The organism is Candidatus Acetothermia bacterium, assembly GCA_024653305.1.
Lineage (GTDB): Bacteria > Bipolaricaulota > Bipolaricaulia > Bipolaricaulales > Bipolaricaulaceae > JACIWI01.
On sequence record JANLFW010000001.1, the window covers coordinates 56012 to 111277 of the forward strand.

The window sequence follows — 55266 nt, forward strand, 5'->3', positions numbered from 1 at the left end:
AGCACGGCAAACGCCGGCAGAAGGTGTTGGAACTGGCCAAGGGGTTCAAGGGCAAGCGCCGGACGTGCTACCGCATCGCCAAGCAATCGGTGGTCAAGGCCCTGCGCCATCAGTACGTGTCGCGCAAGCTCAGGAAGCGGGACATGCGGCGGCTGTGGATGGTGCGCATCGGGGCCGCGGCGCGAGGGCACGGCCTGTCCTACTCCAGGTTCATGGGCGGGCTCAGGAAGGCCGGGGTCGGGCTGAACCGGAAGATGCTCGCCGCTTTGGCCTTGCGCGATCCGGACGCGTTCGCCCAAGTGGTGGCGGTGGCCAAGGAGGCCACGGGCGCGTGAGGCCACGGGCGCGAGCGGGGATCGCGTGACGGTCAGCGTGGGCGTGCGCGGCCTGCGGTTCATGGGCCGCGTGGGATGGCAAGACGAGGAGCGGCGGATGAGCCGTCCGCTCCTCGTGGACGTGGAGATCGGGGTGGACTACGACGGGTCGGGAGAGCTTTCCGGGACGGTGGACCTGGAGGCGGTGGTGCGGACGGTCACGACGCTCGAGGGGAAGACATTCCGCCTCCTGGAGGACCTGGCCAGCGTCGTTGCCGGGGCGGCCGTGGGGCTTTCGCCCCGGGTGCGCTGGGCCAGGGTGCGCGTGCACAAACTGTCCCCGCCCCTCCCTTCCCCGGTGGATGCGGAGTTCGTCGAGGTGGTTTGCGAACGGGATGGTTAGGGCGTACCTGGGCCTTGGCGCCAATGTCCCCCCGGAGGAGGAGCGTCTGATGGAGGCGCTGGCCCGCCTGTCGCAAGGCGGGCTCAGGATCGGCAAGGTCTCCTCCCTGTACCGTACCGAGCCGTGGGGCCGTGGCGACCAGCCGTGGTTTACGAACTTGGCGGTGGAGGCGGACACGGATCTTCCGCCCCGGGCGCTCCTCGCCCTGTGCCAGCGGGTGCAGCGGGATCTCGGCCGGATGGACCGCGGGCGGTGGGGACCCCGGGAACTGGACATCGACATCCTCCTCTACGGAGGCGAGGTCATCGCCGAGCCCGATCTCATCGTGCCCCATCCCCGGCTCCCCGAGCGCCGGTTCGTGCTCGTGCCGCTGGCGGAGATCGCCCCGGAGGTCCGCCATCCCGTGCTTGGCCGCGCCATCGCCGAACTCCTGGCTGAGGTGAGAGATTCAAGGAGGGTCTTACGATTAAAGGGAATCACATCCTGATCACGGTGGAGAAGACGCCGGCCGGTCCGAGAAAGCGGGTGGTCATCGTCGAGGAGGGGGAACTGGTGGAGGTGCACTTCGACATGCCGGGCCGACGGCCGCTGGTGGGCAACATCTACAAGGGCAAGGTGGAGACGGTTCTCCCCGGGATGGGCGCGGCGTTCGTGAACGTGGGGGAACGGAAGGCCCTGTTTCTGTCCGAGCACGAGATCAACGATGCGATGCTGATCGCCAAGGGGTTTGAGCCATGGCGCGGCCCGGCCCCGATCCAGAAGGTCCTCCGCCCCGGAGACTCGGTCCTCATCCAGGTCCGCCGGGAGGGTGTCGGCAAGAAAAACCCCCAGGGGACGACGAAGATCAGCCTGCCGGGGCGGTACTGGGTGTTCCTGCCGCGGGAGGACCGGGTGGGCATCTCCCGCCGGGTGGAGGACCGCGACATCGGGAGGCGGCTCCGCCAGATCGCGTACGAACTCAAGCAACCCGGGGAGGGGCTGATCGCCCGCACCGCGGCCCATCGAGCGTCCAAGGAGGACCTGGAGCGGGATTTCAAGTATCTCCTCGGCATCTGGAAGGGGATCGAGGAAGCGGCCGCGGAGAGCACCGCCCCCAAGCTCCTCCACGAGCCCCTGGACCTCGTGCGGACCATCGTCCGCGACCGGTTCCTGGACGAGATGGATTCCCTCATCGTCGACGAGGAGGCCCAGTACAAGGAGATCCTGGACTTCCTCGGATATCTACACCTTGAGCGACTGAAGGGGCGGGTGAAGCTGTACCGGGGCACGATGCCCCTGTTCGTGCGCTACGACATCGAGCGGCAGCTTCGGGAGGCGCTGCAGCGGCGGGTGCCCTTAAAGGCGGGGGGGTTCCTGACCGTGGACGAGACCGAGGCGCTGACGGCGATCGACGTGAACACCGGGTCCGACGTGCGCCATCGCAACCAAGACGCGGCGATCCTCAACACCAACCTCGAGGCGGCCAAGGAGATCCCCCGGATCCTGAGGCTTCGCAAGATCTCGGGGATCATCGTCATCGACTTCGTGGACATGGCCAGCGAAAAGGACGAGCGCAAGGTGATCGAGCGGCTGCAAGAGGAGCTTCGAAAGGACCGGGTGCCGGCGGACTTCATCGAGATCACCAAGCTAGGCCTGGTGGAGATCACCCGTCGCAAGGAGGGGGAATCGCTGGCGGCGATGCTGGGGGACATGGAGGAGGATTAACGCCGTCCGCCGGGAGGATGGACGTCGGTTGAGGGATAGGTCCATCCCCGTTACCATCGCTGGCAAGGGCGGATAGCTCAGTTGGTAGAGCGCTCCCTTCACAGGGGAGAAGTCGCGGGTTCAAGTCCTGCTCCGCCCATTTCCTTTTCCCATGGCGTACATCTCGGTGGAAGGCCTGCCCGCAGTGGGGAAGAGCGAGCTCCTCGCAGCCCTACGCTTGTACTACCCGGGCCAGGTCCTCGTGCTCCCGGAGCTCGTGAAGGAGACGGCCGAGCGGGAGGGGCTTGACCTCTTCCGCGATCGCGATCGGCTCGCTCAGGCCATGCTCGCTGCACTCCCCGCCCGCCAAGGCCAAATCCGCGCTGCCCTCAACCAAAGCCTCACCGTGGTCGAGGAGTCGCACCTCGCCGTCCACGCCGCGTACGCGGCCTCCCTGGGGGACGACGCGTTCCTGCGCCAGTTCCAACGGGCGGAACAGGCGATCCTGTGGCCGGACCGGTTCGTGCGCCTGGAGGTCCCGATCGCCGTGTCCGTGGCCCGCCAGGCGGCGCGGGGCGACCCCCGGTACACCGTCCCGGCCGACGTCCTGGCCCGGATGCTCGGTTGGCTCTCAGCCTGGCACGCCCAGCGGGGGAGCGACCTCCACGTCCTCGATGCGGACCGCCCGCCGCACGCCGTCCTCGCGGACCTCGTGTCCGCCCTTGGCCTGGGCTATCGCCCCCACGTCTACCAGGACGTCATCCCCTACCTCTTCCTCCTTGGCCGGCCGGCGTCGGGGAAATCGGAGCTGATCCAGTTTCTCACCTCTCTCCCCCCCGACGAGCGGGCGGTCGCCTACCACCTCGGACGGCTGCGAGTCCTCGACGACTTCCCAATCCTGTGGCAGAAGTTCGTCGAGGATGACCTGTGGGAGGAGGTGGGCAAGGGGCGCCTCGTCTCGCGTCGGTGCGGGGAGAACTACGCGGTGGCCGACGACCACGCGTGGCCATTCCTCATCCTCTCCTTGAATCAGGAGATCTCCCGCCGGCCGCCTGCCCCGGGGGAGACAGCCCTGGTGGAGTTCTCCCGCGGCGGGACCAGGGGATACCGTGATGCCTTGGCCCGCCTCGCCCCGGAGGTCCTCGCGTCCGGGGCGATCCTGTACCTCCAGGTGTCGTTCGAGGAGTCCTGGCGCAGGAACGTGGCCCGCTACGACCGGGCCCGCCGCGACGGCCTCCTCACCCACTCCGTCCCCCGCGAGGAGATGGAGCGCACGTACCGATCCGATGACTGGACCGAGCTCGCCCCCACGCCCCGCGGGCACGTGGAGGCCCAAGGGATCCGCGTCCCGTACGTGACGGTGGTCAACGAACCGGAGCCCAAGACCCCGGACGATTTCGCCCGCCGCTTCCACCCTGCACTGGAGGACCTGCACCGACTATGGCAGAGACGCTGAGCCAGGAGCGCTGTTTCCTCCTCCTCGGGGAGGCGCCGACCGCGGAGGCGGCGGAGAAGATCGCCGAGGTGTTCGCGGCCTGCCCGTACGTGTACTTCATGAGCGCGTTCGGGCGCATCGTGGTCGGGGTGTACTTCCTGGAGGAGGACCACCGGTGGTGGCTGGAGGCGGTGGCCGAGGACCCTGAGGGCACGCTGGGCCTAACGCGGGCAGCCCTGTACGTCACGGACCGGGCAGCGTTCCCGCCGGGCATGGCGCTGCGCCTCCCCGCGGAGCGGGGGGACCTGGCCCCGTGCGGGTCCGACTGCACCCGGTGCCCACGGTACGGCGACCCCTGTCCGGGGTGCCCGGCGTCCCGTCACTTCCAGGGCTAGGGGCCCCTGGGGGCTCCCCGGAACCTTTCAAACCGGCTGAAGGTGCCTTTGGGAACGCTGGGCCATGAGGAGGACCCGGTTTGGAGGAGGTACGTCGCCCGCCCTGGCCGCGTGCTCGGCCGGGACGCGTTGCGGCTTTTGTGATCCGCCTTGCCGCTGAGTGTGTTCCTCACTACCATAGATCCAGGGAGGCGTTCATGGGAAAAAAGGAAGTCCTCGATGGCGTTTTGAACCAAATCCGGAAGGCTTACGGCGAAGGGGCCATCATGTGGCTCGGGGACGAGTCCGTGGTCGCAGTGGACGTGGTTCCCACCGGATCGCTCGCGCTGGACATCGCCCTGGGGGTGGGCGGCGTGCCCCGGGGGCGGATGGTGGAGATCTTCGGTCCAGAGGCATCGGGCAAGACCACGCTGGCCCTGCACATCATCGCCGAGGCCCAGAAGCTTGGGGGCACGGCGGCGTTCATCGACGCCGAGCACGCCCTCGATCCCGGCTACACCCGGGCGATCGGGGTCGACCTCGACCACCTGCTCCTGTCCCAGCCGAGCTCGGGTGAACAGGCCCTGGAGATCACGGAGCAGCTGGTGCGGTCGGGGGCGGTAGACGTGATCGTCATCGACTCCGTGGCAGCCCTTGTCCCGGAGGCAGAGCTGCAGGGCCAGATGGGCGATGCCCAGGTCGGGCTTCAGGCGCGGCTCATGTCCCAGGCCATGAGAAAGCTCGCCGCGGCGATCGCCCAGTCCAAGACGACCACCGTGTTCGTAAACCAGATCCGGGCCACGATCCAACCCGGGCCGTGGGGGCCGGGGACCACCACCACCGGCGGTCGGGCCCTCAAGTTCTACGCCTCGGTGCGCCTGAACATCTGGGGCGAGGGGAAGATCGCCGAAGGCGACGATCGGGTGGGGATGAAGGCCCACGTCCGGGTGGTGAAGAACAAGGTCGCCCCGCCGTTCCGGGAGGCCACGTTCGACGTGATCTACGGCCGGGGCATCGTGCGCGAGCGGGATCTCATCAACACCGGGATCGACCTGAACGTCGTGTCCCGCTCGGGCTCGTGGTACTCCTACGGCGACGTCCGCCTCGGCCAGGGGATGGCCCAGGCCGCCCAGTTCCTCACCGACAACCCGGAGATCGCCGACCAGATCGCCCGCGACATCCGGGAGAAGGCGAAGCTGCCCGAGCCCAGGGCCCTCGCGGATGAAGGATGACGCCTGGGCCTACCTCTTGCGCCTGCTGAGCCGCCGCCCCCGGACGACGGCCGAGCTGCACCGTCGGCTCGCCGCCAAAGGTTTCCCTCCCCAAACCGTCCGCACCGCGGTGACGCGGGCGGTGGAGGAGGGGCTGGTGGACGACCGGGCGTTCGCCCGGCTCTACGCCGAAGATCGGCTGCTGTCTCGTCCCTGTTCCCGGCGGCTCCTCCGGGAGGAGCTCAAGGGACACGGGCTAGACCTGGGGCTGGCCGAGGAAGCGGCCCGGACGGCCCTGGGCGAGCTAGGCGAGGAAGACCTGGCCCGCCGCGCCCTCGCCCAACGTCGGCCGTTGTGGCACGGGCTCTCCCCGGACGTGGCCGCGCGGCGGGCCCACGCGTTCCTCCTGCGCCGGGGGTTTCCCCCGGACCTCGCCCGGCGCCTCGCCGAGGAAGCGTTCGGGGTGAAGGGCGAATGGACGTCCGCGTAGGGCTGGGCATCGATTTCCACCGCTTCGCCCCCGGGCGGCGGCTCGTCTTGGGCGGGGTGGAGATCCCCCACGAGCTGGGCCTGGCCGGCCACTCCGACGCCGACGTCCTCCTACACGCGATCTGCGACGCACTCTTGGGGGCGGCGGCACTCGGGGACATCGGCCACCACTTCCCGCCCGGGGATCCCGAGTACAAGGACATCTCCTCCCTTGCGCTTCTGGCCCGGGTCCGAAAGCTCTTGGCCGCGGCGGGCTGCGCGCCGGTCCAGGTGGACGCGGTGGTGGTGGCGGAGCGGCCGCTCCTCGCCCCCCACGCCCCGGCGATGCGGGCCCGCATCGCCGAGGCGCTCGGAATAACCGTGCAGGGCGTATCCGTGAAGGCGACCACGCCCGAGGGGATGGGAGCCCTCGGCCGCGGCGAGGGCATCGGGACGTGGGCGGTGGCCCTCATCCGAAAAGCCGGAGGAGATCCTGGAACGTGATCATGAGGAGCAACGCGAACAGGATCACGAACCCGGTGGCGTGAACCCCGGTTTCCACCTGCGGGGACACCTTGCGCCGGGTGACCATCTCGTAGAGGGCGAACGCCATTCGCGCCCCGTCCAGCGCCGGGAACGGGATCAGGTTGAACAGGGCCAGGTTCAGGCCGATCAGGGCCACGAGGAGCAGCACCGCGAGCGGCCCAGCCCGCACGCCTTGGCTCAAGATCCCGGCGATGCCCACCGGCCCGGTGACCGCCTCCCCGGCCGGGATCGTCCGGGTGAGGAGGCCGCGGATCGCTGTCACGAACGCGCCCATCGCCCCGCCGATCTCGCGGAACGTGAGCACTACCCCTTCCCCGAACCCAGGCCGGTCGTAGACCGGGGGCAGGGCGCGGAAACTCGCCCCGGCCAGGAGCTCGTCCGGTGGAAGGCCGGGCAGGATCACCGTCAGGCGATCCCCAGCCCGGTCCACGTCGAGGGTCCGGCACCCATCCTGCCAGGCACCGTACAACTCACTCAGCGACCTCACCTGCCGCCCACATGCCCCATCTACGCGGTCCCCCGACCGCAGCCCGGCCTGGGCGAGCGGCGCGTCCGGGGCAAGGCTCACGAGCTCAGCCAAGAAGACCTGGGGCAGGAAGTACGCCCCCACCAAGTACTTCTCGTCCTCCTGGGAATAGGCCGGGACGATGCTCAGCTCGAGCTCCTCCCCCCCGCGGCGGACGCGGAACGCCACCGGGCTGGGTGCCACAGCCTGGATCGCCGGCCCCACCTCGGCCGTGGTCCAGACCGATCGGCCGTCCACCTTGAGCACGACGTCCCCCACTTTAAGCGCGCCCTCGGCCGGCCTTCCCGGCACCAACCCGGCCACCTGAACCCGGGGCAGGCCCAACGCCAGGATCGCCCCGAGCACCACCGCCACCGCCAGGACCACGTTCGCCGTGGGACCGCTTAGGGACACGAGGAACCGCACCCACGCCGGCCGGCCGTAGTAGGTGCGTTCGAACGGTACCCCCTCCGCCTCCCGGTCCTCCCCGCTCAGGCGCACGAACCCCCCCAGGGGCAGAATCCGGATGCTGTACCGGGTCTCCCCCCGCCGCCACGACCATAGGACGGGGCCAAACCCAAGGGCAAACTCCTCCACCGCCATCCCCAGGAGCTTGGCCGCCAGGAAATGACCGCCCTCGTGCACTCCGACAAGGAAAAGAAGTGCACCCAAAAAGACGAGAAAAGTGATCATGCCCGTTCCACCTCCACCCGCAGGACCTCGGCCGTCCCCAGGTCCAGTTTATACCCGTCGGCGAGCCGGACGCCCACCACCCACGCGATCCCCGCCTGGTCGCAGAGGAGGGGCCACCGCGCCCGCTCCCAGCGGGGGATGCGCGCCTCCATGAGGAGCTCGCTCACCTTCTTCGTCCCGGACATGCCGAGCGGGCGGAGGCGGTCCCCCCGCCTTGGGGTCCGCACGAGGAGGGGCGGGCGAACCTTTCCCGGGTCGAGGTAGGCGACGAAGGGATGAGGAGGGACAAGACTTCGGGGCCGGGGGGTTCGGGAGATCCGAAACCGCCATCCCAGGTTGGGGATCGCCGCCTCCCCCTCCAGGGGCAGCTCCCGCGGCATTCCCCCGGGTGGGATCTCCTCGGGCCGCACGAACGCGAGCTTGCCTCCGCCGATACGGGCACGGAGGCCTCCCGGCAGGTGGAGCTCAGCGCTCCCCCCCCGGCCCAAAGCCTCGCGGATTGCGTCCACATGCCGCCGAAGGAGGGTACTTCCCGCCCGACAGGCCGCAGCCCGGACCGCGAGGCCCTGGACCCCGGCCGGGAGCCTGAGCAGCTCCTCCAGGTTCAAGGCGGATCCGTCCTGCACTTCCGTGAGCGCACGATCGGCCGCCCAGGCCAGGACCTCCTCGGCCTCCGCCCAAAGCTCGGCCGCCCGGCTCAACGCTCCCTCGGCCCGGGGGTTGAACCGGGCGAGAAACGGGAGGAGCTCAAGGCGGATGGCGTTGCGCAGAAGCCGGGTGTCCAGGTTCGTGGGGTCGTCGTGGAACGGGATCCCGTGCTCCCGGCAGAAGGCCCGGGTTTCCTCCCGGGAGCAGAGGAGGAGGGGTCGGATGTACGGAGGGGCGGAGGGCAGGAACCCGCGCAGTCCGCCCGGCCCGGCCCCACGCAGGAGGTGCAGGAGCACCGTCTCCGCAAGGTCGGTGCGGGTGTGGCCGAGGGCGATCTTCCCCGCCCCCACCCTCCGCGCCACCTCCTCCAAGAACTCCCGGCGGGCCCGCCGCGCCGCCTCCTCCAGGTTCCTCTTCTCCCGTTTCGCCACGGACGGGACGTCCCTTTTCTCGCAGATCAAGGGAAGGCCCAGGTCCTCGGCAGCCCAGCGCACCACCTTCAGGTCCTCGCTGGTGTCGGCCCTGATCCCATGGTCGAGGTGGGCGATGGTGAGGGCAAGCCCCCAGTCACGGCGCAGCCAGTCAAGCGCGTACAGGAGGGCCATGGAGTCCGCCCCCCCCGACACGGCCACCACCACGTGATCCCCCGGAGCGAGGAGGCGCTTCTGGGCGATGGCCGCACGGACCTTTTGTCTCAACATCGCCCTTCATTTTCCCCGCCCTGGTTTGCCCCTGCTACCACGCGCGGGTAGAGTACAGCCGTGGAGCTAGGCGCCTTCCTGTGGGCCTTGGGCGACCTCCCCGCGGCGATGGCCGGGACCGGAGAGCTCTCCCTGGGTCCTCAGCCGTGGGCCCTGATCCCGCTCGGTCCGCTGCAGGTGTTCCTCGGGGCCACTGACCCACCCCTCGCGCTGCGGGTGCAAGTCCTCGATGGGCCGTGGTTCGCCTGGCTCGATCTTCCCCCACCGCGGTTTGTCCTGGGCCGGGCCCCTGGGCACGCCCTGGTGGCGGTGGCCCGCGACCCGACCGGGGTCAACCTGGCGTGGGAGATCACGGCCTCCTCCAGCCTCTCCCTGTTCGGGAGCCTGGGGTTCGAGCTCGCCTGCGGCGTCCGCGTGCGGTGGCGGGGCATGTGGGGAGCTGCGCTGGTACGGGGAGGTGGCCTCACCCTATGGGCCGGGCATTCCTTCTGATAGCGATCCTGTCTCTCCCCGCCTTGGGGTGGGAGCTCACGGTGGCGGTCACCACCGACCTTCACGCCAGCCTTCCTCGGCTTGACGCGCTCGCCCCCATCCTCGCGAGAGCCGACCTCGTGGTCGACGCCGGCGATGCCTGGGAGGACCTCTCGCGCCTCACCGGGAAATCCGAAGCCCTTGCCATGGCCCAGCGCATGGGGGAGCTCGGCTACGACGCCATGGTGCTCGGAAACCACGAGATGTACCTGGGCCCGGCCCTACGGGAGGTGACCCTCGCCCCGTTCCCGGTGGTGGTGACGAACCTTTCCGGGGCGCTCCCCGTGCGGCGGTGGGCCCTCCTCGAGCGAAACGGCCTCCGGATCCTGGTCCTTGGGCTCCTGTGGGAGGAGTACCCGTGGTCCCTGTGGCCGGGGGTGCAGATCCTCGACCCGGCCGCGAGCGTGCGGGCGGCGCTCGATGAGGCGCCGGCCCACGACCTCTTCATCCTCCTCGGGCACATGGAGCTTGCCGAGGCGAAACGGGTGGCGGCCGCCGCCCCCGAGTGCGACCTGTTCGTGCTCGGGCATGACCACCTGTTCCTGACCGAGCCGATCTGGGTAGGCCGGGTGCCCATCGTCCAGGCCGGGCACCGCGGACAAGCGGTGGGCGTGGTCCGCCTGAGCGATGCCGGTTGCGGGGCCTACGAACTGATCCGGCCTACCTCCCCGGACCCGCTGCCCGCGTTTTGGGTGCCCGCGGCCCTGATCCTGGTAGCCCTCTTCTTCTGGCCTAGAAGTTGACGGCGAACCCGCCCGGCTGGAGGTTCAGGCTGAGGCCCTCGAGCTCGAGCGCCGTCTGGTAGGCATCCATCGCCGAGTACAGGGCCCACAGGGTATGCGCCGTCCCCACCACCGGGAACACCGGATACGGCAGGAGGTACGCAAGGCAGGACGTGCCGAGGATGAGACCCACGTCCACCACGAAATGGGTGAGCGCCTTGTCGTACTCCCCGTTCAGGTACTGACCTAGCCCCGGGATCACGAACGACGCCGCCCCCCGCACCAAGGGCGTGATGTTCGGCTCCTGCCGCGCCCATCCCCCCACACCCATCACCAACAGCCCGACCAGCAGCACCAGCGCGACCCGCATCCTATCCTCCTTCGACCCGGGCCAACACCTCGTCCGGGATGTCGAAGTTCGCCACCACCTCTTGCACGTCCTCCTGCTCATCGAGCGCGTCAAGGAGCTTGAGCAGCCGCTCCGCGTCCCGCCCTTCCACCCGCACCGTGGCCTTGGGCACCAGGGCGATCTCGGCCCGGGCCACCTCCCCCCCGGCCGCGCGGAGAGCATCCCGCACCTTGGCCACCCGGGTCGGCTGGGTATAGAACGTGAGAGAACCGTCCTCCTCGGCGAAATCGTCGGCCCCCGCCTCCGCCGCCGTGAGCACCAGGGCCTCCTTGTCCAACCCCGCCGGGAGCTCCCGCACCTGGATCACCCCGCGCCGCTCGAACTGCCAGGCCACGCACCCTTCCCCCCCCAGCGACCCACCGTGGGCCTCGAAGATGTGGCGCACCGCGGCCGCGGTGCGGTTGCGGTTGTCGGTGAGCGCCCGCAGGAGGATCGCCACCCCGCCGGGCCCATAGCCCTCGTAGATCACCTCATGGTACTGGGCGCCCTCCTGGCCGCCGGCGGCGCGCTTGATGGCCCGCTCGATGTTCTCGTTGGGCATGTTCGCGTTTCGCGCCCGCTCGATGGCCGTGGCCAAGGCGCTGTTGGTCTCCGGATTGGGATCTTGCCGGGCACAGACGATGATCTCCCGCGTCAGGCGGGAAAACAGGCTGGACTTCCGTTTGTCTTGGCGTTCCTTGCGGTACTTGATGTTGGCCCACTTGGAATGACCGGCCATTGTGACCCCCTTAAACGAAATGATAATCCGGGAAAGGATCTTGGGCAACCCGCCGCTTGCAAGGGCGGTGGGGGCGGAGCACACTTCTTGGCCATGAGGATGGAGCCGCGGGCGGTGCTACGCGCGGCGGCGCTCCTCAAGGAGGCGCGCCGGGGGTGGGCCCTCACCGGAGCCGGGGCAAGCACCCCCTCGGGTATCCCCGACTTCCGCGGCCCGCGTGGGCTCTGGCAGACCCACAACCCGGAGGAGGTGTCCTCCCTGGCCGGGTTCCACCGGAACCCCCAGGGGTTCTACGCGTTTTGGCTGTGGCGGTTCCAGCACATGGCCCGGGCGCAGCCCAACCCGGTTCATCATTTGCTCGCCCGGCTCGAGGCCCGCGGCCACCTCGCCGGGGTCATCACCCAGAACATCGACGGCCTACACCAACGGGCCGGATCCCGCCGGGTGCTCGAGGTCCATGGGCATACCCGCTCCGGGACCTGCCTCGCCTGTGGCCGTTCCTACCCGGCGGCGTGGATCGAGGTCGAGGCAGAGCGGGCCGGGCTCGCCCGCTGCGCTTGCGGTGGCCTGGTTAAGCCGGATGTGGTGCTGTTCGACGAGGCGCTCCCCCCGGACTTCGCCCTCGCCCAGCGGGAGGTGGCCCAGGCCGACGTCCTGTTCGTCCTGGGCACCTCCCTCACCGTGTGGCCGGCCGCCGGGCTGGTGCCGCTGGCGGCGGCGTCCGGGGCGCGGGTGATCATCGCGGGCGGGGAGCCGACCCCGTTCGACGGCCGGGCGGAGGTGGTCCTGCGCGGGGATCTGGTGGAGATGGCGAGGCTTCTAGAACGGGCGTTGGAGGTGGAGGGTGCTCGAGGGTGAGCTGGGCGAGCGGCTGCGGACGCGCGGGCTGACCCTGGCCGTGGCGGAGTCGTGCACCGGGGGGCTCCTGGCGATGCGGATCACCGAGGTCCCTGGCTCTTCCGCCTACTTCCGCGGCGGGGTGGTGGCGTACGCCAACGACGTGAAGGAGCACGTCCTCGGGGTCCCGTCCGACGTGCTCCGCCGGTTCGGCGCGGTGTCCCCGGAGTGCGCCCGGGCCATGGCGGAAGGGGCCCGCCGCCTCCTCGGAGCGGACCTGGCCTTGGCCACCACCGGGATCGCCGGGCCCGGCGGGGGGACCCCGGACAAGCCGGTCGGCCTGGTGTACGTGGCCCTGGCCACCGAACGCGACGTGATGGTGCGAAAGCTGCGCCTGGTCGGCTCCCGCCAGGGCAACCGGTGGTCGGCGAGCGAGTCGGCGCTGGCCCTGCTGGCCGAACACCTCGGCATGGAAAGCTGAAGTCGATGGCGGACCTGGTGGTGGTGTCGTGGGACGGCGCGCCGCCGGACGCGGTGCGGCGGTGGGCCGATGCGGGGAAGCTGCCGAACCTGGCGGAGCTCGCCCGGGGTGGGGCCTGGGGGACCACGGTGAGCACGGTGCCTCCGGTCACAGCCCCGGCGTGGGCCAGCTTCCACACCGGCGTGGGCCCGGGGAAGCACGGGGTGTTCGAGTGGGCGGTGCGGCGGCCGGGGAGCTACATCCCCGCCCTGGCCGATGGCCGTTCCCTGGCCCTGCCCACGGTGTGGGAGATCCTGTCCAACCACGTGCCGGTGGGGGTGCTGGGCTACCCCCTCACCCACCCCGCCCGGCCGGTGCGGGGGTTCTGGATCCCAGGGTTCCTGGCCCCACCGGACGCGGATGGCCATCCCCCGGGGATCATGGCCACCGTCCGCGAGAGCGCGCCCGGCTTCCTCGCCACCCCGCCTGAGTGGTCCCACGGGACCGACCCCACGGCCTGGGCGACGGAGCTCGCGGACCTGGCCGAACACCAGGCCCGGGCCGCGGTGGCCCTCGCCGACCGGTTTCGGCCGGCCGTCCTCGCCGTCCACTTCCAGATCACCGATACCGTCCAGCACTACCTGGGAGAACGAGAGGAGGTGCTCGCGGTGTTCCAGGCCGCGGACCGAGCCCTGGGGATGCTGATCGACGCCCTGGCCCCGCGGCGGACGATCCTCCTCTCCGACCACGGGATGGGCCCGGTGGACGGGGAGTTCCACATCAACACGTGGCTGCTCGCGGAGGGGTTCCTGCGCCTGCGCCGCCGGCCCGCGAGCGCCCTGCGCGGCTTCCTGTTCCGCCGCGGGGTTACCCCGATGAACCTGGCCGGGCTCGGCCAGCGCCTGTACCCGCTGGCCCGCCGGCTCGGGTTCCTACACAGTGGGCTGGAGCTGTGGGGCGACGGGGCGCTGGCCCGGGGAGTGCGGCGGGCCTTCCTCGGCCTGGAGGACGTGGACTGGAGCAAAACGGTGGCCTATTCCCACGCGGAGATCGGGAGCATCTACCTCAACCGGGTGGGGCGGGAGCCCCGCGGGACGGTGGCCGCGGCCGATGCCCCCCGGGTGCGACAGGACCTGGCCCAAGCCCTCGCCGAGGTCCGGCTTCCCAATGGGGAGCCGCTCCTCGGGGACCTGTACTTCGGGGAGGAGTTGTATCGGGGGGACAAGGCGTGGCTCGGGCCGGACATCCTGTTCCTGCCCCGGGGGCTGCGCTGGCTGGGCAAGGGGATCATCGGGTTCCTCCAGCACACGGTGTTTTCCCCGTCCCCGATGGCTGCCGGCCACCGCATGGAGGGGGTGCTCGTGGTGTCCGGAGGGGACGTGCCCCCCGCGCAGGCTCCCCGGGCGCGCCTGTGGGACTTGGCCCCCACCATCCTCGCCCTGTGCGACGTGCCCATCCCGTCGTGGATGGAGGGCCAGCCGCTGATGGAAGCGTTCGGGGATATGGCCTCCCCGCCTGCCTACGTGGCGGAACCGATGCCGGGGCGGGACAGCGCGGGAGAGGACACGATCCGGCGGTTACGGGGGCTGGGCTATCTCTAGGCGACGCGTCCCACCGTGGCTGATCCTGACGGTCCTGGTGCTGACCGGGGTCGCCCTGTTCGGGGCGCTCATCTACCTGAGCGGCCCGGGTCTGGTGCTGGCCGAGCTGGCCGCCGTCGGCGTCCTCGGGTTCCTGGCCGTGGTCGGCAACGTGGTGTGCTTCCTGCTCGCCTGGTCCATCAGCTGGTACATCCTCCTCCGTGGGGCGGGGATCGCCGTCCCTTGGTGGCGGACCCTCTCCCCCATGTTGGCCGGGTTCGCCGTGAGCTACATCACCCCGTCCATGTGCCTGGGTGGGGAACCGGTGCGGGCGTACTGGGTGGCGAAGGAGGCCCAGGTGACGATGGCCCGGGTGATGGCCACCGCGGCGGTGGAGCGCCTGCTCGCAGGGATTTCCCTCCTCGCGTTCGCCTCCATCGGCGGGTTCTTCGCCATCGTCTCCCCGCGGATCTCGCTCGCGGACAAGCAAGCTGTGGGCCTGGGGTTGGGCACCGTGGCCGTATTCCTCCTCCTCGGGGTGGTCTCGTTCGCCCGCAACTACCGATGGCTGTCGCGCATCCTGCGGGTCATAGCCCGCCTGTTCCCCAGGCGCCGCGGGCTCCTGGGGGCCGCGGACATGGTGGCGGAAACCGAAACCACGATGCACCTCGCGTTCACCCGCAAGCTCGGGTACACCAGCCTCGCGCTCCTGTTCCAGCTCCTCACCGTGTTCTTGAACTACCTCCGGCCCCAGATCTTCTTCTACTTCACCCAGAAGGCGCTGTTCACCTTCCCTCAGCTCTCGCTCTTCTTCACCCTAAACATGTTCCTGAACGCGTTTCTCTGGCTGACACCCGGGGGGTTCGGCCTCACCGATGGCGGGCGGCTCGGGATCTTCACCCTACTCGGAATCCCTCCGAGCAGCGCGGTGGCGTTCAACGTGGTGTACCGGTTTGTGGAGGTGGTCTTGGTCGGGGTGGGGGTCCACCTTCTCCTCCAGCGTGGCCTGTTCCGCCTGAGCCGGGGGCGGGTGGAGGTTCAGGTGGACCGGGAGGCAACCGGGCGCTACGATCCCCCGTCGGGAGGCGATGGCCGTGATTAGAAGACACACGTGGATCTTGGTGTACTTGGCCGTTGGGGTGCTGGGCTTTGCCCAGGCCACGCTGACCGACTTCCCCGTGGGCGTGACGGCCATGGAGTGGGCCCTGCGCGGGGGCAGCCCCAGCCTCGTTCAAGAGCTGTCCCTGACGGTGGAGGCGAAGGCCGACGGCCGGTTCAAGGTGGTGCTCGGCATGGCCTCGGAGGGGACGGCGGCCGACCTCGAGGCGCTCGGGTTTCTGGGCTCGTCCGTGTTCGTGCAGGCGGCAGGGGCCAACGTGGACCTGAGCGCGCTCCTGACCCTGATCCGCCGGCGGGAAGCCCTGAAGGTGGGAGAGGACTACGCCCTGCCGGGCGGCGTGGTGTTCCGGGCGCGGGCACGGGCGGACGTGGCCGGGGTGGGGTGCCTGATCGGGGAGTACCGGACCGCCAACCGGCCGGACACGGTGGTGGAGGTCGGCCTCGCCCTGACCGACCCGGTGTACTTCGTCCCCCTCCTCCGGGTGACCGAGGGCGGGACGGTAACCTTCGAGATGGTCCTGACCGCGTACCGGCGTCCATGAGCTCTTCCCTCATCCGCCTGGAGCGGGTCACCAAGGTCTACCGCCTGGGAGAGGTCGACGTGCCCGCCCTGCGTGGGGTGGACCTGACCGTGGAAAAGGGGGATTTCCTCGCCCTGATGGGGCCGTCCGGCTCGGGCAAGTCCACCCTCCTTCACCTGATGGGGCTCCTCGATCGGCCGACCGCGGGAAGAATCGTATGGGACGGCAAGGACGTGACCGCTCTTAAGCCCAACCGCTTGGCCGAGCTGCGCGGCCGGCACATCGGGTTCGTCTTCCAGACGTTCAACCTGGTCGCCACCCTCACCGCGGTGGAGAACGTGGAGCTCCCCCTCCTGTTCCTCGGGGTGTCGCCGCGGCGGCGTCGAGAACGGGCGGTGGAGCTCCTCACCCGAGTGGGGCTGGACGATCGCCTCGGCCATCGTCCGGGCCAGCTTTCCGGGGGGCAGCAGCAACGGGTGGCGATCGCCCGGGCGCTGGCCGCGGACCCGGAGCTCATCCTGGCCGATGAGCCTACCGGCAACCTGGACTCGGCCACCGGCCAGGAGATCCTCGGGTTGCTGTCCGAGCTCCACCGGCAGGGGAAGACGGTGGTGGTGGTGACCCATGACCCCGAGGCCGCGGCCGCCGCCGACCGCACGTTTAGGGTGCGGGACGGCCTGATCCGGGAGGGGGGAGCATGACCTGGGACCTGTTTCGCCTCGCGGTACGGAACATCCTGCACCGCCGGCTGCGGTCGTGGCTGACCGTGATCGGCATCCTCATCGGGACGGCGGCGGTGGTGGCGTTGATCGCCATCGGCCAGGGGCTCCAGCGCACGATCACGAGCCAGGTGGGGCAGATCGTGGGGTTCAACACCGTACTCGTGATGCCACAGGGGGCGGGTTTCAACCAGCGCATCCGGGTTGACCCCGAGGCGCTGCGGGCCATCCCCGGGGTGCGGGCGGCGGTGGCGGTGCGCACGGAGACCGGGTACGTGGAGGGACCGGGCGGGAAGGGGTTCCTATCGGTGGTGGGCTACGAGCCGGCCATGGACGAACTGACCGCTGAGCTGGACCTGACCCTGGCCGCGGGAGGGAAGCTGACCGCCCCCGGGCAGGTGGTGCTGGGGGCCCGCACCTCCCAGGCCCTGGGGGCCCAGGTCGGGCAGACGGTGGCCATCGAGGACCGCCCGTTCCAGGTGGTGGGGATACTCGCACGGCAAGGGGACCAGCGAGGTGGGGGGGGCACCGCGGTAGGCGTGCCCATCAACGATGCCCTGTTCGTGTTCTACGAGGACCTGCGGACCCTGTTCCCAGGGCCGGACCTCGTGCAGTACGCGATCGTCAAGGTACAGGACGACGCGGCCATCGCCGCGGTGAAGACGACGGTGCGGGAGAGCCTCCGCGCCCTCGGGGAGAAGAACGCCCAGATCGTCGACTTCGAGGACCTCACCCAGCGCATCCGGACCGTGCTCGGCGGGGTTCAGGCGTTCCTGGCCGGGATCGCCGGGATCTCGATCCTGGTGGGGGGGATTGGGGTGATGAACACGATGTACACCGCGGTCCTGGAGCGGACGCGGGAGATCGGGGTTATGAAGGCGGTGGGGGCCAAGGGACGCCACGTGCTGCTTCTCTTCCTGTTCGAGTCCGGGCTCATGGGCCTGGGCGGGGGGACGTTGGGGCTGATCGCCGGCCTGGGGGTGGCGTGGACGGCCACGGCGGTGGTGGGGCGCCTGTTCGATGCCCCGGACACGTTCACCCCAGCGATAGGGGCAGGCCTCGTGTTCGGGGCGCTCCTGTTCTCGTTCGCAGTGGGGGCGATCTCCGGGACCCTCCCCGCCCGCCGGGCGGCCCGCCTTCCCCCGGTGGAGGCCCTGCGCTACGAGTGAGGCCGTGAGGACGGGTAGCCGACGGCCCCTCCGAGCACGCCCAACCCCACCCCGGCGAGCAGGCCGAGCCAGGTGGCCATCGCCTCGCCCTTGAGGAAGCCAGGCGCCACCTCCTGTACCGCCGGTATCCCCTGACCCCAACTCCACAAGGCCCAATATGCGGCGAGGTAGATCACGGCCCCCCCGAGGCCCACCAGCCCTCCCAGGGCCAGGAACGGAACCCGTAGGCTGGCTTCGCTGACCCCGGCGTTCCTGAGCAGGGCGAGCTCGTCCTGCCAGGTGTGACCGGTCCGGGCCGAGGTCCGGTACCCCAACCATAGGCACCCCACGAGCGCGCTCACCAGCCCGGCCAGGGCCAGGATGCGGGAGATCGGGGGGAGCCGCGGCGGCGGGTTCACCGTACGCTGGAAGAACTCCACCCCGGTCACGCCTTTGAGCGAGCTCAACCGGCCCTGGACGGAGGCCCGGGCGTCGCCCGAGCTCAAGTGCACGAGGAGCGTGCGCTGGGCGACCGGCACCGGGTCGGCCTCGCCCGGGAAACGGAACACCACCTGCTCCACCTCGGGCCAAGCCCAGACCTCGCTCCCCAACTGAGCGATCTCCGCCTCGGACAGGTCCGTGGCCAGCCTCGCGAGGAGGAACGCCTGCGTATACGGCTCGCGCGGGTTCTGGCTGTCCGGCAGCACGAACAGGGCGGTGGCGGTGGCGAGCACGGCTGCGGTCGCCAGCGCCCACCCGATCAGGGAGCCCCCGTGGCGGAGGCTGGACTTCAGGTACTCTGCGGTGAGGAACCACCGCCCTCGGTTCATGTCGTCACCCCCGGTCGCAACGCCACGAGGTAACAGGGAGAATCGGCCTGGCCCTTGGGCAAGAACCCGTGGCGCCGGGGCAGGCCGGCCTCCCGGGTGGTGGCGAGGATGGCCACCCCGGCGTGGTGGATCCCCCCCAGCACGTCCATCAGCTGGTCCTGGAGGAGAGCGGGCAGATCTCGAAACGGGTCATCACAGAGGAGCACGATGGGGTCCGGGCACAGGCCAAGGGCAAGGGCGAGCTGCCGGCGCTCGATCTCGTCCAGGTCCGCGGCCAGCACGTCCTCGCGACCCTGGAGCCGGGCCAGCTCGAGGGCCCGCTCCGCATGCTCCTGAAGCTCCTCGCCGCCGTAGCCCAGGGCGCGGAGCTTGAACAGGAGGTTCCCGGCCACCGTGCGCCCGCCCAGGATGGCCGGGGCCTCCGGGACATACCCCACCCGCCGCCGGAGGTCCCGCGCCTTCCGCGGGGACAGCCGGGCCATGTTCCGCCCGAGGAGGAGGATCTGGCCCCCGTTGGGCTCAGCCTCCCTTAGGATCAGCTTGAGGAGCAGGGTCTTGCCCGAGGACGGCGGCCCGACCACGAACACGAACCCATCCCGGGGAACGCCGAAGGACAGGTTATCCAACACCAGAACCCCATCCTCGGTGGCAAAGCGAAGTTCCGATACCTGGATGGCTATCCGCATCGGCCGACGAAAAACCGCTCCTTTCCCGCGAGGTCCCGTTTCACGGCCATTTCTACCAGACCCGGGCACCGGCGGGCAAACTGGAGGACCGCTGTCCCTTGGCCGTGGCCGATCTCCACGAGCACCGCCCCGCCGGGCCAGAGGTGATCCCCCACCTGGGAAAGCAGGGCCCGCACGGCGGAGAGGCCATCCGGCCCCCCATCCACCGCCCGCCGCGCCTCGAACCGGCGCACCTCCGGGTCGAGGCGGGGGATGTCCCCGGTCGGGACGTACGGCGGATTGGACACCACGAGGTGAGACCGCTCCGAAACACGGGAGAACCAATCCGAGCGGCGCACCTCGATCCGCCGGTCCAGGCCCAGCCGGCGCACGTTCCCCCGGGCACAGGCCACCGCCCGCCCGTCCACGTCCACCGCCACCACCCGGGCGTCGGGGCGGGCCCGGGCCAAGGCGATGGCGAGGACGCCGGTCCCGGTCCCCAGGTCCAAGGCCGCCGGGGGAAACGGGAACCCCTGGAGGATGCGAATGGCCCGTTCGGCCAGCTCCTCCGTCTCTGGCCGGGGGATGAACACGCCCGGGCGGACGGCGACCTCGAAGTCCAGGAACCCGGTCCCCCCCTCGAGGAGGGGGAGGGGGACGCGACGGGCCCGGGCCGCGAGCAACCGGAGGTACCGGCGGTGAGCGAGCACAGGGACCGGATCGTCCGGACCAAGCAGGAGGTAAGGGGCGCCGATGGCCAGGGCCAGGAGGCGCCGGGCCTCCCGGGCCGGTGCCGGGATCCCGGCCGCGGCCAAGGTTTGATACCCGGCCGCCACCGCCCCCCGCACCCTCGTCGTCCCGCCGGCCTTGGTGGTGGTCACCCTACGCCTCCGCGTACAATGGTCACGATTCGCAGGGATTGTAACGGAAGAAGGGGGCAATGTGGTGCACATCACATTGAAGGCGATGGTCATCCTCGCCCTGGGGTTGGCCGTCGGGGGATGCGCGTTCTTCGGCAGCCAGGAGACCCCGGTGGACTTCTGGCAGCCGGTCCTCTCCCCAAACGGAGAGTTCCTAGCGTACGTGGCCAAGGGAGCGAAGAGCTACAACCTGTTCCTCCTCAATCTCAGCACCGGCCAGGAGCGGGCGGTGGTGGAGACCGACCAGGATGTGGTCTGCCCAAGCTGGTCGCCGGACGGGACGAAGCTCGCGTACATGACGGTCCAGGAGAAGGACAACTGGGACATCTTCACCGTGGACGTCGCGACCGGGCGGGTGTTCCGGGTGACGGCGGACCCGGCGGCGGACGTCAATCCGTCCTGGACCACGACCGGGGTGATCGTGTTCAACTCCAACCGCGGGGGCAATTGGGGGGCGTACGCGGTGAACCCGGACGGGACCGGGCTCCGAAAGCTCTCGTTCGACCGGCCCCAGGACAAGGGCTGACCCGACGCGGATGCACGCCTCGGGGGTGATCCTCGCCGCCGGTCGGGGGGAACGGTTCGGCGGAGGGAGGAACAAGGTGTGGGCTGAGCTCGCCGGCCGGCCGCTGTTGCACTATCCGCTTCGGGCGTTCGCCCGGTCCGGGGCCGTGAACGAGGTGATCGTGGTCGCCCGACCCGGGGAGGAACGGGACGTGGACAGGATCGCCGGCGCGGTGCCGCTTCCGGTGCGGGTGGTCCCCGGCGGGGAACGCCGCCAGGACTCGGCCCGGGCCGGGGTAGAAGCGGCGCGTGGGGAGTACGTGCTCGTCCACGACGGGGCCCGGCCGCTGGTGTCCCCGGAGCTCATCCGGCGCGTGCTCGCTGCGGCCGAGGCCCATGGGGCGGCCGTGCCCGTGCTCCCTGTCGTGGACACCGTGCGCTACGCGCGGGGCGGGTACCTCGCCCTCGAACCGGTAACCCGGGACGGGCTCGTCCACATCCAGACCCCCCAGGGGGGCCGCCGCGAGCTCCTGCTCGTCGCGTACACGGAAGCGACGCTGCGGGGCCTGGACCTCCCCGACGACGCAGCGGCGCTCCTGGCGCTGGGCCAACCCGTGGCCGCGGTGCCCGGCGACCCCGAAAACCTCAAGGTGACGCGCCCCGGGGACCTCGCCCTCGCCGCGCGCCTCCTCGGGGAGTCCGACTAGGTAGCGGGCCAATCGTCACACAGGCTGCTAGTCCTCGGCCCAGGCGGGCATGGCCCGCATGTAGTGAGCGGCCCGGTCCATCGCCTGGTTGTCGGTGATCCCCGGCTGCCAGCCCTTGAGCCACTCGGCGATGCCCTTCTGGACCTCAGCCCGAGGTTTGAGCTTCCCCGCGGCGTCGGTGCAGTACGTGCAGTACCGATCCGCCGGGCCCTTGAAACCAGGCGCCGAGAGGGACGCCCCGCACGAGGCACAGTAGACCCCCGGCGAGGGGGCGGTCAGCCGAGCCGGCGCCTGAGCTCGGCCAGGAGGGCCAGGGCCTCGAGCGGGGTGAGGCGTTCCGGATCCAGGCGTCGGAGGTCGGCCAGCACCGGGTGGTCGTCCCCGCCGAACAGGGGGAGCTGTTCCCCCTGCCCACCCCGGGGCGTGGGGGCAGCCCGCTCGAGCTCGGCCAGGACTCGCCCAGCCTCGCCCAGGATCACCTCGGGCAGCCCGGCCAACTTGGCCACGTGTACCCCATAGCTGCGCTCGGCGACTCCGGGCAGCACCCGGTACAAGAACACCACCTCGCCCCTCCACTCCCGCACCGCGGCGTGGAGGTTCATCGCCCCCGGCACCTCCTCCGCGAGGCGGGACAGCTCTCGATAATGCGTGGCGAACAGGGTCTTACACCGCACCCGTTCCGCAAGGTACCGAGCGATGGCCCACGCCAGGGCCATCCCGTCGTGGGTGCTCGTTCCCCGGCCGAGCTCATCCAGGATCACCAGCGACCGCTCGGTGGCCCCGGAGAGGATCTCCGCCGCTTCTCGCATCTCGGCCATGAACGTGGACAGGCCCTCGGTCAGGGCATCGGACGCCCCAACCCGGGTGTAGATGCGGTCGAACACGGGGAGCTCGGCTTCTCGGGCCGGGACGAACGACCCCATCTGGGCCAAAAGCGCGATCAGGGCCACCTGCCGCAAGAACACCGACTTCCCGGCCATGTTCGGCCCGGTGACCACCGCCAACCGCACCCCCTCCCCCATGTCGAGGTCGTTGGACACGAACTGGACCACCTCCTCGACCATGGGGTGGCGGCCCTCGCGGATGCGCATCGCCGCCCGATCGGTGAACCGAGGTCGGCTGTAGCCCCGGCGGTGGGCGACCTCGGCCAGCGACCGCAGGACGTCCAGCTCGGCCAGCGCTTCCCCAACCCGGGCCAGAGCCGGGATCTCCGCCCGGACCCGGTCGCCGAGGACGCGAAACAGGTCCTCCTCAGCCGCCCGCGCCTCCTCCTCGACCGCCGTCAGCCGGTCGGCCAGGGCGGCAAGCTCCCCGGATGTGAACCGCTCCCCGTTGGCACACGACTGGCGGCGGCGCCAATCCGCCGGCACCTTCCCGAGATGGGCTCGGGTGACCTCGAAGTAGTAGCCGAACATCCGGTTGTACCCGACCTTGAGGCTCCCGATCCCGGTGCGGCGGCGTTCCTTCCCCTCCAGGGCGGTGATCTCCTCCCGCAGCCGGCGGGCCTCGGCGCGGAGCCCATCAAGCCGGGCGTTGTACCCCTCTCGGATGACCCAACCCTGGTCCAGGGACGGGGGTGGGGCGTCCACCAGCGCCCGGCGGATCTCGTCGGCCAGCGCGGCTGGGGCCGCGTCCAGCGCTCCGGCGATGGCCGCCAGCCGCCCCGGAAGAGGATCGGCCACGCCGCGGAGCGTGGATGCCAGGCCCTGGGCGGCGTCCAGCGTCCGCCCGAGGACGGCGAGGTCGACGGGGGTGGGCGCTCCCACGCTGACCCGCCCGAGGAGGCGGGGGAGATCGCCCGCCCGGGCCAAGGCCCGGCCCAACTCCTCCCATGCCCCGGATCGGACCAGGGCGTCCACCGCGTCCAGCCGGGCCGCGATCGCCGGGAGGTCCCGGAGAGGGGCGAGGATCCATCGGCGCAGCAGCCGTCTCCCCATGGGCGTCTTCGTCCGGTCAAGGACGGAGAGCAGGGTCAGGCGGCCCTCCGGCCGCAGGGGGGCGATGAGCTCCAGGGACCGTTGGGTGAAGGCGTCCAGGGCCATGGCCTCGTCGGCCGGGCGCAGGGCCGGGGCCCGCAGGTGGGCGAGCTCGCCCACGGTGTACGCGAGGTAGGCGACCAGCGCCCCCGCGGCCCGGGCGGCGAGCGGCGCCTCCGCAAGGGCCCTCGGGAACCGTTGCTGCAGCAGGTCCAGGGAGAAGTCGCCGGCGGGGCGGGGGGTGCGCGCCCCGGGGAGGTCGGCCGGAGGGGACCAGCCCTCGGGGAAGATCCATTCCCGGACGGGCAGGCGGGCCGCGAGCTGGGGAAGGTCCGCGAACCCGAGTTCCTCCGCCCAGAACTCCCCCGATGCTGCCTCCGCCCACGCCGCCCCGACCCGATCCCCCTCCGGCCAGACCGCGGCGAGGAGCGTGTCTTGGTCAGCATCCAGCACCCCCTCCTCGATCGCCGTGCCCGGGGTGAGGACCCGCACCACCTCCCGGCGGAGGAGGGCCTTGCCCTTACCCGGCCGCTCGAGCTGCGGGCACAGGGCCACCTTGTACCCGCGGCGAAGGAGGCGCGCCACGTAGAGAGCCGCCTTGCGCACCGGGACCCCGGCCATGGGGGCGCCGTCCCGGGCGGTCAACGTGATCTCCAGCTCCCGCGCCACCACCTCCGCATCCTCGAAGAACGTCTCGTAGAAGTCGCCGAGCTGGAAGAACAGGATCGCCCCCGGGTAGCGGGCCTTCATGGCGTGGTACTGCCGCATCATCGGGGTCAGTTCCATGCCCGTCGAGTATACCCCTGCCGCGTTAGGACCCGGTCGCGGCTGCGCTCTGGTCCAGGACGACGGCGAGCGGCGTGCCGGCCACGTCCCAGGTGCGTTGCTCGCCGTAGGTCCGGTGGGGACGGTACCGCCGCCGCGCGGCGGCGAGGTCCGCGCCCTGGACGGTGATCCGCCCCAGGTCCACCTCTCCAAGCCCGAGCCGGGCGGCATGGACGAGGTACCCGATCTCCCCAGGAGCAAAGCCCATCAGGTCAGCCGCCACCGCGTCCACCGCCACCGGGTCCGTCCCCGCGAAGGCGACCCGATGGTCCACCGGCTCCCCGTCCACCGGCCCATCCCCCTCCATCCCCACGAACCCGTCGATCACCGCGAGGTGTGGGCGGAGGGCCCGGCCGAGCAGGGCCAGGTTCACGTTGATCGCCCGGTACCCGCGGTGGATCTTGGCCTTGTCCGGCTTCTGGATGCAACCCACCACCATGTTCTTGAAGGAGGCGGTGACGATCACCGTGTCGTGGGTCTTGGGGAGGGCCACCGACACCCGCACCGAGTCGAGGGCGGTCTTGGCCACCCGCACCGGGTGCGCCTGCCCGCGCTCGTCGTAGATGGGAAGAGCGACAGAGCGGTCACGGTTCAAGTCCAGAAGCTCGACCCCGTAGCGCCGGGTGAGCGCGGTGTACCCGAAGCCTTTGAACGCGCGCCGGGTGTCCTCCGCCGACCCCTCACCGAGGATGATCCGCCGTGGGCCGAGCAGGGCGAGGGCGGCCAGCACCGGGGCGAGGGCATCGGCGTGGGTTGCGGCCAATTGCCGGGTGGAGGAGACGCAGTTCGGCTTGACCAGGACCTGCTCCCCGCGGACCAGACCAGCCAGGTCCGCGTGGGCGAGGAGATCGGCGAGGACCCCCCGAACCCCCGCCGCCCGCTCCCCGACCCCGGCTTGGAGGTAGACCGTGGCCACCATGCCGGTTCATCCTATGGAGGGCCAGTGTCCCCTCATCGCCGGCCGGATCCCCTTTCCTCGGCGAGGAACTCCTCGCGCAGGATGGACATCACATGCACGTCGTGGTAGCGGCCGTCGCGGAAGAACGCGTGGCGTCGTGTGCCCTCGTGGCGGAACCCGGCCTTCTCGTAGCACCTGATGGCGCGGGCGTTGAACGCGAACACCTCCAGCTCCACCCGGTGCAGGTTGAGCTCCTGGAACGCGAACCGCAGGAGGACACGGGCGGCCTCGCTGCCGTAGCCCTGTCCCCAGTACGCCTTCTCCCCAAGCACGATCCCGAACACGGCCGTCCGGTTCTTCCAGTCCACTCTGTGCAGACCCAGGTTCCCGATGTGCACCCAACTCCCGTCCACCTGAGCCTCGATGGCGTACAGGAACTCGTCCCGCCGCTCGAGCTGGGCCGCAAACCAGCGCTCCTCCTTGGCCCGGGACATGGGCTCGTACATGACGAGGAACTGGCGCACCTCGGGGTCGTTGAACCACCGCACGAAGGTGGGGATGTCCTCCCGCTCGATCTGGCGCAGCCGTACCCGTTCTCCGTACAGCATGGGTTCCTCCAGAAAAAGAGCGGGGGCGACGTGACCGTCGCCCCCGCTCCCGTTCCCGTTGTTCCGGGTTACGGCGCCGCGACGGTCAGGGTCACCCGGGCCGTCTTGGTGATGGTTCCGCCGGTGCCCCGCACCGTGAGGGTGTAGCTCCCGACGGCGGCGGTGGCGTCCACGGCGAGGGTGATGGTGCTTGCGCCGGCCGGGGCCGGGTTCGGGTCAAAGCTGACCCGGACGCCAGCCGGGGCGCCTTCCGCCTCGAGCAGGATGACGTCAGCAAACCCGCCGACCCGGGTGATGTTCACCGCCACCGTGCCGGTCGCGCCCTGCTTCACCGTGACCGCGGCCGGGGTCAGGGACATGCTGAAGTCCGGGACCGCCTCCACGGTGAGGGTCAGCTTGGCCGTCTTGTCCAAGCCGCCGCCCTTGCCGCGCACGGTGAGGGTGTAGTTGCCCGGGGCCGTGGTCGCTGCGACCTGGAGGGTGAGCGTGCTCTTGTCCGCCGGGGCCGAGGCCGGGTTGAACGTCCCCGTCACCCCAGCCGGGGCGCCTTCCAGCGTGAGGGCCACGGCCTCGGTCATCGTCGCGGTGCGCTTGATGTTCACCGTCACCGTGCTGGTCGCGCCCGGCTTCACTGTGACCGAAGCCGGCGCCGCCTCCAGCGTGAAGTCCGGGGCCACGGCCACGGTCAGCTCGAGAGCCGCTTCCTTCTTGAGCTTCCCGCTGGTCGCCGTCACCTTGAGCGAGTATTTCTGCGTGGGCACCGTGCCGCCCACCGTCAGGGTGAGGGTGGTCTTATCGGCGGTGGTCTTCACTGGGTCGAACTTCGCCGTCACCCCGCTGGGGAGCCCGGTCACCGCGAACGTGACTTCTCCCTTGAACCCACCGGTACGGGCGAGGCTCACCGCCACCGTACCGCTCTTGCCCTGGGCGATAATCGTAGTCGTAGGCTGTAGGGAAACCGTGAAATCTCCACCGCCACACCCCACCAGCACCCCCAAAACCACGGCCACGCCAAGGAACCCCATCAACCGCTTCGCTAGCTTAGTTGTCATACGCCTCCTTTCCCCCTTTTACAAGTCAGCTCTATGACTTGTGTAGCCGAAACTTAGCCGGAACGGCGATCCGTTTCAAGGCCCGGGGAACAGCGGGTCATCGAGCTGACTCCCAGAGGGGGCCTTCCCCTTTCCCAGTTCCAGTACGTCGTTCCCCGGTTGACCGCCCTTTCCGATCCCGACCACGACGGCCAAGCTTATAGCACCTTGCCGGCAGCGTCAAATGCGCGGAGACTGGTTGGGAACAAGCTTTACGTGCGCCCAATGCACCAATCCCCCTTCCCGCCTGGCCCGCACCGGGTAGCGATGCGGGGGCGGGCACTTCCCCCGCCCCCGTTTTTGCCAAACCCAAGCCCACCCTGCGACCACTGGGTTGGCCTGAGGTGGGCGTATGGCCTAGCAGCCCCCGCAGGGCTTCTTCGGCTGCTTGGGCTTCTCCGTCTTCTTCTCCTTGAGCAGCACGTCGGATCACCCTCCTGGCCGCCCCAACGGGGCGCGGCCGACGCAGTATAGTGCGCCGTGGCCGGGCGTCAATAGGGACCACGGTCGGACGAGCAAGCACCGCTCCGCCGTTGGGCGACGCAACCGAGGTCCTGCACGGCGATCGGGGCGACCGGAGGTGGACCGGCGCCGGGTCGGTCGGGTATCACCCCATCGAGGGCGGACGGGGACGATGCGGGAAGCCCGCGGTGGACAAGGAGGTGCAGGATGGAACCTTGGAAGTGGATCGCGCTTGCGGCCTTGATGCTGGTCATCGGGTTTCTCGTGATCGAGCGGCCACCCCCGGCCGTGGTCGAGGTGTCCTTCTCCCATGACGACGCCACCCTGGCCGGGACGTTGACCCTGCCCGCCGGGGACGGGCCGCATCCGGCGGTGATCCTGATCTCCGGGAGCGGTCCCCAGAACCGGGACGAGGAGATCCCCGGGGTCCCCGGATACCTACCGTTCCGGTGGATCGCCGATCACCTCGCCCGCCGCGGCGTGGCCGTGCTGCGCTACGACGACCGCGGCGTGGGGGACTCCACCGGCGACCACGCCACGGCCACGACTGCAGATTTTGCCGACGACGCCGAGGCCGCGTTCAAGTACTTGCAGGGGCGAAAGGAGATCGACCCCAACCAGGTCGGGTTCCTCGGCCACAGCGAGGGGGCGACGGTCGCCGCCATGGTCGCGGCGCGGAACCCCGACGTGGCGTTCGTGATCGCCATGGCCGGCCCGGCGGTGAACGGGTACGCGCTCATCCTCAAGCAGGTGGAGCGCCTGGCGCGGGTGGGTGGGGCGAGCGACGACCAGGTGGCCGAGGCGCTCCGGCAGCAGCGCACCGTCCTCGACCTGGCGCAGGCCCAGGACTGGGAGGCGCTGGAGGGCTACCTCCATAGCCTCATCACGGCCCAGCTCCAAGGGTTGCCCGACCGGCACAAGGCGGCCCTGGGCGACCTCGAGGCCATCGCTCGACAGCGGGTCGCCCCGCAGATGGCGGCGTTTCGCAGCCCGTGGTACCAGTTCTTCCTGAACCACGACCCGGCGCGGGATTGGGAGCAGGTCACGGTCCCCGTCCTGGCCCTGTTCGGCAAGCGCGACGTCCAGGTGGACGTGGATCAGAACCGCCCTCCCCTGGAGGCGGCGCTGGCCCGGGCGGGGAACCCCGACGTGACGGTGGTCGTGTTTCCCACCGCCAACCACTTATTTCAAAGCGCGACGACGGGCGGCCTGGACGAATACGCCGTCCTGGCCAAGGAGTTCGTACCCGGATTCCTGAACACGATCAGCGACTGGCTGCTCGCTCGGGTGCGGACCCGATGAGTTGGCGGAGGAGTCGGATGATCCGCCGGATGTCGGGCAGGAAGCCCATGTCGCACATACGGTCCGCCTCGTCCAGGACCAGCACCTCGACCCGGGAGAGATCGATGTTCCCGGCGTCGGCGTGGTCGAGCAGGCGGCCGGGGCAGGCGACGATCTCCACGCCGCGGCGCAGCGCCGCGATCTGGGGCTGATTGCTGACGCCGCCGTAGATCGAGACGCTTTGGACTGCAATGGCCTCGGCCGCGGGAAGGACCACCATCGCCCCGGACGGGTAAACTTGGTCCACAGTTCGCTGACTTCATGTCAACGTCGATGGAGGCAGGCGATGAGGGGATGGTGGCGGGCGGTTGTGTTTGGCACGGTGGCTACGCTCGTTGGGCACGCGCTGGCGGTGGCGCTCCCCGCGGGAGCGGTGGCGGAGTGGAAGCTTCCTTGGTTGAGCGATCTCGCGTTCTCACCCGACGGCCGGTTCCTCGCCGTGGCCACGGTCGGCGGGGTCAACCTGTACCACGGTGAGACCTGGGAGCACGCCGGCACGTTCGCCGTCCCCGGGGGCCAGGCCTATGCCCTGGCCTTCGCCCCGAACGGGGAGCTCCTCGCCGCCGGGGCATGGAACGAGGTCCGGGTGTGGAACGTGGAGGACAGGGACTTGATCTTTACCCTCTCCGGCCCTTTCGGGAACGTGTTCGCCCTCGCGTTCTCGCCGTCCGCCCCGTACCTGGCAGTGGGAGGGGCGGACGGGTCGGTCCGGGTGTGGGACTTCGGTTCGGGGGAGGCGGTTTGGGTCACCCAGACCCACACCACTTCGGCGCGGGGCGTCGCGTTTGCCCCGGACGGGGCCCTCCTCGCGTCCGGCGGTGCTGATCAGGCCATCCTCTGGGACGTGAGCACCGGGGAGATCGTCCACGCCTTCCCCGGCCGGGCATGGGACGTGGCCTTCTCCCCCGACGGGTACTTCCTGGCGGTGGGGGCGGGGAAGGTGGTCAAGCTGTGGGACACCGCGGTAGCCCTGCCCTACCGCGAAATGTGGGGCCAGGACGGACACACCGGCTGTGTGTTCGCGGTCGCGTTCTCCCCGGACGGGCGGCTCGTCGCCTCCGGCTCCCTCGACGAGACGGTGCGGGTGTGGGATCCCGAGGCGGGTGAGGTTCTCCACCTGCTCGCCGGGCACGCGGCGGCGGTGGAGGGGGTCAGCTTCTCCCCCGACGGGGCGCTTCTGGCGAGCGGATCGGGCGACGGCTCCGTGGTCGTGTGGGACATGGCCGCCCTCCCGCCGTTCGCGCCGTAGGCCGGCGATGTCCATCGAGGCCTGGATCCGCAGCCACGTCGAGCTCGAGCCCACGAGCTCGGCCGAGCTCCGCTACCAACGGATGGTGTGGCAGGTGGCGGAGCCCCTGCCCGGGGTGCACCGCCCGGCCGATCCGGCGCGGCCGTTCGACTGGGTGGATGCGGCACAGATCGGCGCGTTCCTCGCCGCCCTCGCTGGCGCCCGGCGCGTCCTCGACCTGGGCACCGGCGATGGCTGGCCGGGGCTCCCGCTCGCCCGGCACCTCCCGCAGGTGGTGGCGGTGGACCCGGCGCCCCGCCGGGCCGCCCTCGCCCAGGAGAACGCGCGGCGCCTGGGGCTCCCGAATGTGGAGGTACATACGGCCCCAGCGGAGCATCTGCCCTTCCCCGACGGAAGCTTCGACGGGGTGGCTTCCGCCACGGCCATCGAGCAGTGCGGGGATCCGCGCGCCGCCCTCCGGGAGGCCTATCGGGTCCTGCGCCCTGGGGGGCGGCTGGCGGCCACGTTCGAGGACCTGCGGGCCGAGCTGGGGGCCCCGGTGGAGGAGGAGGCTGAGCTATACCTTGAGGACGAGGTCGGAGTGTACCGGCTCGTCCACCGGTCCCTGTCCCCGCTCAGGGAAGCCGAGTACGAGCTGCGCTTTCGGGCGAGCACCGCAGTGCGCCGGACGGCGGAGGCCCTGGGCCCGGTGCCCACGTTCCGCGCCGCCCCGGACGAACCCGGCCTGCGCCGGGTGACCCCGGACGACCCGGGGCTGGGGATCCCGTTCCTGGAAACCGCGCTCGGGGATCTCCTGTCCGGGCGGTACTTCGAGCTCGCCCACCGCACGCCGGAGGAAACCATCGCGCTCGTGGAGGAAGCCGGGTTCGTGCACGTGCAGGCGTTTGGGAACATCGCCCGGCCAGCGAGGGCCTTCTTCTTGGCGTTGGCCGACGCCGGGCTCCTGCCGGTCCTGGCCGCGCACATGGACGGGATCGCCCTCGCCTTCGGCCGGCTGTACCCGCACGTGCCCGTGGGCGGCACCAGCGTGTTCTTCCTCGTGGCGACGAAGCCGCGGGGCTAAAGAGGGATCTTGTCGCGGACGCGCATCTTGGCATCGTCGCTCGCGTTCCACCCTGAGCTGCCGGACCGGACGCTGGCCCAGGCGGCAGAAGCGGGGTTCGACGGGGTGGAGTTCCTGTGCGAGCCGCCTTGGCATCCCGCGGGCTGGCGGGCAGGCCTCGTCCGGGCGGTGCGGGCCGCGGCCCGCGGCCTCGCCCTGTCCGTACACGCCCCGGTGGCGGACGTGAACTTGATGTCCCCCCACCCACGGGTGCGGGCCCTGGCCGAGGAGGAGGTGGCGGCGACGCTGGCCCTGGCCGCCGCGCTCGGCGCGGGGTCGGTCACGTTCCACTTGGGGTACCGACCGGCGATGGGCACCGCCCACGATCCTCCGTGGCCGGAGGCCCTGGCCGCCGCCGAACGGCTGCGGGACCACGCCCACGCCCTCGGGGTCGACCTGTGCCTGGAGAACGATCCCAAGCTCCCTGGGGCTTACCTCTGGGACCTTGCCCGGTTCCGGGAGGTGCTTGAGGACCTAGGCCTGTGGGGGACCCTGGACCTCGGCCACGCTTGGCTCGCCCATGGCGCGGCGGCCTTGGACCATCTTCCTTCCTTGCTCCCGGCGTTGCGCGTGGTCCACCTCCACGACAACCGCGGCACGGGCGACGAGCACCTCGCGCTCGGGGAAGGCACCGTGGACCTAACCCGGGCATGGGCGGTCCTATCGCGCGTCCCGGTCGCGGTGATCGAGGTCAAGGACCTGGACGGCCTCCGCCGCAGCCGGGAACGCCTCCCCCGCTGACCGGCAGGCTTGCCCCAACGTTGGTTCTCTATAGAATGTCCCTATTGGATTGAGATAACCGAAAGCCTATATACGGGAGGAAGGCATGGTCTACCGACGGAAGGTGCAGGTGACGGGCGGGGGGACGTTCCTCGTGACCTTGCCCAAGGAGTGGGCGGATGCGATGGGCATTGCCCAGGGCAGCACCGTGCTCCTCGTCCCCAACGATTCCGGGGCACTGCTCCTCGTCCCCGCCGGGACGCGGGAGAAGAATCGGTGCGCGATCCCCATGAACGGGCGCGAACCCGTCCACCTCCAGCGGGACATCATCGCCCGCTACATCGCCGGCTACGACGTGATCGAGGTGATCGGCGATCGGATCCGGCCCGAAGAGCGGCGGATGGTGCGGGAGATCGCCCAGTCCCTGGTGGGCCTGGAGGTGCTCGGGGAGACCCAAGGGGCGGTGGTCCTGCACTCGGTGGTCAACGTGCGGGACTTCCCGGTGGACCAGACGATCCGCCGCATCTTCGCGATCACCCTGGCGATGTGGGACGACGCGGTGGCCGCGTGCACGGCCCGGGATGAGGAGCTGGCCCGGGACGTGGCCGAACGGGACGGGGACGTGGATCGGCTGGTGCTCCTCGTGGCCCGCCAGTTCGGGCTCCTCCTGCGGGACCTCCTCGTGGAGGAGGAGCTGAAGTTGTCGCGGTTTCAGTTCCATCACTACCAGGCGGTGGCCGACCAGCTGGAGCGGGTGGCCGACCACGCGGTGAAGGTGTCCCGGGCCGCCCTAAGCCTGGCCGCGGAGCTCCTCCCGGCGGTCGGGGATCGGGTGCGGCAAGCGGCCGCGGCGTCGCGGGAGATCCTGACCGGGGCGGTGCGGGCGTTCGAGGGCCGGGACGTGCCCCTCGCCAACCGGGTGCTCGCCGAGAAGGAGCGCAAGGACACGCTCGCCGGTTGGGCCCAGGCTGCGATCCGGGAGCAGCCGGAGAACGCCCACCCGATCAGCATCGTCATGGACAGCCTCCTCCGCAGCCGCGAGTACGGGTTCAACATCGCCGAGATCGCCGTGGACGCCGCCGTCCCGTTGGGCCACGCGATCGGGGAACAGGAAACCCCGCGGTCGCGGGCCTGACTCCAGCCACGAACGGGCCTTCAGTGGAAACCCGTTCAAATGTGGTTGGAGCGGGCCTCGATCATGTACACGGTGCGGGCCGCAATGTTCACCGCGTGATCGGCCACCCTCTCCAGATCCCGGATCGCCAACAGGAGCCCGATGGCGCTGGTGGCAAGCCCCTCGGGGAACGCGTCACAGGTCCGCGAGGTCCGCATCAGGTGCTCGATCAGGTGGTGGGTGAGCTGCCAGAACAGCCGGTCCGCCCGGTCGTCCGCGTGGACCACCGCCTCGGCCCGGGCCGCGTCGCGGTCCCGGTACGCGGCCAGGCTATCGCGGAGCATGGCCAGGGCTTGCTCCCCAAGTTGGAAGAACAGGTCGCGGTCGGGAAGGAACTGAAGGTTCAGGTGGAGGTCGCACGCGTATTGGCCCAGGTTGAGGGCGAGGTCGGCGATCCGCTCGATGTCCGTGGAGATCTTGAACGAGGCCGTGATCAGCCGCAGGTCCCCGGCCACCGGCTGCTGCAGGGCCAGGAGATCCACACAGCGGCGCTCGATGTCCAGGTACTGGGCGTCCACCTCGTCATCCCCGGCCACCAGGGCCTGGACCACCTCCGGATCGGGGTTCCGCAAGAGCGAAAGGCCGGTCTTGAGCCGCTCCGCCACCAGCTCCCCCATCGCCACCGTGGCCTGCCGGAGCTCCGCAAGCTCTCTTTGGTACTGCTCGCGCACCATCGCCCTCACCCGAACTTGCCCGTCACGTAGTCCTCAACCAGCTTGTTCGTCGGGTTCTCGAAGATCTTCTTGGTGACATCGTACTCCACCATCACCCCACCGGTGAGGAACACCGCCGCCAGGTCGCTCGTCCGCGCCGCCTGCTGCATGTTGTGGGTGACGATGACCACCGTGTAGTCCGCCTTGAGCTGAGCGATCAGGTCCTCGATCCTGGCGGTGGCGGTGGGGTCCAAGGCGCTGGTCGGCTCATCCATGAGGAGGACCTCCGGCTCCATGGCCAGGGCCCGGGCGATGCAGAGCCTCTGCTGCTGGCCCCCGGAGAGGTCGAACGCGCTTCGCCTGAGTTTCCCCTTGACCTCGTCCCAGAGGGCAGCCCGGCGCAGCGCCCGCTCCACGATCTCGTCGAGCTGCGCCCGCCGGCGCACCCCGTGGATCCGGGGGCCGTAGGCCACGTTCTCGTACACCGACTTCGGGAACGGGTTTGGCTTCTGGAACACCATCCCGATTCGGCGCCGCAGCTCGACCACGTCCACCTTGGGGTCGAGGATGTTCACCCCTGAAAACCACACCTCCCCTTGGGCCCGCGCCCCGGGGACGAGCTCGTACAGGCGGTTCAGGACCCGGAGGAACGTGGACTTCCCGCACCCCGACGGCCCCACCACCGCCGTGACCCGGCGGCGGGGGATGTCCAAGGTCACGTCCCGCAGGACCTGCTCTCGGCCGTAGTAGAACGAGAGGTTCCGCACCCCAAACGCCACGTCCTGCACCTGCGCCAGCGTGCGCTCCACGCGGGCTGCGTTCACGGTCACCATCGCTTCCCCTTTCGGATCCGGGCCCGCCACACCGCGGCCCACAGGTACAGGGCCAGCACAAGCCCCACGAGAACGAGGGCGGTGCCGTACTGGAGGTGGCGGGTCCGCCAGAACGCCGTGCTCTCGGTGGCCATCACGTACAGGTGGTAGGGAAGGGCCATCACTTCGTCCAAGGGGCTCCGGGGGAGGCGCGGCGTGTAGAACGCGGCGGCGGTGAACATGATCGGGGCCGTCTCCCCTGCCGCTCGCCCCACGGCGAGGATGGCGCCGGTGAGGATCCCGGGGATGGCCGCCGGGATCACCACCGTGCGCACCACCTGCCATCGCCTGGCTCCCAGGGCATACGCCCCTTCCCGGAACTCCCACGGCACGGCGCGCAGGGCCTCCTCCGAGGCCCGGATGATGAGCGGTAACACAAGAAGCGCCAGCGTCAGCGACCCGGACAGGATGCACACGCCAAGGCCCAGGGCCTTGACGAAGAACGCCAGGCCGAACAGGCCGAACACGATGGACGGCACCGCGGCCAGGTTGCTAATCCCGATGCGCACGATCCGGGTCCAAGTGCGGTCTTGGGCGTACTCCGCCAGGTAGATCGCCGCCCCCACCCCGAGCGGGAGCGCCACGATCACCGTGCCCAGCACCAGGTAGAACGTGCCCACCAGGGCCGGGCAGATCCCGCCTTCGGTCATCCCCCGCCGGGGGAACGCGGTGAGGAACTCCCAGGACAGGGCCGACGCCCCCCGGGCGGCGATGAACGCGAGGACCGCCCCCAGCGCCACCAGCACCCCGAGGGCGGCCAATCCCAGGAGCGAAAACGCGAGCCGCTGGCTCACCTTCCGGCTCATCCGTGCCTCCCGATGCGACGGCCCACCATGTCCCCTACCACGTTGAGGAGAAGCGTGAACAGGAACAGCACCGCGCCCACGGCGAACAGGGCGTGGTAGTGAGGGTTCCCCACCGGGGTCTCCGCCATCTCCAGGGCGATGGTCGCGGTGAGGGTCCGGGTGGGCGAGGTGAGCGAAGGCGGGAATCGGGGGGAGTTGCCGGATACCATGAGCACGGTCATCGTCTCTCCCACCGCCCGCCCCATCCCCAGGAGCACGCCGGCCAAGAGCCCGGATCGCGCCGCCGGGACGACCACGGTGCGCATCGTCTGCCAGTGGGTGGCCCCGAGGGCGAACGCCGCCTCCCGCCACGCGTTCGGCACCGCGGCCACCGCGTCCTCGGTGAGGCTGGCCACGGTGGGCAAGGCCATCACCCCCAAGAGGAGCGCCGCGGTGAGGGCGGTCTGCCCGGTGGGGAGAGCGAAAGCGGCCTGGAGCCACGGCACCACGATCACCAACCCGAAGAACCCGTACACCACGGACGGGATGCCGGCCAGGAGCTCCACCGCCACCTTGAGGGGGTTGCGCCACGCCGGAGGGACGACCGCGCCGATGAACAGGGCGGTGGCCACCCCGAACGGCACCGCCACCACGAGGGCCACCATCGTGACCAGGCCCGACCCCAGGATCATGGGCAGGATCCCCAGGGAGGGGGGGTCGCTCGTGGGAAACCACGCCTTTCCCCCGAGGAACGCGATGGGACCGACGGTGCGGAACACGGGGACCCCCTCGCGGAAGAGGTAGACGGTGATCAGCCCTAACGCGAGGAGGGAGACGCTCGCACACCCCCACGTGATCCCGCGCGCGATCCACTCCCTGGCCCGTCCCCAGCTCCGCCCCGCCCAAGGGGCGACGGCCGGCGTTCGACGATGGTTTCCCGTCATGGTCGTGCTTTCGGCCGATGTTATGAGGTCAACCGGGCGTGCGCCGGCGGCCGATCAACCACAGATCTTGCGGATGGGGACGAAACCCGCCTCCTCCACGGTGCGCTGCCCCCGGTCGGAGAGCACGAACATGATGAACTCGAGGATGAGCCCCGTGGGGAACCCGTTCGTGATCATGAACAGGGGGCGGGCGATGGGGTAGATCCCGGCGACCACGGCATCGGGGGTGGGCTCGAGGAACGGCCCCCCTGCATCACGGGCCACCGGGAGGGCCTTCAGGGTTGGGTTGAGGTACCCCAGGCCGACGTAGCCGATGGCACCTGGGGTCCGCCCCACCGTCTCCGCCACGGCAGCGTTGGACGGCTGGAACAAGGCGACAGGGGCGGTCACCTCTTTGTTCTCGAGGACGAGCTCCTTGAACGACTCGAACGTGCCCGACGCGGTGTCGCGGGACACGACGACGATGGGCTGGTCACGGCTGCCGAGGTCCTTCCAGTTGCGGATCTCGCCCGTGTAGATGGCCCGGAGCTGGGCGAACGTGATGCGGGAGACGGGGTTGGTGGGGTGGACGACCACCGCGAGAGCGTCGTTGGCCACGAGCCAGTGGTAGGGGTAGACCTCGTTCGCCACGGCCTTCTCCCACTCTGAGGGCTTCATCGCCCGGGAGGAGGTGGCGATGTGGGTGGTCCCGTCGATGAGGGCGGCGATGCCCGTGCCCGACCCCCCGCCCTGGACGGAGATGACCGCCGTGGGGTGGATGGCGGCGAACTCCTCGGCGATGAGCTGGGCGATGGGAAGAACGGTGGTGGAGCCCTTGATCACCAGCGACTGGGCAGCGCCGGCCAGGCCGAGCGCGGCCACGACGAGCAGCGCCCCGACTGCCAACTTCACTCCGGTACGCACGTGTTCCTCCTTGTGGGCCACTTGCATGGCCATTCTATATACTTTTGTCAATTAGTATATATTCCATGGCGAGACATGTCAAGCCCGGGCCGGAGGCCAACGGGGATAAACGGGATCCATACGGGATCAAATGCCCTTCATCCTCGGCCGCATCCCCTCGGGGTGTTGCCGCGGCTGGCCAACGTTTATACTTGCCGGCGCCAGGAGGTGGGTCTTGTGGTCAGAAGACTTCTGCCGATGATGGTTCTGTTGACGGTCAGCTTGTGGAACGGGCTTCCGGCCGAGCTCACCGTGGCCGTGTCCACCGAGCCGCCGGGCCTCGACCCCACCACCAACGCCGCGGCGGTGATCAAGCTCCTCCTCCAGCACAACTTGTACGAGGGCCTGGTCCAGGTGGACGAGGCCGGGGACTTCCAAGGACAACTGGCGCGGAGCTGGGAGGCGTCCACCGATGGCCTTGTCTACACGTTTTACCTGCGCGAGGATGTCCGGTTCCACGACGGGACCCCGTGCGATGCGGATGCGGTGCGCCGGAGCTTCCTCCGGGCGATGGACCCGGCCACCCGACACGTCCGCCCCGAGTACTACCGGGGTATTGCGGACATCGAGGCAGTGGACCCGTGGACGGTGCGGTTCCGGCTGCACGTCCCGGACGCGTCGTTCGTGGCCCTGCTCGCCCTGGGGGAGTCGGTGGTGGTCCCGACGGGGGCCGACCTCGCCCGTCGTCCGGTGGGCACCGGACCGTTCCGGTTCGTGGATTGGCTCCCCGGCTACCACCTCCGCCTAGCGCGCAACGCCGACTACTACCTACCTGGGGTCCCCAAGCTCGACGCGGCCACGTTCCGCTTTCTCCCCGACCCGGCGGCCCAGCTCGCCGCGCTGCGGGCAGGGGACGTGGACCTGGTGGCGGAGGTGGCCCCGGAGATCGCCGTGACACTGGCCGATGACACCATGCTTCAGGTGATCTCCGGGCCTCAGGATCTCGTGCAGATCCTGGCCATCAACAAAGCCCGGGCCCCGTTCTCCGACCTCCGCGTGCGCCAGGCCCTCGCCCATGCGGTGGACCGTGACCAACTGATCGCTCTGGTCTCGTTCGGGTTCGCTTCCCCCATCGGGAGCCACCTCGCCCCGACCGCCCCGTACCACGCGGACATGACCTGGGTCTACCCCTACGATCCGGCCCGGGCGCGGGAACTCCTCGCCGAGGCCGGCTACCCGAACGGGTTCACCGCCACCCTGACCCTGCCCGCGAACTACGCGTTCCACGTGCGCACCGGGGAGCTCATCGCCGCCCAGCTCCGGGAGGTCGGGGTGACGCTCGACCTCAAGCTCGTGGACTGGGGGACATGGCTGGATCGGGTGTTCGGTCAAGCGGACTACGACCTCACCGTGATCGGGCACCCGGGCCGGCTTGATCCGGCGTTGATGCTCACCGGTTACGGGGAGGACCGGCCCGATTACTACTTCCGCCGCGGGTGGGAGAACCACGAGCTCGCCGAGCTCCTTCGCCTCGGGGCCTGCACCCCGAACCCTGCCGTTCGGCGTTCCATCTACACCGTGGCCCAGTACCTGATCGCGCGGGAGGTGGTGAACGTGTTCCTCCAGGCGCCGCACCAGATCCTGGCCATGCGCCGCGGGATCACGGGGGCGAAGGTGCTGCCCATCTACGTCCTCGACCTGCGCGACGTCGCCAAGGGGTGAGGTGCCGGGCCGCGGGATCGAGGAGGTCCCGCAGCCCGTCCCCAAGGAGGTTGAGCCCGAGCACGGTCAGGCCCAGGACGAGGCCGGGGAACACGGCTGGCCATGGCGAGCGAGCCAGGTACGTCTGGGCCTCCCGCAGCATCCGCCCCCACGCGGGCTGGGGGGGCTGGACCCCGAGCCCGAGGTAGCCGAGCGAGGCCTCAGCGAGGAGGGCACCGGCCAGGCTGACCGTGGCCTGCACGAGCAGGGGCGAGGCCAGATTGGGGAGCATGTGCCGCAGGAGGAGCCGGGCGCTACCCACCCCAACCGCCTTCGCCGCCACCACGAACTCCCGCTCCCGCAGCGAAAGCACCCCGGCGTGGGCGAGGCGAGCGAAGAACGGGACCTGGAACAGGGCGATCGCTAGGGTAACCCCGAGAAGCCCCGGCCCGAGCACGGCCGCGAGGAGCAGGGCCAGGAGTACAGCCGGGAACGCGAGCAGGAAATCACTCACCCGCATCGCCAACTCCCCCAGCACGCCCCTGGCGTAGCCGGCGAGCCCCCCGAGCACGGTCCCCACGAGACCGCCCACCGCCACCGCGCCCGCGGCCACGGCCACGCTCGCCCGGCCCCCGGCCATGACCCGCGCCAGCACATCCCGGCCGAACCAGTCGGTGCCCATCGGGTGGGCCAGGCTCGGCGGGGCAAACGGCCGCCGGCCGAGGGCGTTGGGATCGGCCGGGAGCCACAAGAGCCCGACCAGAATCAGTCCTACGCCCAGCGCCGTGAGCAAAGCGCCCAGTGCCAGGCCAACGTGCCTCATCGGTATCGGATCCGCGGGTCGAGGAGCCCGTACGCGAGGTCGGCCAGGGTGCTCACCGCCACCACCGCCCCGGCGGCGATCACCGCCACCGCGAGGAGGAGGGGGAGGTCCCGCCCGCGCGCCGCAGCCAGGGCGAACCAGCCCATCCCGGGGAGGGAGAACACGTTCTCCACCACGAGCGTCCCGGCGAGCAGGCGCCCGAACGTGAGCCCGAGGGCGGCGAGCACGGGGACGAACGCGTTGCGCAGGGCGTGCCGGGCGATGAGGCGCCGCTCCGGGACGCCCCGGGCCCGCGCGGCGCGGATGTAGTCCGCGGAGAGCACGTCGGCCAGCGTGGCCCGGACCATCCGCGCCAGGTACGCCCCCCGGGGCAGGGCCAGGGCCAACGCTGGCAAGACCAGGTAGGCCAGCGCCCCGGGCCGGCCCCACCCGGGGAACCCGCCCGAGGGCAGCACCCGCAGCCGCACGGCGAAGTACCCCATGAGCAGGATCCCCAGCCAGAACTCGGGCAGGGCCATCCCCAGTTGGGCGACGGCCATCACCCCGAGATCGGCCCATCCCCCAAGCCGGGCCGCAGCGAGGACCCCGAACGCGAGCGCCGCCACCAGGGCGAGGCCGGTGCTCATGAGGGCCAAGGGCAGGGTCACGCTGAGGCCACGGGCCACGAGGTCGGCCACCGGCCACCGGTAGACGAGGGACTCCCCAAGGTCCCCGTGGAGCGCCCGCCCCAGCCAATCCGCGAACCGGGCCGGCCACGGTCGGTCCAGGCCCAGGGCGTCCCGGGCCGTCCGGTACGCGTCCTCGGTGGCCTCCGGCCCGACCACGAGGCGGGCGGCATCGCCGGGGATCACGGTGAGGAGGAGGAACACGGCGAGCGCTACCAGGAACAGGGTAAGGCCGAAGGCGGCCGCACGGACCAGGACGAACCGGAGCATTACGGTGCCGGGGAGGGCCTCCGCCCTCCCCGGCCGTCTCACCTCGCTAGCGCTGCCTGGGCCGCGGCGAGCCGGGCGATGGGCACCCGGAACGGGGAGGCGGACACGTAGTCGAGCCCGATCTCGTGGCAGAAGTGGACGGAGTGGGACTCACCCCCGTGCTCCCCGCAGATCCCAAGCGAGATGTCGGGACGGGCGCTCCGTCCCTTCTCGACCGCGATCTTCATCAGCTCCCCGACCCCGGCCCGGTCGATGGTCTCGAACGGGTCCTCGGGGAGGATCTTGCGCTCGAGGTACTCCCGGATGAACTTCCCCGCGTCATCGCGGCTGTAGCCGAACGTCATCTGGGTGAGGTCGTTGGTGCCGAACGAGAAGAACTCCGCGGCCTCGGCGATCTCGTCCGCGGTGAGCGCGGCCCGAGGCACCTCCACCATCGTCCCCACCTTGTAGTCGATCTCGACCCCTTCTTCGTCCATGACCTCGCGGGCGATTTGGTCCACCCGCTCCCGCACAGCGCGCATCTCGTTCACGTGGCCGACGAGGGGCACCATCACTTGGGGCTTGGGATGAAGCCCTTCCCGGACGAGCTTGGCCGCGGCGCGGAAGATCGCCTCCACCTGCATGTCGTAGAGATCGGGATGGGTGATCCCCAGCCGGCACCCACGGTGCCCGAGCATCGGGTTGAACTCGTGCAGGGATTCGATCCGGGCCCGCAGCTCCGCCGGGTCCACGCCGAACCGCTTGGCCAGGGCCACGATGTCCTTCTCTTCCTGGGGAAGGAACTCGTGGATCGGCGGGTCGAGGAGGCGGATGATCACCGGCTTGCCGTCCATGACCCGCAGGATCCCCTCGAAGTCCTCGGCCTGCATCGCCCCGAGGTGGCGCAGGGCCTCTTCCCGCTCTCGGGGGTTGGTGCCCACGATCGCCTGCTGGACGTAGGGGATGCGCCCCTCCCCGAAGAACATGTGCTCGGTGCGACAGAGCCCGATCCCTTCCGCGCCGAACGCGAGGGCCACCGCGGCCTGGTCAGGCTTGTCCGCGTTGGCCCGCACCCCGAGCCGGCGGCGCTGGTCGGCCCAGGCCATGAGCTTGGCGTAGAGCTGGTGGACGGGGGCCTTCTCCGGGGGCAGGGTCCTCTCGATCAGGACCTGGACGACCTCCGAGGGCACGGTTGGGATCTTCCCGGCCATCACCTCGCCGGTGGTGCCGTCGATGGAGATCCAGTCCCCTTCCTTGATCGTCCTCCCGCCCACCACCACCTGGCCGGCCTTGTAGTCGATGTGGAGGGCCTCGCACCCCACCACCGCCACCTTGCCGATCTGGCGGGCCACCACCGCGGCGTGGGAGGTGAGGCCACCGCGGGCGGTGAGGATGCCCTGGGCCACGGCCATCCCCTTGATGTCGTCCGGGGACGTCTCGTGCCGCACCAACACCACCGGGTCCCCGCCCTCGGCCAGCTTGACCACCCGGTCCGCGGTGAGGGCCATCCGGCCCGAGGCCGCCCCTGGCCCGGCGGGAAGGCCCTTCCCGAGGACCAAGGCAGCCGCCTTCTCCTTGGGGTCGAAGATCGGCTGCAGGAGCTGCGCGAGCTGCTCGGCCGGGTTGATGCGCAGGATCGCCTCGTCCTCGGTGATCAGGCCTTCCTCGGCCATCTCCACCGCGATCCTGACCGCGGCGAACCCGGTGCGCTTCCCGGACCGGGTCTGGAGGATGTAGAGCTTCCCCTCCTCGATGGTGAACTCGATGTCCTGCATGTCCCGGTAGTGCCGCTCGAGGCGGTCGCGGATGCGCAGGAGCTCCCGGTAGACCTTGGGCATCGCCTCCTCCAAGGACACCTGGGACGGATCGGACTTGGCCGCCTTAGCGATCGGCTGGGGGGTACGGATCCCGGCCACCACGTCTTCCCCCTGGGCGTTGAGGAGGTACTCCCCGTACAGCCGGTTCTCCCCGGTGGCCGGGTCGCGGGTGAACATGACCCCGGTGCCGGAGTTGGCGCTCAGGTTCCCGAACGCCATCGCCTGGACGTTCACCCCGGTGCCCAAAGTGTCGGGGATCCGGTTCAGCCGCCGGTATTCCCGGGCTCGCTCGTTGTTCCACGAGCGCATCACCGCGCCGATCGCCCCCCACAGCTGCTCCCACGGGTCCTGGGGGAACGCCTTGCCCACCCGCGCGATGAGGCCCTTGTAGCGGGCGATGAGCTCGGCGAGGTCGTCCGCGGTCAGGTCGAGGTCGGACTTGGCGCCGCGCTCCGCCTTGAGCTCCTCCATCGCCGCGTCGAACGGGTCCACGCCGGCCTCGCCCTCGTCCGTCACCCCTAGCACCACCGACCCGTACATGGCCAGCAGCCGCCGGTACGCGTCGTGGGCGAACCGGGAGGAGGTCTGGGCGGCGAGGCCCTCCACCACGGCGTCGGTGAGGCCGAGGTTGAGGATGGTGTCCATCATCCCCGGCATCGACGCCGGGGCCCCGGACCGCACCGACACGAGGAGGGGGTTCCGCCTGTCCCCGAACCTGCGGCCGGTGAGCGCCTCCAGATGGGCGATCCCGGCCCGCACTTCTTCCTCAAGCCCGGCCGGGTACCGCCCGCCGTGGCCGTGGTAGTAGCGGCAAACCTCGGTGGTCACGGTGAACCCCGGCGGGACCGGGATCCCCAGGCGGGCCATCTCCGCCAGGTTCGCCCCCTTGCCGCCGAGGAGATCCCGCATCTGTGCGGTCCCATCGGCTTTGCCGTCGCCGAACAGGTACACGTGCTTTCCCATGTCTACCCCCTGACCAGGGCCCGAACGAAGTCCTTCGTCCGGAACAGTTCTATCTCATCCATCCCCTCGCCCACCCCGACCCACAGGATGGCCAGGCCGAGCGCCCGGTGGATGGGGACCACCGCCCCGCCCCGGGCCGTGCCGTCGAGCTTGGTCACCACGAGGCCGGTCAGCCCCACCGCGTCGTGGAAGAGCTGGGCCTGGGAGATCGCGTTCTGACCCACGGTGGCGTCCACCACGAGCAGGCGCTCGTCCGGCGGGCGGCCGAGGAACTTCTCCACCACCCGGCGGACCTTGCCCAGCTCCTCCATGAGCGGGCGCTTCGTCTGAAGCCTTCCGGCGGTGTCGACCAAGACCGCATCATACCCGCGGGTCTGGCCGTGCTCCAGGGCGTCGTGGACCACCGCCCCAGGGTCGGCCCCCGGGCGGTGGGCGACCACCGTGGCCCCGATCGCCTCGCCCAGGCGGGCCAACTGGTCAATGGCCGCGGCCCGGAACGTATCCGCGGCGGCGAGCACGACCCGCGCCCCGTCTCCCTGCAGGAGGCGGGCCACCTTGGCCACGGTGGTCGTCTTCCCCGACCCGTTGACCCCCACGAACAGGAGCACCGCCGGCCGGGCCGCGGGGAGGGTGAACACGCGCTCCGCCCCGGAAAGGGCATCCACCAGGGCCTCTTCCAACGCCGCTTGGACCGCCGACCAGTCCGCCACCCCGCCGCCGAGCCGCGCCTGGACCGCGGCGGCGATGCCGGCCGCCTCGCCCGGGCCGACGTCGGCAGCGATCAGGACCTCTTCCAGCCGATCGAGCACCTCCCGGTCGAGCCGGCCCTTGCCGCGCACTGCAGCCTCGAGGGGCCCGAGGAGGCCGTCCCGGGTCCGGGCCAGGCCCCGCCGCAGCCGGTCCAATAGGGCCATCACATCGCCTCCGGGGCGGACACCCCGAGGATCCCAAGCCCCCGGCCAAGGACGAGCTTGAGGCCGGCGAGGAGGGCGAGGCGGGCCGGCGTGGCCGCCCCTTGCCCCAGGATCCGCACCCGCGCGTAGTACGGGTGGAACAGGGCGGCGAGAGCCTCCAGGTACGCGCACAGGAGATGAGGGGCGAAGTCGCGGGCCACAGCGCGGACCACGTCCGGAAAACGGTCGATCTCCTTGATCAGCGCCAGCTCCTCCGGGTCGACGAGGGGGGAGAGGTCCACGGAAACGAAGTCGGCGGGGAGCTCCCCGCCCTTCTCCGCCTCCCGGAACACGCTCGCGATGCGGGTGTGGGCGTACTGCACGTAGTACACGGGGTTCTCCATGCTCGTCTTCCGCGCGAGCTCGTAGTCGAACACGAGGTGGCTCTCGGGCTTCCGCATCACCATGAAGTAGCGGGCCACGTCGCGTCCGACCTCGGCCACGAGGTCCTTGAGCTGGAGGAACCGCCCGGCCCGGGTGGACATGCGCTGCACCCCTTCTCGCCCCTTGAGGGTCACGAACTGGTGCAGGCAGTAGCGGAGGAAGTCGTCCGGCAGGCCGAGGATCCTGAGGGCCAGCTTGACCTGGCGTTGCTCGTCCACGTGGTCCGCCCCCTGGACGTCGATCACCTGGGCGAAGCCGCGCCGGAACTTGTCGACGTGGTAGGCGATGTCCACCATGAGGTAGGTCGGGGTGCCGTCGGAGCGGATGAGGACCGGGTCCCGTGACAGACCGTGGTCGGTGCTGCGCAGCCAGTGGGCCCCGTCCTTCTCGTACACCGCCCCGAGCTCGCACAGCCGGTCGAACACCTCCCGCACCAGCCCCCGCCGGTGCAGGTCCCCTTCGCGCGTCCACACGTCGAACCGGACCCCGATGGCGTCGAGGTCCTCGTGGATCATGGCCATCATCCGCGCCACCGCCTCCCGGCGGAGGGCAGCCCGGGCGGCCTCGTCCCACGTCGGGTACCGGTCCCCCCATGCCTGGGCCAGCTCCTCGCCGAGGGCAGCGAGGTAGTCCCCGTGGTAGCCTTCCTCGGGGATCGGTTGCCGGTCGCCCAGGCTCTCGCGGTACCGGGCCCAGAGGGACTGGGCGAGGAGGTCGATCTGGTGGCCCTCGTCGTTCAGGTAGTACTCGCGCACACACCGCCAGCCGAGCTGGGCATAGGCTTCGGCCAGGACATCCCCGATCGCCGCCTGGCGGAGGTGGCCAATGGTGAGGGGGCCGGTGGGGTTGGAGGACACGAACTCGACCTGGAGGAGCCGGCCGCGGCCCTCGTCGTTCTGGCCGTACCGGTCCCCATCCCGCAGGGCCTCCCGCAGCACCTCGTGGAGGGCCCCAGGATCGAGGAAGAAGTTGACGAACCCGCGTTCGGCGCGCACCTCACGGAACGCAGGGTGGGAAACAAGACGTCGGCTGAGCTCCTGGGCGATCTCGGGCGGGGGGACCCGGCGCTCCGCGGAGAGGAGGAACGCAACGCGGCTCGCGAGGTCCCCGTGTTCCGGCCGGGAGGGGCGATCCACCGGGATCTCGGCCGGAGGGGTCAACCCGAGCCCCGCCAGGGCGTCCTGGATGGAGGCCCGGACCAGGGCTTCGAGGCGCATTTACTTTTGGATCACGAACCGCATGCCCGTCTTGATCTCGCCCCCGATCTCGACGTCGATGAATCCGGGCACGACTTTGATCTCCGCCTCGCCCTCCCGTTCCACAAGGCGGCGGGCGATGGCGATGGCCTTGATGGCCTGGTTCACCGCACCGGCACCGATGGCGTGGGCTTCCACGATCCCATGGGTTTCAAGCGCCCCGGCGATGGCCCCGGCGACCGCATTGGGATTGGACGTGGACGCGACCTTGAGGATCTCCATTGCTGCCTCCTATCAGCCCTAGCTTGGGCGAACTCGACGTCTAGGTTTAGTATTCTAGCCGCTCTCCACGCGGGGATCAACGACGCCGGCCGGTCAGGAACGACCCGTTCCGGGTGGCAACGCCCGTCCCGAACCGTATAATGTTCTTGGGGTAACTGGGGGAGCTCGTAAGGGCTGAGAGGAGGCAGAGGCCTCGACCCCAGAACCTGACCTGGGTAATGCCAGCGGAGGGAAGGTTACCCGTCGCCGGCAGAGCCCACGCCAAGGAGGTCGGGTGTGGGCGTTATGTTTTGTCGGGACCGATCTCCATCGAGGTGTGCCTCCCGCCGTTCCCCCAGCGCCCCAGGGTCATCCCATGATCCGGCCCCCGATGGGGGCCAAAGGAGGGCATCGTGAGGAGGATCGTCTTGTCCCTGCTCGTGCTGGGAGCGCTCGGTGCCGCCGCGGGCGCCGAGCAGCTCGTGGTGTACACGTACCGGTCGTTCGTCAAGTGGGGGCCGGCCGCGGCCATCGAGGAGGCGTTCGAGGCGGCCCATCCGGGCGTAGACCTGGTGTGGGTGGCCCCGGCCGGAGGGGCGGAGATGCTCTCCCGTCTCATCGCCGAGCTCGCTTCCGGGGGCAGTGGGGCCGACGTGTTCCTGGGAATCTCGGCGATGGACCTCCCCCGAGCGCTGGCCCATACCGTGTTCCGCCCCTACGACCCCGCCCTCATCCCCAACCTCGCCCAGGTGCCTGAGGACCTCCTGTTCGACAGGACCGGCCACGTGGTGCCGTTCGACCACGGCTACGTCACGTTCGTGGCAAGCGACGCCCTTCGGGAGGACCTCGTCCCCCGCACGTTCTCGGACCTCCTGCGGCCGGAGCTCAAGGAGAAGATCATCCTCCAGGACCCGCGCACCTCCACGACCGGGCTCGCGTTCCTCCTGTGGACGGTGGCCCGGTTCGGCGAGGACTGGACCGAGTTCTGGCGGGCGCTCCTCCCCAACACGCTCACCATCACCAAGGGGTGGTCCGAGGCGTTCGCGATGTTCGAGGCCGGGGAGGCCCCGATCGTGCTCTCCTACTCCACCGATGCCGCCTACGCCTATATCACCGCGGGCTCCCTCCGGTACCGCGTCCTGACCCCGGACGGGGAGGCGGCGCGCCTGGTGGAGGGCATGGGCATCGTCCGCACCAGCGAGAAGGCCGACCTCGCCCATGCGTTCCTCGACCTCGTCCTTTCCCGCGAGGTCCAGGAGCTGATCCCCACCTCCCAGTGGATGTTCCCGGTGAACCGCGAGGCCACCTTGCCCCCGGACTTCGCCCGGTACGCGGTGCTCCCCGAGGTCCCGGTGTTCCTCGACCCGGCGTACGCGGCCGAGCACCTCGAGGCGTGGCTGGACCAGTGGCAACAGGTGCTGGGCACGCCGTGAGGTGGCGCGGCGGGGCAGGATGGGCGCTCGCCCTCCTGCCCCTCGCCTTCCTCGCCCTCGCGTTCTTCTGGCCCCTCGCGGACGTGTTGCGGCTCGGCCTCCAGGTGGACGGCCGCTGGACGGGCGACCGCCTTTCCGCGCTCCTCGCCGACCCTTACGTGCGACGGCTCCTCCTCTTCACCCTCGACCAGGCCCTGCTCTCGGCGGCGGTGAGCCTGGGGCTTGGGTTCCCGCTCGGGTGGCTCCTCACCCGGTATCGGTTCCCAGGGAAAGGCCTCGTGCGCGCGTTCACCCTGGTTCCGTTCGTGCTGCCCTCGATCACCGTGGCCCTTGGGTTCATCCTGTTCTTCGGCCGCGCCGGCTACCTCAACCGGTTTCTCATGGGGGCGTTCGGCCTCGGAGAGCCCCCGATCCGCGTCCTCTACACCCTGTGGGGGATCGTGCTCGCCCACGCGTTCTACAACGCCCCGGTGGTGGCACGGTTCGTGAACGTGGCCTGGGAGCGGCTGGACCCGACGCTGGTCGAGGCGGCTCGGGTGTTGGGAACTGGGCCCGTCCGGGCGTTTCTGACCGTCACCCTGCCGCTATTGCTCCCGGCGGTGCTGTCCGCCCTCGCCCTCGTGTTCGTCCTGTGTTTCCTGTCGTTTTCCATCCCCCTTGCCCTGGGCGGGGCCCGCTACGCCACGGCCGAAGTCGGGGTTTATCTCTTCGCCCGGGTGTACGTGGACTTCCCGCGGGCGGCGGCGTTGGCGACCCTGATGCTGGGGATCTCGCTTGCGCTGACGTACCTGTACCTGCGCGGCGGGGGGCTGTTCCAAGCCCGGGCCGGTGGGGTCCGGGGTCAGCCCACGGTCCCGCTTCTGTCCCGCAACCGGCCGATCCGGTCCCTGTGGCTCGGGTACCTCTTCCTCGCGGCCCTCGTGTTCCTGGGCCCGATCGCCGCGGTGGTCGCCGACTCGTTCCTCCGGGCGGCCCCAGGGGCAGGGAGTCCCACCCTGTACTGGTACCGCCTCATCTTCTCCCCGGCCTGGAATCCCTTTCTCGAGTCCTCGCCCGCAGGAAGCGTGGAGACGAGCCTCGTCGTCGCCGCCGGGGCCACCGTCCTGGCCCTGGCCCTGGGGGTGGCGGTCAGTTGGACCTTGCACCGGGTCCGATCCCGGGCCCTGGAGACCCTGCTCATGGCCCCGCTCGCCGTATCGTCGGTGGTGCTGGGCCTGGCCCTCCTCTTCGCGTTCCGCCGGCCGCCCCTGGCGGCCGTGGGCCGTGGGCCGTGGGCGATCGTGCTCGCCCATGCCCTGATCGTGTACCCGCTCGTGGTGCGGGCGATCCGCCCGCTCTGGGAGGGCCTCGATCCCAGTTGGGTGGAGGCGGCGCGGACGCTCGGGGCCCGGCGCCTGGCGGCGTTCTTCACCGTGGAGCTGCCCCTGCTCCGGGGCGGGGTGCTTGCGGCCGGGGCGTTCGCGTTCGCCCTATCCTTGGGAGAGATGACCGCGGTGGCGATGCTCGCAGGAGCCGGGGTGACGACGATGCCCCTTGCCATTTACCACTTCCTCTCCGCGCGTGAGTTCGGGGCGGCGTCGGCGATGGCCACGGTGCTCATCGCGGTCACGGCCGCGGCGGCGTGGGCCTGGGACCGGGCCGGGGCACGGTGGCTGGGGAGGGACCATGGCGGCCGTTGAGGTCCGGGAGCTCGTGAAGCGGTTCGGCCCGGTGGTGGCCGTAGACCGGCTGTCCCTGGCCGTGGGAGACCGGGAGGTCGTGGCCCTCCTTGGCCCGTCCGGCTGCGGCAAAACCACGGTCCTGCGCGTGATCGCCGGCCTGGAGCGGCCGGACGAGGGGCAAGTGCTCCTCGCCGGCCAAGACGCCACCGCCTGGCCGCCGGAGGCCCGCGGGGTGGGCCTTGTGTTCCAGAACTACGCCCTGTTTCCTCATCTCTCCGTGGTCGGGAACGTCGCCTACGGCCTCCGGTTCAAGCGTGGCGTGGACCGGAAGAGGCGGGTACGCGAGCTTTTGGAATTGGTGGGCCTTGCGGGCTACGAGCGGCGCCGGCCCCACGAGCTTTCCGAGGGCCAGAAGCAGCGCGTGGCCCTGGCGAGGGCTCTGGCCCCGGCGCCGCGGGTGCTCCTCCTCGACGAGCCGCTATCGGCGCTGGACGCGGCGTTGCGCAAGGAGCTGCGCGGAGAGCTGCGCCGGATCCTAAGCGACCTCGGGATGACCGCGGTGTACGTGACCCACGACCAGGAGGAGGCGCTGGCCCTGGCGGACCGGGTGGCGGTGATGCGGGCCGGACGCGTGGAGCAGGTGTCCCGGCCGGAAGACCTCTACCGGAGCCCCCGGACCCCGTTCGTGGCGTCGTTCCTGGGGCGGGCCAACCTGTGGCTGGGGCGGGTGGTGGCGGTGGACGGGGACCGGGCGGCGGTTGAGGTGGCTGGGGAGCGGTTCGCGGCGGTGGGCGAGGAGGTTGCGGCCGGGGACGAGGTGTATCTCTTCTTCCGCCCGGAGGCGGTTGCGGTGGGCGAAGGGCCGTACGTCGCGGAGGTCGAGCGCGCGGAATACCTCGGCGACCGGTGGGAGGTCCATGCCCGGTTCCGCGGCCTGCCCCTCGTGGTGCTCGTCCCGGGGCCCCCGGACGCCCACCTCCGGTTCGCCCTTCCCCGGGCGCAGGTCATCCCGCACCGGCCCTAGCGAAGGGCCCTGTTCTGGACGACGCGGCCCGGTCCTCGTCTCCGCAGAGAGCGAGAGGCATCAAGTGGGAGAAGTACGAAGACGCAAGCCGGAGGACCTGCGGGCCAGCCCCGGCTTGCAGGAGTGGGCTTGGCGCCCCCGTCCGGTCACTACTTCAGGGCCTCCTCGAGGGCGAACGCGCGGTAGGGGGAAAGCGCGTCCAGGATCTCCCGGTCTTCCGCGGTCACGCTATCGGCCACCATCCGGGCCAGAAGCTCGCCCAACCCCGGCCCAAGCATCACCCCCTGCCCGCACATCCCGATCGCCAGGAGGTACCCGTCCACCTCGCGGGCCCAGCCCACGAGCGGGGAGCCGTCCGGGGTCATCGGGTACAGGCCCCGCCACGTCCGCCGTACCCGCAGGTTGGCGAGCCTCGGCATGAGCTCGATCATGCGCCGCGCCACCATCGGCAGGAACGTGCTCGTCTCCCGCCGGTCCTCACCCCAGATCGGCGGCTGGGGGGTGATGCAGAACGCGAGCTGACCGGATGCGAGCTGGTGGAAGTAGTGGTTGGCCGACCCCGGCGCGGGGCGGATGTCCACCACCATCGGGTCGAGGAAATGGGCCACCGGCTCGGTGATCCCGGCCTCATGGGAATCGGGGCTCACGGGGTGGTCCAGCCCCAGGAGCGCCCCCACCTCCCGGGCCCACGGGCCGGCGGCGTTCACCACCACGTCCGCCCCGTATTCGCCCTTGTCCGTACGGACCGCGCGCACCCGCCCTCCCCGGACCTCGATCCCGGTCACCCGCTCGCCGAACCGGAACGTGGCCCCGCACCGCACGGCCTGGTCGTAGAACGCATGGGCAGCAAGGAGCGGGGAGCAGTGGCCATCGTTGGGGGCATAGGTCCCGCCGCGGAGGCCCCGCGGGTTGAGGTCCGGTACGATCTTGAGGAGCTCCCGTGCGTCGTACCAGTCGATGGAAAGGCCGTAGGCACGTTGGACCACGAGGAGGTCCCTGAGGGTCTTCTCCTCGCGGGGGGCGTAGGCGACGAACACGTACCCCCCGCTCTTCCACTCGATGTCGTGGCCGTAGGCTTCTTGCCACGTGGACATGATCTCGATCGTGCGCAAGGATAGGCGGATCTTGGCCGGGTCGGAGTGGGTGGCCCGCACCCCGCCGATCGCCGCCTTGTTCGAACCCTGGCCCACGCTCGGGAACCGGTCGAGCACGAGGACCTCGACCCCGGCACGGGCCATCGCCCACGCCGCCGGGGTGCCCACGCTCCCGGCCCCGATGATCACCACGTCGTAGTGAGCCCTACCCATCGCGCTCCTGCCTCACCCCGGCGAACACGCCCAGCGGGACCTCGATGAACAGGGGGCGCGGGACGTAGTCGGTTACTTCTTCTTCCGGGACCCCCTCTTCCCGGAACAGGCGCTTGATGAGGGGGCCGCAGGTCTTCCCGCCGCAGGCGCCCATCCCGGCCCGGCTGATCGCCTTGATCTCGTTCATGTCCCGGCACCCGTTGCGGATGAGCTCCCGGACCTCCCCGGCGGTGACCCGCTCGCAGCGGCACACGATCTGGTCGTCGGGGAGGCGCCCGATGGCCTCGGGGAGCGGCTCCGCAGCCCACGGCACCTGGACCCGCACCCCGGCGATGCCCTTGGCGATCGCCTTGGGGGCTCGAACCTTGAGGAGCACCGTGCGGTCGTTGCGGGGGATCGCCCGGACCTCGACCACCTCAACCTCCCCTAAGGCCGCCCCGCCCACGTCGACCACGGTCACCACGTCCCCGACCTGGACCCGGTCCTGGGCGAACTCGAACGGGATGGTGACGGTGGGCATCTCCGGATCCTTCCTGAAATCCACAAGGGTGATCGCCAGGCCCGGGCAGATCACGACGCACCGCTCACAGCCGATGCAGCTCTTTCCGAGGTTGGGCCCGAGGAACTCTGGGACCTTGCGGATGTCGCCCGGGTCGATGTGGATGAGCCCCTGCGGGCACACCGAAGCGCACGGGTTGCACGGGATCTCCTCCACGCAGTGGAACACGGGGAACACCCCGTCCTCCTGCGGCGGGGGCGTGGGCGGGATACGATCTCCTGGCCTCGACTTGAGGACCTCGGCCATCCGGACCCAGTCCTCGGGGACTTCGGCAGTCTCAGCTCCCAAAGCCCGGGCGATCCTGAGGCCCGCGATCTTCCCGGAGAAGATGGCCGCCGACGCCTCGGCGATCTCCGCGGCGTCCCCGGCGGCGAAGGCAGGCATCCCGAACGCGAGGGCCTTCCGGTAGAAGTAGAACTCGTCCACCGGATCGAGGCCCACCGCCACAAGCACGGTGTCACAGGCAAACGAGCGCTCCGTCCCCGGGATGGGGCGGAACGCCTCGTCCACCCGGGCGATGGTCACCGACTCCACATGGTCCCGGCCGTTCGCGGAGACGATGGTGTGCGAGGTGTAGATGGGCACGCCCAGCCGGGCCAGCTTGTCCCGGTGGACCTTGTACCCACCGCACTCGGGCAGCGCCTCCACCAGGCCCACAACCTCGATCCCGGCCTGGAGGGCGTGGTAGCCCGCGATCAGCCCTACGTTTCCCCCGCCCACGATGAACAGGCGCTCCGCAGCCCTTACCAGGTCCCGATTCACCAGGGTCTGGAACGCCCCGGCCCCGTACACGCCGGGAAGGGTGTTCCCCTTGAACACGAGCGACCTCTCCCGCGCCCCGGCCGCCACCAGGAGCACGTCGGGGGCGACGAGCACGTACTCGTGCCCCTCGCGCAGGATGCCGACCTTGCGGTCGCTGAACACGGCCAGGGCCGTGGAATTGAGCCACACCTCCACAGATGGGCAGGCCCGCACCTCGCGCTCGAGCCGTTCGGCGATGTCGATGCCCCGCGTCCCGGCGTAGACGGCGTCGATCGACCCGAAGAACCGGTGGGTCTGGAGGACGAGCTTCCCCCCGAGGCGGTGCTTGTCGTCCACGAGGAGGGCATTGATCCCCCGCTTCCCGAGCTCAATGGCCGCGGACATCCCGGCTGGGCCGCCGCCGATGATCAGGACCGGGACGGCGATCGTCGCGATCTCCCGCATCGGCGGGGGCGCGTCCACCTTGGGCAAGGCCGGAAGTCCCCCCATCGGCTCCACCCGCATCCCCGGCCGGACGAGGGTCATGCACGCCTTGACCGGCTTCCCATCCGCGATCACCAGGCACTGGGCGCATTGGCCGTTGGCGCAGAAGATCCCCTGGGGCGCGCCGTCCTTGGGGTGGTGACCGAAGATCCGCACCCCGCCCGCGTAAAGCGCGGCGGCGATCGTCTCCCCGGGGTACCCCTGCATCGTCTGGCCAGCGAACGCGAACGTGAACGGCTCCCCCCGCTCGACGGGGAGGATCGGATGTGCCTCAATCCGCATCGCCATCACCCATGGCGGTCGAGTTCCTGGGGGGGTGGACGGGCATTCCCCTCCAACTTCGACCCGCCCCGCGGGCGAACCCGGGGAGCGCCGCAGGGGGTGCGGCGGGACAAGCTGACACGGCGAGCGCGGTTCGCATCCGCGGACCCGTTGGCACAAGGCGATTGTACCGGGGGGTCTCGCCCGTGTCATGCCGGGGGAAACGGCGTGGCCGAGAGCCGAGCCACGGCCGTGCCAGCAGGAGCCGCAGGGCAAGGGAGAGGAGCCCGCCCAACGATGCGCTCAGGATCGGGATGGTGGAACCGAGAACTGGGCCCATGCGTGTGCCCTACGTCCAACTGGCCTGCGCCGGGTTCGACCCGGATCCGCGCCGCCCTCCCTCCCGGGATGCGCACCGTCACTTCCCCGGACCCGCCGACGAGGGTCGCTTGCAGTCGGCCGCGCGCGGGCAGGGTGACCGTCGCCGTCCCGTCCCCGGCCCGCACGATGAGCTCGGTCAGGTTCAGGCCGAAGAGATACGGAGGGAAGGCCGGGGCGACGTTCGGTGACGAGCGTGAAGCGGATCATGTCTCCGAGCTGGACTAAGTTCCACTTCACCTGGTCGTGCCAAGCGATGGTCAGGGTGCCGGCGACGAACAGGGCGGGATCAGGGGCGGCGCGGACGAGGACCGTGCCCACGTGCCCCACACGTCCCACGGGACAAGGCCGACGAGGGCGTCGGACCGGCTACGGTACAGTTTCGCCATGGACACCCGTTGTGAATCGGCCGATGGCCGTGCTAACCCAATTCAGTGTACCACCTGAAGTCGAGCAGGGCACATGGGCGACCTAGGACCACCGGACATGAAGGCGGTAGACTTGGCTCAACAATGGCGACGGTGGACACGCTTTCGGACCCGGCAGCGGTCCTATGCGTTCTCTTTCTGGTGGCCGCCATCCTGTCCTTCCGCCGGCTGGGGTGGCTGGGCCGGGGGTTGTTCATGGTGGGACTAGCCGCGTTGTATTTCCTGAGCACGCCAGTCGGGGCCGACCTGCTCCTGCGGCCGCTGGAGACCCGGTATCCACCGCTCTTCTCCGCGCCGAACGCGGACGTGGCGGCGATCGTCGTCCTCACCGGTGGCGAGGGGTGGGACGGAGGACGGCCGATCACCAGCGCCCTGTCCAGTTCGTCCACCGACCGACTGGTGGAGGCGATCCGGGTGTGGCGGATGCTGGGGGAGGGTGTACCGATCCTGTTCGTGGGCGGGATCGGGGAGCCGGGAGGGCACGCGGAGGCCCCGCTCATGGCCCAAGCGGCGATCGCCCTGGGCGTCCCCCAGGAGGCGCTGTCGTGGGAGGCGGCGTCCCGCAACACCTACGAGAACGCCCTGGCGGTGCGGGAAATGCTGGGGGATCATCGGTTCGTGCTCGTGACCTCGGCCGTGCACATGCCCCGGGCAATGGCGGTGTTCCAGAAGCTCGAGATGGACCCGATCCCCGCCCCCGGCGGCTACGGGACCCGCACCGGCCGCGACGCCTGGGACTACGTGCCCCACAGCCAAAGCCTCTGGTATTCCGCCCGGGCGATCCGCGAGCACCTGGCCTTCCTGTGGTACCGCCTCCGCTACCGCTGACCGCCGTTGTAGCCGCTGGAAAAGACCGGTAGAATGGGTAGGGTGACCTCGTTCATGTGCCTTGCCGTGCCAACCCGGGTGGTGGCGGTGAACGGAAACCTGGCCACTGTGAACGTCCAGGGGGTCCACGCTCAGGCCCGGCTGGACGCGCTGGGGGAGCCGGTGGCCGTCGGGGAT

General features: G+C 70.4%; 55 protein-coding genes, 1 tRNA gene, 1 pseudogene and 1 riboswitch (2 of these 58 only partly in view). Of the genes and pseudogenes, 32 read left to right on the forward strand and 25 right to left on the reverse strand.

Annotated features, from left to right (window positions below; all coding sequences use genetic code 11):
* The 10 genes from rplT to ispF form a co-directional block, all read left to right on the forward strand.
* Window positions 1-335, forward strand: partial view of a 50S ribosomal protein L20 gene (gene rplT / locus NUV94_00305; protein MCR4391238.1) — the 3' portion only. Its footprint begins 22 nt before the window's first position; only the last 335 of its 357 coding nucleotides appear in the window; its start codon lies off the left edge, out of view; it ends in the stop codon at window positions 333-335.
* Between the two features lie 25 nt (window positions 336-360).
* A complete protein-coding gene (locus NUV94_00310) occupies window positions 361-717 on the forward strand; it encodes a dihydroneopterin aldolase (protein MCR4391239.1) in 357 nt (118 codons plus the stop codon).
* Window positions 710-1204: a 2-amino-4-hydroxy-6-hydroxymethyldihydropteridine diphosphokinase gene (gene folK / locus NUV94_00315; protein ID MCR4391240.1), complete on the forward strand. Its 495-nt coding sequence runs from the start codon at window positions 710-712 to the stop codon at window positions 1202-1204. The genes NUV94_00310 and folK overlap by 8 nt, the downstream gene beginning before the upstream one ends.
* A 5-nt stretch (window positions 1205-1209) precedes the next feature.
* Complete coding sequence (locus NUV94_00320) at window positions 1210-2421, forward strand: Rne/Rng family ribonuclease (protein MCR4391241.1); 1212 nt, start codon at window positions 1210-1212, stop codon at window positions 2419-2421.
* Between the two features lie 66 nt (window positions 2422-2487).
* Window positions 2488-2560: transfer RNA gene (locus NUV94_00325), tRNA-Val, on the forward strand.
* Between the two features lie 12 nt (window positions 2561-2572).
* A complete protein-coding gene (locus NUV94_00330; protein MCR4391242.1) occupies window positions 2573-3856 on the forward strand; it encodes a hypothetical protein in 1284 nt (427 codons plus the stop codon).
* On the forward strand, window positions 3841-4230 hold the full coding sequence (locus tag NUV94_00335; GenBank protein ID MCR4391243.1) for a hypothetical protein: 390 nt from the start codon (window positions 3841-3843) through the stop codon (window positions 4228-4230). Before NUV94_00330 ends, NUV94_00335 begins: the two co-directional genes overlap by 16 nt.
* Window positions 4231-4427: 197 nt before the next feature.
* A complete protein-coding gene (gene recA / locus NUV94_00340; protein MCR4391244.1) occupies window positions 4428-5441 on the forward strand; it encodes a recombinase RecA in 1014 nt (337 codons plus the stop codon).
* Window positions 5431-5910, forward strand: a complete 480-nt coding sequence (locus NUV94_00345; protein MCR4391245.1) for a RecX family transcriptional regulator — start codon at window positions 5431-5433, stop codon at window positions 5908-5910. The genes recA and NUV94_00345 overlap by 11 nt, the downstream gene beginning before the upstream one ends.
* Window positions 5895-6392, forward strand: a complete 498-nt coding sequence (gene ispF / locus NUV94_00350; GenBank protein ID MCR4391246.1) for a 2-C-methyl-D-erythritol 2,4-cyclodiphosphate synthase — start codon at window positions 5895-5897, stop codon at window positions 6390-6392. The genes NUV94_00345 and ispF overlap by 16 nt, the downstream gene beginning before the upstream one ends.
* Here the strand turns inward: ispF and rseP are convergent.
* On the reverse strand, window positions 6358-7632 hold the full coding sequence (rseP, locus tag NUV94_00355; GenBank protein MCR4391247.1) for an RIP metalloprotease RseP: 1275 nt from the start codon (window positions 7630-7632) through the stop codon (window positions 6358-6360). The genes ispF and rseP overlap by 35 nt on opposite strands.
* Window positions 7629-8981 (reverse strand): tRNA lysidine(34) synthetase TilS, encoded by a 1353-nt coding sequence (tilS, locus tag NUV94_00360; protein MCR4391248.1) that lies wholly within the window; start codon window positions 8979-8981, stop codon window positions 7629-7631. Before tilS ends, rseP begins: the two co-directional genes overlap by 4 nt.
* Before the next feature lie 60 nt (window positions 8982-9041).
* On the opposite strand from tilS, the gene NUV94_00365 reads away from it, so the two are divergent.
* Together NUV94_00365 and NUV94_00370 are read left to right on the forward strand one after the other, a co-directional pair.
* Window positions 9042-9473, forward strand: coding sequence for a hypothetical protein (locus NUV94_00365; protein ID MCR4391249.1), 432 nt, complete (start codon window positions 9042-9044; stop codon window positions 9471-9473).
* Entirely contained in the window at window positions 9452-10255 is an 804-nt protein-coding gene (locus tag NUV94_00370; GenBank protein MCR4391250.1) for a metallophosphoesterase, read from the forward strand. Before NUV94_00365 ends, NUV94_00370 begins: the two co-directional genes overlap by 22 nt.
* Here NUV94_00370 and NUV94_00375 read toward each other — a convergent pair.
* Both NUV94_00375 and NUV94_00380 read right to left on the reverse strand, forming a co-directional pair.
* The gene (locus NUV94_00375; GenBank protein MCR4391251.1) at window positions 10245-10604 is read right to left on the reverse strand and encodes a hypothetical protein; all 360 of its coding nucleotides are present in this window, start codon (window positions 10602-10604) and stop codon (window positions 10245-10247) included. The two genes, NUV94_00370 and NUV94_00375, sit on opposite strands and share 11 nt — an antisense overlap.
* 1 nt (window position 10605) lies before the next feature.
* A complete protein-coding gene (locus tag NUV94_00380; GenBank protein ID MCR4391252.1) occupies window positions 10606-11361 on the reverse strand; it encodes a YebC/PmpR family DNA-binding transcriptional regulator in 756 nt (251 codons plus the stop codon).
* Between the two features lie 93 nt (window positions 11362-11454).
* On the opposite strand from NUV94_00380, the gene NUV94_00385 reads away from it, so the two are divergent.
* From NUV94_00385 to NUV94_00415, 7 genes are read left to right on the forward strand one after another with little or no spacing between them, the layout of a single operon-like run.
* Window positions 11455-12219, forward strand: a complete 765-nt coding sequence (locus tag NUV94_00385; GenBank protein MCR4391253.1) for an NAD-dependent deacylase — start codon at window positions 11455-11457, stop codon at window positions 12217-12219.
* Window positions 12206-12679, forward strand: coding sequence for a nicotinamide-nucleotide amidohydrolase family protein (locus tag NUV94_00390; protein ID MCR4391254.1), 474 nt, complete (start codon window positions 12206-12208; stop codon window positions 12677-12679). Before NUV94_00385 ends, NUV94_00390 begins: the two co-directional genes overlap by 14 nt.
* 5 nt (window positions 12680-12684) lie before the next feature.
* The gene (locus NUV94_00395; GenBank protein MCR4391255.1) at window positions 12685-14259 is read left to right on the forward strand and encodes an alkaline phosphatase family protein; all 1575 of its coding nucleotides are present in this window, start codon (window positions 12685-12687) and stop codon (window positions 14257-14259) included.
* A 37-nt stretch (window positions 14260-14296) separates the two neighbouring features.
* Window positions 14297-15340 (forward strand): flippase-like domain-containing protein, encoded by a 1044-nt coding sequence (locus NUV94_00400; protein MCR4391256.1) that lies wholly within the window; start codon window positions 14297-14299, stop codon window positions 15338-15340.
* Window positions 15333-15899, forward strand: a complete 567-nt coding sequence (locus NUV94_00405) for a hypothetical protein (GenBank protein ID MCR4391257.1) — start codon at window positions 15333-15335, stop codon at window positions 15897-15899. Before NUV94_00400 ends, NUV94_00405 begins: the two co-directional genes overlap by 8 nt.
* Complete coding sequence (locus NUV94_00410; protein ID MCR4391258.1) at window positions 15896-16579, forward strand: ABC transporter ATP-binding protein; 684 nt, start codon at window positions 15896-15898, stop codon at window positions 16577-16579. The genes NUV94_00405 and NUV94_00410 overlap by 4 nt, the downstream gene beginning before the upstream one ends.
* Window positions 16576-17766, forward strand: a complete 1191-nt coding sequence (locus NUV94_00415; protein MCR4391259.1) for an ABC transporter permease — start codon at window positions 16576-16578, stop codon at window positions 17764-17766. Before NUV94_00410 ends, NUV94_00415 begins: the two co-directional genes overlap by 4 nt.
* Here NUV94_00415 and NUV94_00420 read toward each other — a convergent pair.
* From NUV94_00420 to prmC, 3 genes are read right to left on the reverse strand one after another with little or no spacing between them, the layout of a single operon-like run.
* Complete coding sequence (locus NUV94_00420; GenBank protein ID MCR4391260.1) at window positions 17757-18575, reverse strand: hypothetical protein; 819 nt, start codon at window positions 18573-18575, stop codon at window positions 17757-17759. The two genes, NUV94_00415 and NUV94_00420, sit on opposite strands and share 10 nt — an antisense overlap.
* The gene (locus tag NUV94_00425; GenBank protein MCR4391261.1) at window positions 18572-19261 is read right to left on the reverse strand and encodes an ATP-binding cassette domain-containing protein; all 690 of its coding nucleotides are present in this window, start codon (window positions 19259-19261) and stop codon (window positions 18572-18574) included. The genes NUV94_00420 and NUV94_00425 overlap by 4 nt, the downstream gene beginning before the upstream one ends.
* A complete protein-coding gene (gene prmC, locus NUV94_00430) occupies window positions 19252-20121 on the reverse strand; it encodes a peptide chain release factor N(5)-glutamine methyltransferase (protein ID MCR4391262.1) in 870 nt (289 codons plus the stop codon). The genes NUV94_00425 and prmC overlap by 10 nt, the downstream gene beginning before the upstream one ends.
* Window positions 20122-20185: 64 nt before the next feature.
* Between prmC and NUV94_00435 the strand changes: the two genes are divergently transcribed.
* Complete coding sequence (locus NUV94_00435; protein MCR4391263.1) at window positions 20186-20686, forward strand: hypothetical protein; 501 nt, start codon at window positions 20186-20188, stop codon at window positions 20684-20686.
* Window positions 20687-20696: 10 nt separating this feature from the next.
* Window positions 20697-21371: a 2-C-methyl-D-erythritol 4-phosphate cytidylyltransferase gene (ispD, locus tag NUV94_00440; protein ID MCR4391264.1), complete on the forward strand. Its 675-nt coding sequence runs from the start codon at window positions 20697-20699 to the stop codon at window positions 21369-21371.
* Window positions 21372-21646: 275 nt separating this feature from the next.
* Here ispD and mutS read toward each other — a convergent pair whose 3' ends face one another.
* From mutS to NUV94_00460, 4 genes are all read right to left on the reverse strand, one after another.
* Window positions 21647-24133 (reverse strand): DNA mismatch repair protein MutS, encoded by a 2487-nt coding sequence (gene mutS, locus NUV94_00445; protein MCR4391265.1) that lies wholly within the window; start codon window positions 24131-24133, stop codon window positions 21647-21649.
* A 25-nt stretch (window positions 24134-24158) separates the two neighbouring features.
* Window positions 24159-25091 (reverse strand): DUF362 domain-containing protein, encoded by a 933-nt coding sequence (locus tag NUV94_00450; protein ID MCR4391266.1) that lies wholly within the window; start codon window positions 25089-25091, stop codon window positions 24159-24161.
* A 32-nt stretch (window positions 25092-25123) separates the two neighbouring features.
* A complete protein-coding gene (locus NUV94_00455) occupies window positions 25124-25678 on the reverse strand; it encodes a GNAT family N-acetyltransferase (protein ID MCR4391267.1) in 555 nt (184 codons plus the stop codon).
* A gap of 68 nt (window positions 25679-25746) precedes the next feature.
* Window positions 25747-26730, reverse strand: a complete 984-nt coding sequence (locus tag NUV94_00460; protein ID MCR4391268.1) for a hypothetical protein — start codon at window positions 26728-26730, stop codon at window positions 25747-25749.
* A 708-nt stretch (window positions 26731-27438) separates the two neighbouring features.
* Here NUV94_00460 and NUV94_00465 point away from each other — a divergent pair.
* The gene (locus tag NUV94_00465; GenBank protein ID MCR4391269.1) at window positions 27439-28533 is read left to right on the forward strand and encodes an alpha/beta hydrolase; all 1095 of its coding nucleotides are present in this window, start codon (window positions 27439-27441) and stop codon (window positions 28531-28533) included.
* Between the two features lie 7 nt (window positions 28534-28540).
* On the opposite strand, the pseudogene NUV94_00470 reads toward NUV94_00465, so the two are convergent.
* A pseudogene (locus tag NUV94_00470) lies at window positions 28541-28759 on the reverse strand (DEAD/DEAH box helicase).
* Between the two features lie 99 nt (window positions 28760-28858).
* Between NUV94_00470 and NUV94_00475 the strand changes: the two are divergent.
* The 4 genes from NUV94_00475 (at window position 28859) to NUV94_00490 (ending at window position 32778) form a co-directional block, all read left to right on the forward strand.
* Window positions 28859-29821 (forward strand): WD40 repeat domain-containing protein, encoded by a 963-nt coding sequence (locus NUV94_00475; GenBank protein ID MCR4391270.1) that lies wholly within the window; start codon window positions 28859-28861, stop codon window positions 29819-29821.
* A gap of 7 nt (window positions 29822-29828) precedes the next feature.
* Window positions 29829-30884, forward strand: coding sequence for a methyltransferase domain-containing protein (locus NUV94_00480; GenBank protein MCR4391271.1), 1056 nt, complete (start codon window positions 29829-29831; stop codon window positions 30882-30884).
* Between the two features lie 9 nt (window positions 30885-30893).
* Window positions 30894-31664, forward strand: coding sequence for a sugar phosphate isomerase/epimerase (locus tag NUV94_00485; GenBank protein ID MCR4391272.1), 771 nt, complete (start codon window positions 30894-30896; stop codon window positions 31662-31664).
* Window positions 31665-31749: 85 nt separating this feature from the next.
* Window positions 31750-32778, forward strand: coding sequence for an AbrB/MazE/SpoVT family DNA-binding domain-containing protein (locus NUV94_00490; GenBank protein MCR4391273.1), 1029 nt, complete (start codon window positions 31750-31752; stop codon window positions 32776-32778).
* 35 nt (window positions 32779-32813) lie between these two features.
* Here the strand turns inward: NUV94_00490 and phoU are convergent, their stop codons facing one another.
* The 5 genes from phoU to NUV94_00515 are packed head-to-tail and all read right to left on the reverse strand — an operon-like array spanning window position 32814 to window position 36974.
* The gene (gene phoU / locus NUV94_00495) at window positions 32814-33491 is read right to left on the reverse strand and encodes a phosphate signaling complex protein PhoU (GenBank protein ID MCR4391274.1); all 678 of its coding nucleotides are present in this window, start codon (window positions 33489-33491) and stop codon (window positions 32814-32816) included.
* Between the two features lie 5 nt (window positions 33492-33496).
* Window positions 33497-34303 (reverse strand): phosphate ABC transporter ATP-binding protein PstB, encoded by an 807-nt coding sequence (gene pstB / locus NUV94_00500; protein MCR4391275.1) that lies wholly within the window; start codon window positions 34301-34303, stop codon window positions 33497-33499.
* Window positions 34297-35148, reverse strand: a complete 852-nt coding sequence (gene pstA, locus NUV94_00505) for a phosphate ABC transporter permease PstA (GenBank protein ID MCR4391276.1) — start codon at window positions 35146-35148, stop codon at window positions 34297-34299. The genes pstB and pstA overlap by 7 nt, the downstream gene beginning before the upstream one ends.
* A complete protein-coding gene (gene pstC / locus NUV94_00510; GenBank protein MCR4391277.1) occupies window positions 35145-36071 on the reverse strand; it encodes a phosphate ABC transporter permease subunit PstC in 927 nt (308 codons plus the stop codon). Before pstC ends, pstA begins: the two co-directional genes overlap by 4 nt.
* Window positions 36072-36125: 54 nt before the next feature.
* On the reverse strand, window positions 36126-36974 hold the full coding sequence (locus NUV94_00515) for a phosphate ABC transporter substrate-binding protein (protein ID MCR4391278.1): 849 nt from the start codon (window positions 36972-36974) through the stop codon (window positions 36126-36128).
* A 237-nt stretch (window positions 36975-37211) separates the two neighbouring features.
* Here NUV94_00515 and NUV94_00520 point away from each other — a divergent pair, with 237 nt between their 5' ends.
* Window positions 37212-38675: an ABC transporter substrate-binding protein gene (locus NUV94_00520; GenBank protein MCR4391279.1), complete on the forward strand. Its 1464-nt coding sequence runs from the start codon at window positions 37212-37214 to the stop codon at window positions 38673-38675.
* Here NUV94_00520 and NUV94_00525 read toward each other — a convergent pair.
* From NUV94_00525 to NUV94_00550, 6 genes are read right to left on the reverse strand one after another with little or no spacing between them, the layout of a single operon-like run.
* Window positions 38614-39477, reverse strand: a complete 864-nt coding sequence (locus tag NUV94_00525; GenBank protein MCR4391280.1) for an ABC transporter permease — start codon at window positions 39475-39477, stop codon at window positions 38614-38616. The two genes, NUV94_00520 and NUV94_00525, sit on opposite strands and share 62 nt — an antisense overlap.
* Window positions 39474-40454 carry an ABC transporter permease gene (locus tag NUV94_00530; protein MCR4391281.1) on the reverse strand — a complete coding sequence of 327 codons (981 nt, stop codon included), beginning with the start codon at window positions 40452-40454 and terminating at the stop codon, window positions 39474-39476. Before NUV94_00530 ends, NUV94_00525 begins: the two co-directional genes overlap by 4 nt.
* A complete protein-coding gene (gene ppdK, locus NUV94_00535; protein MCR4391282.1) occupies window positions 40451-43171 on the reverse strand; it encodes a pyruvate, phosphate dikinase in 2721 nt (906 codons plus the stop codon). The genes NUV94_00530 and ppdK overlap by 4 nt, the downstream gene beginning before the upstream one ends.
* A gap of 2 nt (window positions 43172-43173) precedes the next feature.
* Entirely contained in the window at window positions 43174-44085 is a 912-nt protein-coding gene (ftsY, locus tag NUV94_00540; protein ID MCR4391283.1) for a signal recognition particle-docking protein FtsY, read from the reverse strand.
* Entirely contained in the window at window positions 44085-45725 is a 1641-nt protein-coding gene (gene argS, locus NUV94_00545) for an arginine--tRNA ligase (protein MCR4391284.1), read from the reverse strand. The genes ftsY and argS overlap by 1 nt, the downstream gene beginning before the upstream one ends.
* Window positions 45726-45986, reverse strand: a complete 261-nt coding sequence (locus NUV94_00550; GenBank protein MCR4391285.1) for a stage V sporulation protein S — start codon at window positions 45984-45986, stop codon at window positions 45726-45728. It lies immediately after the preceding gene.
* 147 nt (window positions 45987-46133) lie between these two features.
* A riboswitch (TPP riboswitch) is annotated at window positions 46134-46236 on the forward strand.
* A gap of 142 nt (window positions 46237-46378) precedes the next feature.
* On the opposite strand from NUV94_00550, the gene NUV94_00555 reads away from it, so the two are divergent.
* From NUV94_00555 to NUV94_00565, 3 genes are read left to right on the forward strand one after another with little or no spacing between them, the layout of a single operon-like run.
* Window positions 46379-47398, forward strand: coding sequence for a thiamine ABC transporter substrate-binding protein (locus NUV94_00555; protein ID MCR4391286.1), 1020 nt, complete (start codon window positions 46379-46381; stop codon window positions 47396-47398).
* Window positions 47395-49077: an iron ABC transporter permease gene (locus NUV94_00560; GenBank protein MCR4391287.1), complete on the forward strand. Its 1683-nt coding sequence runs from the start codon at window positions 47395-47397 to the stop codon at window positions 49075-49077. Before NUV94_00555 ends, NUV94_00560 begins: the two co-directional genes overlap by 4 nt.
* On the forward strand, window positions 49064-50083 hold the full coding sequence (locus NUV94_00565) for an ABC transporter ATP-binding protein (GenBank protein MCR4391288.1): 1020 nt from the start codon (window positions 49064-49066) through the stop codon (window positions 50081-50083). The genes NUV94_00560 and NUV94_00565 overlap by 14 nt, the downstream gene beginning before the upstream one ends.
* Window positions 50084-50232: 149 nt before the next feature.
* Here the strand turns inward: NUV94_00565 and NUV94_00570 are convergent, their stop codons facing one another.
* Window positions 50233-51390, reverse strand: a complete 1158-nt coding sequence (locus NUV94_00570) for an FAD-binding oxidoreductase (GenBank protein MCR4391289.1) — start codon at window positions 51388-51390, stop codon at window positions 50233-50235.
* Window positions 51383-53476, reverse strand: a complete 2094-nt coding sequence (locus NUV94_00575; protein ID MCR4391290.1) for an FAD-dependent oxidoreductase — start codon at window positions 53474-53476, stop codon at window positions 51383-51385. The genes NUV94_00570 and NUV94_00575 overlap by 8 nt, the downstream gene beginning before the upstream one ends.
* Window positions 53477-54354: 878 nt before the next feature.
* Between NUV94_00575 and NUV94_00580 the strand changes: the two genes are divergently transcribed.
* Window positions 54355-55089 carry a YdcF family protein gene (locus NUV94_00580; protein MCR4391291.1) on the forward strand — a complete coding sequence of 245 codons (735 nt, stop codon included), beginning with the start codon at window positions 54355-54357 and terminating at the stop codon, window positions 55087-55089.
* Window positions 55090-55131: 42 nt separating this feature from the next.
* On the forward strand, window positions 55132-55266 hold the 5' portion of the coding sequence (locus NUV94_00585) for a HypC/HybG/HupF family hydrogenase formation chaperone (protein ID MCR4391292.1). It continues 111 nt past the right edge of the window; 135 of the gene's 246 nt are visible here — the first part of the coding sequence; its start codon is at window positions 55132-55134; its stop codon lies beyond the right edge, outside the window.

What these genes read in the sequence shown, in the direction of transcription:
- NUV94_00335 (MCR4391243.1), top strand. Translation starts at nt 3,841, where the DNA reads ATGGCAGAGACGCTGAGCCAGGAGCGCTGTTTCCTCCTCCTCGGGGAG.
- rseP (MCR4391247.1), bottom strand. Translation starts at nt 7,632, where the DNA reads ATGATCACTTTTCTCGTCTTTTTGGGTGCACTTCTTTTCCTTGTCGGA.
- pstA (MCR4391276.1), bottom strand. Translation starts at nt 35,148, where the DNA reads ATGAGCCGGAAGGTGAGCCAGCGGCTCGCGTTTTCGCTCCTGGGATTG.
- NUV94_00415 (MCR4391259.1), top strand. Translation starts at nt 16,576, where the DNA reads ATGACCTGGGACCTGTTTCGCCTCGCGGTACGGAACATCCTGCACCGC.
- NUV94_00565 (MCR4391288.1), top strand. Translation starts at nt 49,064, where the DNA reads ATGGCGGCCGTTGAGGTCCGGGAGCTCGTGAAGCGGTTCGGCCCGGTG.
- ispD (MCR4391264.1), top strand. Translation starts at nt 20,697, where the DNA reads ATGCACGCCTCGGGGGTGATCCTCGCCGCCGGTCGGGGGGAACGGTTC.
- NUV94_00420 (MCR4391260.1), bottom strand. Translation starts at nt 18,575, where the DNA reads ATGAACCGAGGGCGGTGGTTCCTCACCGCAGAGTACCTGAAGTCCAGC.
- ftsY (MCR4391283.1), bottom strand. Translation starts at nt 44,085, where the DNA reads ATGGCCCTATTGGACCGGCTGCGGCGGGGCCTGGCCCGGACCCGGGAC.
- NUV94_00410 (MCR4391258.1), top strand. Translation starts at nt 15,896, where the DNA reads ATGAGCTCTTCCCTCATCCGCCTGGAGCGGGTCACCAAGGTCTACCGC.
- phoU (MCR4391274.1), bottom strand. Translation starts at nt 33,491, where the DNA reads ATGGTGCGCGAGCAGTACCAAAGAGAGCTTGCGGAGCTCCGGCAGGCC.
- folK (MCR4391240.1), top strand. Translation starts at nt 710, where the DNA reads ATGGTTAGGGCGTACCTGGGCCTTGGCGCCAATGTCCCCCCGGAGGAG.
- NUV94_00455 (MCR4391267.1), bottom strand. Translation starts at nt 25,678, where the DNA reads ATGCTGTACGGAGAACGGGTACGGCTGCGCCAGATCGAGCGGGAGGAC.
- NUV94_00475 (MCR4391270.1), top strand. Translation starts at nt 28,859, where the DNA reads ATGAGGGGATGGTGGCGGGCGGTTGTGTTTGGCACGGTGGCTACGCTC.
- NUV94_00450 (MCR4391266.1), bottom strand. Translation starts at nt 25,091, where the DNA reads ATGGTGGCCACGGTCTACCTCCAAGCCGGGGTCGGGGAGCGGGCGGCG.
- NUV94_00460 (MCR4391268.1), bottom strand. Translation starts at nt 26,730, where the DNA reads ATGACAACTAAGCTAGCGAAGCGGTTGATGGGGTTCCTTGGCGTGGCC.
- NUV94_00425 (MCR4391261.1), bottom strand. Translation starts at nt 19,261, where the DNA reads ATGCGGATAGCCATCCAGGTATCGGAACTTCGCTTTGCCACCGAGGAT.
- NUV94_00490 (MCR4391273.1), top strand. Translation starts at nt 31,750, where the DNA reads ATGGTCTACCGACGGAAGGTGCAGGTGACGGGCGGGGGGACGTTCCTC.
- NUV94_00345 (MCR4391245.1), top strand. Translation starts at nt 5,431, where the DNA reads ATGAAGGATGACGCCTGGGCCTACCTCTTGCGCCTGCTGAGCCGCCGC.
- mutS (MCR4391265.1), bottom strand. Translation starts at nt 24,133, where the DNA reads ATGGAACTGACCCCGATGATGCGGCAGTACCACGCCATGAAGGCCCGC.
- NUV94_00370 (MCR4391250.1), top strand. Translation starts at nt 9,452, where the DNA reads ATGGGCCGGGCATTCCTTCTGATAGCGATCCTGTCTCTCCCCGCCTTG.
- NUV94_00380 (MCR4391252.1), bottom strand. Translation starts at nt 11,361, where the DNA reads ATGGCCGGTCATTCCAAGTGGGCCAACATCAAGTACCGCAAGGAACGC.
- pstC (MCR4391277.1), bottom strand. Translation starts at nt 36,071, where the DNA reads ATGACGGGAAACCATCGTCGAACGCCGGCCGTCGCCCCTTGGGCGGGG.
- tilS (MCR4391248.1), bottom strand. Translation starts at nt 8,981, where the DNA reads ATGTTGAGACAAAAGGTCCGTGCGGCCATCGCCCAGAAGCGCCTCCTC.
- NUV94_00570 (MCR4391289.1), bottom strand. Translation starts at nt 51,390, where the DNA reads ATGGGTAGGGCTCACTACGACGTGGTGATCATCGGGGCCGGGAGCGTG.
- NUV94_00395 (MCR4391255.1), top strand. Translation starts at nt 12,685, where the DNA reads ATGGCGGACCTGGTGGTGGTGTCGTGGGACGGCGCGCCGCCGGACGCG.
- NUV94_00480 (MCR4391271.1), top strand. Translation starts at nt 29,829, where the DNA reads ATGTCCATCGAGGCCTGGATCCGCAGCCACGTCGAGCTCGAGCCCACG.
- NUV94_00465 (MCR4391269.1), top strand. Translation starts at nt 27,439, where the DNA reads ATGGAACCTTGGAAGTGGATCGCGCTTGCGGCCTTGATGCTGGTCATC.
- NUV94_00385 (MCR4391253.1), top strand. Translation starts at nt 11,455, where the DNA reads ATGAGGATGGAGCCGCGGGCGGTGCTACGCGCGGCGGCGCTCCTCAAG.
- ppdK (MCR4391282.1), bottom strand. Translation starts at nt 43,171, where the DNA reads ATGGGAAAGCACGTGTACCTGTTCGGCGACGGCAAAGCCGATGGGACC.
- pstB (MCR4391275.1), bottom strand. Translation starts at nt 34,303, where the DNA reads ATGGTGACCGTGAACGCAGCCCGCGTGGAGCGCACGCTGGCGCAGGTG.
- NUV94_00520 (MCR4391279.1), top strand. Translation starts at nt 37,212, where the DNA reads ATGATGGTTCTGTTGACGGTCAGCTTGTGGAACGGGCTTCCGGCCGAG.
- NUV94_00525 (MCR4391280.1), bottom strand. Translation starts at nt 39,477, where the DNA reads ATGAGGCACGTTGGCCTGGCACTGGGCGCTTTGCTCACGGCGCTGGGC.
- recA (MCR4391244.1), top strand. Translation starts at nt 4,428, where the DNA reads ATGGGAAAAAAGGAAGTCCTCGATGGCGTTTTGAACCAAATCCGGAAG.
- NUV94_00375 (MCR4391251.1), bottom strand. Translation starts at nt 10,604, where the DNA reads ATGCGGGTCGCGCTGGTGCTGCTGGTCGGGCTGTTGGTGATGGGTGTG.
- NUV94_00550 (MCR4391285.1), bottom strand. Translation starts at nt 45,986, where the DNA reads ATGGAGATCCTCAAGGTCGCGTCCACGTCCAATCCCAATGCGGTCGCC.
- ispF (MCR4391246.1), top strand. Translation starts at nt 5,895, where the DNA reads ATGGACGTCCGCGTAGGGCTGGGCATCGATTTCCACCGCTTCGCCCCC.
- argS (MCR4391284.1), bottom strand. Translation starts at nt 45,725, where the DNA reads ATGCGCCTCGAAGCCCTGGTCCGGGCCTCCATCCAGGACGCCCTGGCG.
- NUV94_00330 (MCR4391242.1), top strand. Translation starts at nt 2,573, where the DNA reads ATGGCGTACATCTCGGTGGAAGGCCTGCCCGCAGTGGGGAAGAGCGAG.
- NUV94_00575 (MCR4391290.1), bottom strand. Translation starts at nt 53,476, where the DNA reads ATGCGGATTGAGGCACATCCGATCCTCCCCGTCGAGCGGGGGGAGCCG.